The sequence below is a fragment of the Aliihoeflea sp. genome (assembly GCF_052435475.1).
Classification (GTDB): domain Bacteria; phylum Pseudomonadota; class Alphaproteobacteria; order Rhizobiales; family Rhizobiaceae; genus Aliihoeflea.
The window spans coordinates 127,701-168,144 of record NZ_JBQVMV010000006.1 but is presented as its reverse complement, the minus strand read 5'-3'; the positions used below and the strand labels follow the sequence as shown (position 1 = coordinate 168,144).

Genomic DNA, 40,444 nt, shown 5'->3' with positions numbered 1-40,444 from the left:
CGCAAAATCCTCGTCACGCTCAATGCAATGCTGCGGTCGAAAACACCATACGCGGCATGAAACAATACAGTTGCCGGCTCTAGCCTCGCTTCGCTCGGACTTCGGCCGGGATGACGCCCATCACCGCTGACGCAGGGGTCATCCCGGAACGGGGGCGGCGCGAAGCGTCGGGGCCGTATCCGGGAACCATTCCGTGGTCTGTCAGGCAACCTTGCGCACGATCACACTGCCCGCAGAATATCCCGCGCCGAAGGAGCAGATGACGCCGAGGCTGCCGGCCGGCAGGTCCGCCGAATGGCGGGAGAAGGCGATGATGGAACCGGCGGAGGAGGTGTTGGCGAACTCCTGGAGGACATTGGGCTGCTCGTCGCGGGTCGGCTCGCGGCCCATGACCTTGGCGCCGATCATGTCGTTCATGCCCTTGTTGGCCTGATGGAGCCAGAGGCGCGACAGCTCGCCGGGCGCGATGCCTTCGTCGGCCAGATGGGTGAGCACCAGTTCGGCCACCATCGGGACGACCTGCTTGAAGACCTTGCGGCCTTCCTGGCGGAACTGCATGTCGCGCCGGTCTTCCATGTGGCCTTCGCGCGTGCGGCGCAGGAAGCCGTTATTATTGCGGATGTTGTTGGAGAACTCGGTCAAACAGCGGGTCGACAGGATCTCGTAGGCGTTCGTCGACGTCGCGTCGTCGAGGCGCTGGAGGATGACGGCGGTGCAGACGTCGCCGAAGATGAAGTGGCAGTCGCGGTCGCGCCATTCCTGATGGCCGGACGTGATCTCGGGATTGACCATCAGGATCGCGCGGGCCGAGCCGGAGCGGATCATGTCGGCGGCGGCCTGGATGCCGAAGGTGGCCGACGAACAGGCGACGTTCATGTCGAAGGCGAAGCCCTTGATGCCGAGCGCTTCCTGCACCTCGATCGCGATCGCCGGATAGGCGCGCTCGTGGTTGGAGGCGGCGCAGATGACAGCGTCGATGTCGGCGGCGGTCAGGCCCGCCTGGTCCATCGCCTTCTTCGCCGCGTCGAGCGCGATCTCGGCCATGATGGAGATGTCGTCGTCGGCGCGTTCGGGCAGACGCGGATGCATGGTTTCGGGGTCGAGGATGCCCGCCTTGTCCATCACGTAGCGGCTCTCGATGCCGGACGCCTTGACGATGAATTCCTCGCTCGACATCGGCATCGCCGCGCGCGTACCTGCCTCGATCTCGCCGGCATAGGCCGCATTCTGCCGCGTCGCATAGTCGTTATAGGAAGCGACCAGTTCGGCATTGGTGATGGTCTCTTGCGGCGTGAAGATGCCCGTGCCCGTAATGGCGACCTTGTGCATGATTTCTCCCGTACCAGCGGCAGGCTGCGTGCTGCATTTGGCTGACAAATAGGCCAAAATGAGAAAAGGGCAAAGCGGGAAGGTTTCGCGCGGGGGCTGGCCAATCTAAATCGATTAGAGTATACGAAACGGAACGACAGCAGCGAGCCTTGAACGCATGACCAGCACGACCATCCCCGTCGAGCCCTTCGATTTCGTCGTCTTCGGCGGCACCGGCGACCTTGCCGAACGCAAGCTTCTGCCCGCGCTCTACCAGCGGCAGAAGGCGGGGCAGTTTTCCGAGCCGACACGCATTTTCGGCGCCTCGCGCTCCGAGCTTTCCGACGACGCGTTTCGTGAGTTTGCAAAAAAGGCGATCGCCGAGCACGTGCCACCAGCGGATATCGACCAAGTGCAGGTCGAGCGCTTCCTGAAGCGCATCGCCTATGTGCATGTCGATGCCAAGTCGGGCGATGGTTTCGACCGGCTGAAGGATGCGATGGGCGAGACGGACCGCATCCGCGCCTTCTATCTGGCGGTCGCGCCGGCGCTTTTCGGCGACATCGCGGCAAACCTCGAAAAGGCGGGCTTAGTGACGCCGGCAAGCCGGATCATCGTGGAAAAGCCGATCGGGCGCGACCTCGCCTCTGCCAGGGCGCTGAACGATGCGATCGGCCGCGTCTTCGACGAGCAGCAGATCTTCCGCATCGATCATTATCTCGGCAAGGAGACGGTGCAGAACCTGATGGCGCTACGTTTTGCCAATGCGCTCTACGAGCCGCTGTGGAACTCGGCACATATCGACCATGTGCAGATCACCGTCGCCGAGGCCGTGGGGCTCGAAGGGCGTGTCTCCTATTACGACAAGGCGGGCGCGCTGCGCGACATGGTGCAGAACCACATGCTGCAGCTTCTGTGCCTCGTCGCGATGGAAGCACCCGCCGCGCTCGACGCCGATGCGGTGCGCGACGAGAAGCTGAAGGTGCTGCGTGCGCTCAAACGCGTCAACGGCAGCGATTCGCCGAAGCTGACCGTGCGCGGACAGTACAAGGCCGGCGCATCGGCGGGTGGCGCGGTCAAATCCTATGCCGACGAGCTCGGCCATGACAGCGAGACGGAGACCTTCGTTGCGATCAAGGCGGAGATCGAGAACTGGCGCTGGGCGGGCGTGCCGTTTTATCTGCGCACCGGCAAGCGGCTGGCAGAGCGCGTCTCGGAAATCGTCATCGAATTCAAGCCCATCCCGCATTCGATCTTCGAGGAAAGCGCCGGCAATGTCGTCGCCAACCAGCTCGTGATCCGGCTCCAGCCCGACGAGGGCGTCAAGCAGTTCATCATGATCAAGGACCCCGGCCCCGGCGGCATGCGGCTGCGCAACGTCGCGCTCGACATGAGCTTCGCGCAGGCCTTCGACGTGCGCAATCCCGACGCCTATGAGCGGCTGATCATGGACGTGGTGCGCGGCAACCAGACGCTGTTCATGCGCCGCGACGAGGTGGAGGCGGCGTGGCGCTGGATCGACCCGATCGTCGAAGCCTGGGACGAAAACCAGCAGGGCGTGCAGGGTTATACGTCGGGGACGTGGGGGCCGTCGGGCTCCATCGCGCTGATCGAGCGCGATGGGCGGACGTGGCACGAGAGCATCTGATGCGTGAGTTTGCCGATTCGGATGCAGTGGCGAAGGCGCTGGCGGGGGATGTCGCGGGCCGGTTGGCGGAGGCGATTGCGGCGCGCGGGCGGGCGGTGCTGGCGGTTTCGGGCGGAACGACGCCGGTGCGGTTTTTCGGCGAATTGGCGAAGGCGGCGATCGACTGGAGCAATGTGATCGTGACGCTGGTCGACGAGCGGTTCGTGCCGCCGTCGCATGAGCGCTCGAACGAGAGGCTGGTGCGGGAGAATTTGCTGATCGGACGGGCGGCGGAGGCGCGGTTCGTGCCGATGTATTTCGATGCTGGGAGCGTCGAAGAGGCGGCACGGCTGGCGAGTGAAGCGGTTTCCAGGTTGATGCCGGTGGATGTGCTGGTGCTGGGCATGGGGACGGATGGGCATACGGCTTCGTTGTTTCCGGACGCGGTGGGGATTGCGGAGATGTTGAGGCCCCCCGCTCCGTCTCGGGCTGCGCCCGAGCCACCTCTCCCCCCGTTGGAGGGCGAGGAAACGCCAAGCACGGATGTCGTGTTGCCCGTTTATGCGCCGAGTGCGGGCGAGGCGCGGTTGACGTTGTCTCTTGCCGCCATCTGCAAAGCGCGCGCGGTTTTCCTACATATCGAGGGGGCGCAGAAGCGGGGCGTGCTGGAGCGCGCGGCCGCCGAGAAGCTTCCCGTCGCGGCCGTTCTCGCGGCTGCCGAAACACCTGTCGTCACCTACTGGGCGCCATAGAAAGTCGAGCGATCATGAGCCTCCACCAGACCGTCGCCGCAGTCACCGACCGCATCCGCGAGCGCTCGCGGGGCGCGCGGGAAACCTATCTGGAACGCGTCGAGGCGCAGATCTCGCGCGGGGTGCATCGCTCGACCTTGTCGTGCGGCAATCTCGCCCACGGTTTTGCCGCCTGCGCGCCGTCCGAGAAGGCGGCGCTGGCTGGCGACGTCGTGCCCAATCTCGGCATCATCACCTCCTACAACGACATGCTTTCGGCACATCAGCCCTTCGAGACCTATCCGCAACTGATCAAGGATGCCGCGCGCGAGGCGGGCGGAGTCGCTCAGGTTGCGGGCGGCGTGCCGGCGATGTGCGACGGCGTCACGCAGGGCCAGCCGGGCATGGAACTGTCGCTGTTTTCGCGCGACGTGATCGCGATGGCGACGGCCGTGGGCCTTTCGCACAACATGTTCGACGCGGCGGTCTATCTCGGTGTCTGCGACAAGATCGTGCCGGGGCTGACCATCGCGGCCTTCACCTTCGGCCATCTCCCCGCGATCTTCGTGCCGGCCGGGCCGATGACGACCGGCTTGCCCAACGACGAGAAGGCGCGCATCCGCCAGCTCTATGCCGAAGGCAAGGTCGGGCGCGCGGAACTCCTCGAGGCGGAATCGAAGTCCTATCACGGGCCTGGCACCTGCACCTTCTACGGCACGGCGAACTCAAACCAGATGCTGATGGAGATGATGGGGCTGCACACGCCCGGCTCCTCCTTCGTCAATCCGGGCACGCCGTTGCGCGACGCGCTGACGCGCGAGGCGGCGAAGCGCGCGCTGGCGATCACCGCGCTCGGAAACGAATTCACGCCGGTCGGGCGGATGATCGACGAGCGGTCGATCGTCAACGGCGTCGTCGGGCTGCACGCGACGGGCGGGTCGACAAACCACACGATTCATCTGATCGCGATGGCGGCCGCGGCCGGCATCAAGCTGACATGGCAGGATATTTCGGAGCTTTCCGACGTGGTGCCGCTTCTGGCGCGCGTCTATCCGAACGGGCTTGCCGACGTGAACCGTTTCCACGCTGCGGGCGGGCTTGGCTTCCTCATCCGCGAACTTCTGGACGCCGGCCTTGCGCATGAAGACGTGAAGACCGTTTGGGGCGAAGGGCTACGGCCCTATGCCGTCGAGGCGAAGCTGAATGCCGACGGCACCGTGACGCGCGAGCCGGCGCCGGCCGTCAGCGGCAACGACAAGGTGCTCGCCCCCTTCCCCAAGGCGTTCCAGCCGACGGGCGGGCTGAAGGTGCTGAAGGGCAATCTCGGCGCCGCGATCATCAAGACCTCCGCCGTCAAGCCGGAGCGCCGCGTCATCGAGGCGCCGGCGAAGGTGTTCGACAGCCAGGAAGCGCTCAACGCCGCCTTCAAGGCGGGCGAACTCGACCGCGATTTCGTCGCCGTCGTGCGCTTCCAGGGGCCGAAGGCGAACGGGATGCCGGAGCTTCACCGCCTGACGACCGTGCTCGGCGTTCTGCAGGACCGCGGCCATAAGGTCGCGCTCGTCACCGACGGGCGCATGTCGGGTGCATCGGGCAAGGTGCCGGCGGCGATCCACGTGACGCCCGAGGCTCTCGATGGCGGGGCGATCGGAAAGATCAGGGATGGCGACATCGTGCTGGTCGATGGCGAGGCCGGTGCGCTGCAGGTCGAGGTGGATGCGGCGGAGTTGGCGGCGCGGGTGGGGGACGTGCCGAATTTGTCTGGGAACGGGTTCGGGCTCGGGCGGGAATTGTTCGAGAATTTCCGGCAGGTGGCCGGACGGGCGGATCAGGGCGCGGCGGTGTTTTGAGGACAGGTTTTCTCTGAAGAAGACCCCCACCCTGCATCGGCGGGGGGGGGGGCCGTGTCCTCGATCTCGGCGCCACGTGGAAGCGTCGTTACCCCCCACCCTTTATCCCTCCCCACAAGGGGGAGGGAGGGCATCCACGTTGCATCTCATCCTTCAATCGAGGAGCAACTTTGACGAATACAGCACAGCGCCCGCGACCTCCCTCCCCCTTGTGGGGAGGGATGCAGGATGGGGGTAGTCTCGCGCGGCCGTATCAGAATTCCGAGATGTCCCTGTCCTCATCCCGCCGCAGCCTTGCCGCTCCCGCACCTTGCGGCGAAAGCACCGGCACGAACACGCGGCGCGAGGCGCGCTGGGTTACGGGGAGGCCCTGGTAGACGCGCTTTTGCGCTTCGACCACCAGTACGCCGGCGAAGACGGGCCAGAACCGGCGGCCGGTACGCTCCAAAAGCGAATAGAGGCGCATCATGAAGCGGCGTTCCATCGGCGGGAAATGCAGGGCGTCGGACCAGGGGCCGGGGGTGAAGTTGGCGTCGCGCAGGAGGCTCGATAGCTGCCCCTTCGAGAACGGTCGGCCGGTGCCGAAGGGCGTGTGCTCCATGCGGGCCCAGACGCCGCGTCGGTTCGGCACGACCAGCACCAGACGGCCGCCGGGCGCCAGCACGCGCCACATCTCGACCAGCATCTCGCGCGGGTTTTCCGCATGTTCGAGCGCATGGACGAGGAGGATGCGGTCGACGGAGGAATCGTGCAGCGGCAGTTCCTCCTCGAAGACCAGCGCGGTGGTGCACGGCTTGCCTGCCGGCCAGGGAACGGAGCCCTGCTGCGCCGGCATGAAGGCGAAGACGCGGTCGGCGTCGGTGCCGAACCGCTCCAGCCAGGGCAGCGCGTAGCCGAGGCCGACGAGGCGCTCGCGGCTCAGATTCGCCCAGACCGACGAGATGCCCATGGCAATCGACCGCTCGGCGAGCTTGCCGAGCATGGTGGCATAGAAGGCGCGCAGGTCGACGATGTCGTTTCTCATGGCGACAAGGTAACTGCCGGAAGTGACATTGCAAATGCGCGGCCTTATCGTTCCCCCAACAGGAAAGGAACGATCTTCATGGGACTGCAAGTCGAGCAATTCATGTGCCGCACCGACAATTTCGGTATCCTGATCCGCGACGAGGCGACGGGGACGGTCGGGCTGATCGACGCGCCTGAGGAGGGGCCGATCCTCGAGGCGATCGAGCGGACGGGCTGGACGCCGAGCGTCCTTTTCGTGACGCATCACCATCCCGACCATGTCGAGGCCAACCAGGCGTTGAAGGCGCGGTTCAAGCTGAAGATTATCGGCCCGAAGGCGGAAGCGGCGAAGATACCGGGCATCGACGAGGCGGTCGAGGAAGGCTCCGACCTCTCTTTCGGGGAGGAGCGCGTGCGAGTGATCGAGACGCCGGGGCATACGGCGGGGCATGTCTCCTACGTCTTCGAAAAGTCCGGCGTTGCGTTCACCGCCGACACCCTGTTCGCGCTTGGCTGCGGGCGGCTGTTCGAAGGGTCGGCGGCGACGATGCACGCATCGCTCAACAAGCTGGCCGCCCTGCCCGCTGAGACGCGAGTCTATTGCGGCCATGAATATACGCTCTCCAATGCCCGCTTCGCGATGACCATCGATCCGACCAACCCGGCGCTGAAAGCGCGGGTGGCGAAGATCGAGGCGCTGCGCGCGCAGGGCAAGCCGACGCTGCCAACGACGATCGGAGAGGAACTCTCGACCAACCCGTTCCTGCGCCCGCACGACCCTGCGATCCGCAAGGGGCTGGGAATGGAGACGGCGAGCGATGCGGAGGTGTTTGCGGAGATGCGAAAGCGGAAGGACGTTTCGTAAGGCGGGCGCCCCCTCCGTCGCTTCGCGCCACCTCCCCTGTGAACGGGGGAGGATTTCGGCCCCGCTAAGCGAGCACGCCGAGCACGATCGCGATCTGCGCGGCGATGTAGGTGATCCAGATGGCCGGGCCGGTGACGGTGCGGTGCGGCGCGTCGGGCGCGAGCAGGAAGCGTTCGGTGGCGAGGATGGCGTCGGAGGCGATGAAGAGCACGGCGCCGACCATCACGGCAGGCGACTGCGTGGTGAAGGCGGCGACGCCCATGGCGACGATGGCGAGCATGTAGGCGAGGACGGCCGGGCGCATGGCGGTTTCGAGGGCGGGCCAGAGTCGCGTCAGCATGACGGTGCCGAAGGCGCAGATTGCGAGTGCGGCGGCGAGGCGCCACGGCTCGGAGAGGAGGATCGCAAGGCCCGCGCTGCCGGTCGCGAACAGCGCGACATAGGCGACATGCGCCGCGAGAAACGCGCCGAGGCCGGCGAGGAAGAAGCGGTCGTCGTCTTCCTGCGCGAGCGCCAAATCGCCGAGTGCACTCAAGGCCAAAGCGGCGGTGAGGAGCGACGGTCCGCCTTCGATGAAGCTCAGCCAGGCGAGCGCGGCGAGCGGGAGGGTCTTGACCGCGCTGCGCCGCCACGAGACCGGCAGGTTGCGGGCGTAGAGGTAGATGATCGCGGCGAGGATCGCGAGGATGAGCGCGCCGTTGGACTGGCTCTCGAGGCCTCCCGGAAAGGGCAGCATCAGGCTTCGACCGTGCGGCGGCGGGAGAACATGTTCTTCGCTGCCAGTGCGGCGCCGGCCGTGATCAGCAGGCAGGCGGCGAGGATGTGCGTGGTGGCGGCGGCCGCGCCGGCGGCGATCAGCACCAGCGTGGACAAGAGCGGCGCGGCATAGCTCGCCGCGCCGAGCACCTGGATGTTGCCGTGCTTGACGCCATGGTCCCAGGTGTAGAACGCCGCGCCGACCGGCATCAGGCCGAGGCCGAGGACGGCGAGCCATTGCCCTGTCCCTTGCGGCCAGATCGTCTCTTCGAGCGCGACATGGCAGGCGAAGGAGAGGAGCGCGGTGGCGAGGCAAAACCATGTGACCATGGAGGTCGGCACGGCCGCGAAACGGCGCGACAAAAGCGAATAGCCGGCCCAGAAGACGGCGCAGATTGCGGCCATCGCATAGCCGAAGGCATAGGTCGCGTCGAAGGCGAGATTGCCGCCATTGGTGACGATCAGGAACGTGCCGGCAAGCCCCATCAGCGCGCCGGCGACATGGTGCCAGCCGAGGCGTTCGCCGGGCATCAGCGCCGAGCCGAGCACGATCAGCAGCGGCCAGAGATAGGCGATGAGGCTCGCCTCGACGGCCGGTGCGTTGCGCAGGGCGGTGAAGTAGAAGAAGTGGTAGCCGAACAGCCCACCGATGCCGACGAGCCAGACGATGGGCGGGATGCTCACCCGTTCGCGCGGCGGCGCGACGATGCGCATTGCGAGGCCGACGAGCGTGCCTATGGTGAAGGTGAGGCCGGAGAGCAGGAAGGGTGGGACATTGCCGGACGCAGCGGTGAAGAGCGCAAGCAGCGCCCACATGATGACCGCCGTGAAGCCGATTGCCGTTGCCCGCGCCATGGTGTGTTCCCGTTTGGTGGTGGCGTAGCGCGGGTGGGGTGTGGGTGCAAGTGAGGGCGTTTGTCAGGTTGCGGCAGCGGGACCGTCGAGGCATGGACCACTGTGACGAGCACAGGGGTCCATGCTTGGGCGGTTCTGTTGCGCAGACCCCCACTCCGGCCCTTTGAGCCACCTCTCCCGCTCAAAAGTTCAGGCGGCGATGAAGACCCCCACTCCGTCGCGCTTCGCGCGCCACCGTTCCGGGGCGAGCCACTTGTCTCGCCCGTCCTTCGGACCCCCCTCAAAGGGGGCACTGTTTACACGGAGCGCGTTTCGGATTCTTCTTTCTGGGTGATTTGCCTTGGAGGGATGGAATGCGGTGTTCTGGATGTGATGGGACTGACTTGATCAAGCGCGGCAGGAAGGCTGGCCGTCAGCGTTACCAGTGTCGTGCCTGTGGGCGCTACAGCACGGACAGCCAGCCCAAGTTCTCAGCCCAGACCAAGGCGATGGCGATCGAGATGTATATGAACAGCATGGGCATCCGGGCGATCGGCCGGGTGCTCGGTGCATCGCCCGCTGCGGTGCTGAACTGGATTCGCAAGGAGCATGCGGCCATGCAGCCCAAGCTGGCCCAGGCTTTATCGACCGATACCGGCAAGGCGGATGTGATCGAGATGGACGAGATCTACACCTACGTCCAAAAAAAGCCCGCCGTGCGGTGATCTGGACGGCCTACAACCGCCAGCACCGGCGGGTCGTCGCCTATCATATCGGTGACACGGGCGTGCACAGCGCCATCGCCATCTACAAGCTGGCCAAGGCGGCCGTCGGTCAGATCAGCGCCATCTTCACCGATGCCAACTCCTGCTACCGTCTCGCCTTCGAGCGCATCGGGGCGAGTGAACCGCACCAGCAGACCAAGGCGCAGACCCACCTCATCGAGTCCTCGAACGCCTCCTTCCGAGACAATATCGCGCGCTTCAACCGACGAACCAAGCGCGCTTCCAAGTCCCAGAACATGCTCGAAATCACCCTCGACATCTTCCTCGCCAGAAAGCGACTTCAGAGTCCGAGTTGAACAGCCCCGTGCACGGGGGAGGAACTGAGGGCGCGGCCGGCTGCGACGTAGATTCTCCCCTGCGAAGCGGGGGAGGTGGCCCGAAAGGCCGGAGGGGGCGCTTGCCGATCAGGCTGCCGTCTCCCGATAAAACCGCCCGAGCAGGATCGGCGTCAGGTACATCGGGATCTGGTAGCAGCCGATGAAGAGCAGTAGCGGGTCGGTCACCGTCGCCGGCAGGGCTGCGATGAAGAGCGCGATGTTGCGATTGCCGGCGACGATGCCGAGCGGGGCGGCGAGGTGGCGGCGGTGGGTCGCGCGCAGGGCGATGGCGGCTGCGATCTGGAGGCCGAAATTCGCCGCGAAGACGACGACGAGCGCCAGCGCCAGTGCGGCCGGGTCGTCGAAGATCGCCGGGCCCACCGCAGACATCAGACCGATCACCACGACGCCCATCAGGACGGCCGACGCGCCATCTATCGCGACCAGCGTTTCGGGCGCGGGAGCGCGCAGGATTGTGGCGCGGAGGGCGAAGCCAAGGCCGGTCGCGGCGAGGATCAATGCGAGAAGCCGGGCGGCGGCGGCGAATACATCCGCCAGATTGCCGAGATCGGGCGTCAGCCAGAAGACGGGGATGACGGTCAAGGGCAGGAGCGCCGTACCGACGACGAGCTGGCGCAGCGCCGGCGCGGGGTCGTTGCCGGTCATCAGCGTGATGTTCGGGCTGCCGGAGATCGGCGAGGCGGCGAGCATGAGGATGATGGCGGTGGCGAAGACGCCGCTCCAGCCGAAGGCCATGAAGACCATGATGGCGACAAGCGGGAACACGACCTGATAGAGCCCGGCGATGCCGACCGCCGCACCGAAGTCGCGGGCGGCACCGAAGGCCGCGCGGGGGCCGATGCGAAGGGCCGCGACGAACAGCATGGCAGCGACGAGTTCGGGTATCCACGGCCGCATCGCGAAGGCGAGGCCGGGCAGGGCGATGCCGGCGACCAGCCCGGCGATGAGGATCGCCCGGCCGTGAAGCGCGGCGAACCGCAGCAGGATCATGCCGCCGGCGTGACGCCCCGAACCGGGCGAACCTGTTCGGGAAGCCAGGTCGCAAGCTCGGGGAAGGCGACCAGAAGCAGGATCATGCCGAACATGATCAGGAACATCGGCAGCGCGGCACGCGCGATGTAGCTCATCGGGTGGCCGGTCATGCCCTGCAGCACGAAGAGGTTGAAGCCGATGGGCGGCGTGATCTGCGCCATCTCGACAACCACGACGATGAAGATGCCGAACCAGATCAGGTCGATGCCGGCCTGGCGCACCATCGGCTCGACGATGGCGATCGTCAGCACCACGATGGAGATGCCGTCGAGGAAGCAGCCGAGGATGATGTAGAACACCATCAGCACCATGATGAGCTGGAACTGTGTCAGTTCCATCGATCCGATGAAGGCGGCGAGGCCGCGCGGCAGGCCGGTGAAACCCATGGCGAGCGTCAGGAAGGCGGCGCCGGCGAGGATCAGCGCGATCATCGCGGAGGTGCGCGTTGCGCCCATCAGACTTTCCACGAAGACGGACCAGGTGAGCGAGCGCTGCGCGGCGGCAAGCACCAGCGCGCCGACGACGCCGATGGCGGCGGCCTCGGTCGCGGTGGCGAGGCCGGTATACATCGAGCCGATGACGAGCAGGATCAGGAGCAAAACGGGAACGAGGAAGCGCGAGCGCTTCAGCTTCTCACCGAAGCTGATCTTTGGCTCGGGGACGGGCGTGTAGGTCTTCGAGATCTGCGAGACGCCGACGACATAGAGCATGAAGAGGCCGGCGAGGACGAGGCCCGGGATGATACCGGCGATGAAGAGCGAGGTAATCGATTCGTTGATCGAGACGCCATAGACGATGAGGGTCAGCGAGGGCGGGATCATCAGGCCGAGCGTGGCGGCGCCGGCGAGCGTGCCGATGACCATTCGCTCGGGATATTGCCGCTTGCGCAATTCCGGAATGGTCATCTTGCCGACGGTGGTCAGCGTGGCGGCAGATGAGCCGGACACGGCGGCGAACACGGCGCAGCCAGCAATATTGGTGTGCATCAGTCCGCCGGGCAGGCGCGCCATCCACGGCGCAAGGCCCTTGAACATGTCTTCCGACAGGCGGGTGCGAAAGAGGATCTCGCCCATCCAGATGAACATCGGCAGGGCGGTCAGCGTCCAGGAGGAGGCCGAACGCCAGACGGCGGTCATCATCGCATCGCCGGTCGGGCGCATGGTGAACATCTCCATGCCGACATAGGCGACGCCGAGCAGCGCAAGGCCGATCCAGACGCCCGAGCCGAGCAGGAGGAAGAGGACGAAGAGAAAGATGCCGATCGCGTAAAAGGGTTCCATCGGCCTATTCCGCCCTGCTCTGTTCTTCGATGCCGGCGCTGATGTTGTCGCGGCCGGTCAGAAGGAGTGTCGCCAGATTGTCGACGAAGCAGATGGCGAGGATGATCGCGCCGACCGCGACCGGCGTCTGGACGATCCACAGCGGCGTCGCGTCCTGCGCTTGGCTGATGTCGCCCAGCCGCCACGACCAGTAGACGGCCTTGCAGGCATACCAGGCGAGGAATATGCCCGCGGCGGAGGCGACGAGGAGGCACCAAAGTTCGCCCCAGAAGCGACGCTCGCCGAGGGCGTTGATCAGCAGGCCGACGCGGATATGGGCACCGCGGTTCAGCGTGTGGGCGAAGGCGAGGAAGGATGCGGCGGCCATCAGGTAGCCGGCATATTCCGCCGGGCCATGGACCGAGATGCCGGCCCAGCGCGCCGCGACCTGCACCATGATCACGATCAGGATCGCGACGAGGCAAAGGGCGGCGAGGAAGCCGGCACCGTCATAGATCGCATCGAGCGACCGGCGTATCACGCGCCCCGCGCCATTCATGTCCTGCTCCGCTTTGCCGGAAAAAGAGAAGGACCCGGCGTGCCGCCGGGTCCTCGTTCGGTTGGGCGCTTATTCGGCGCGGTAGGTTTCGACGATGGTCGCCCCGGCTTCGCCGGCGCTTTCCACCCATTCGGTCGTCATCGTCTCGCCGAAGGCTGCGAGTTCGGCGCGCAGTTCGTCCGACGGCTCGGCGACGGTCATGCCGTTCTCCTCGAGCGTCTTCAGATAGCCGGCCGTCAGTTCCTCGGCCTTCGCGTTGCCGGTCTCGCCGGCTTCGCTCGCGCAGGTCATGAGCGCGTTGCGGCTTTCCTCGTCCAGCGCCTCGACGGCATCCTTGTTGGCGAACACGACATTGCGCGGCAGCCATGCCTGCACGTCGTAGAAGTGTGTCAGGTTTTCCCAGGCCTTGGAATCGACGCCGGTCGAGCCGGACGACACGAAGCTTTCAACGACGCCGGTCGACAGGGCCTGGCTGAGTTCGGCCGCCTCGATCTGCACCGGCGCCATGCCGGCGAGTTCGGCGATGCGGGCGGTCGCGGCGTTGTAGGCGCGGAACTTGACGCCCTGAAGGTCGGCCGCCGAATTGATTTCCTTCTTGGCGTAGAGACCCTGGGGCGGCCAGGCGACGGCGTAGAGGTAGACGAGGTTCTGCTCGTCGAGAACCTTGGTCATTTCCTCGGTGGCCGCGTCCCACAGCTTGTGGGAATCGTCGAAGGAGGTGGCGAGGAAGGGAATGGAATCGACGCCGAAGAGCGGGTTCTCGTTGGCGTGGGCCGAGATCAGGCGTTCGCCGATCGGCGCCTGGCCGGTCTGGATCGCGCGCTTGATGTCATTGCCGGCAAAGAGCGCGCCGTTCGGATGGGTGACGATCTCGAGTTCGCCGCCGGTGGCGTCGGTGACGCATTGCGCGAAGACGGCAGCGTTCTCGGAATGGAAATTGGTCACCGGATAGGCGAGCGGCATGTCCCATTTTTCGGCGAAAGCGGCGCTCGATGCCATCGAGACGATGGCCGTCGAGGCCAGCACGGATGCAATTTTCTTCATTTTCGACCCTCTTCCTGTTGCCCTTGGGGCTGTTCTTCTGACGAGAAACTTCAAGCTTCAATCAAAGCGCGCGGGCGCGTAGGGCGCAAGGTCAATATTCGGCTTGGCGCCAGAAATAAGCTGCGCCAGCAAACGACCGGTCTTCGGACCGCCCGTCAGGCCGACATGATGATGGCCGAAGCCGAGCCATGCGCCGGCGACCTTCGGCGCCGCTCCGATCAGCGGAATCGAATCCGAAGGGGCCGGGCGGTGGCCCATCCATTCCTTCGTCTCCTTCCACGTCAGGTCGGGGATCGCCGCGCGGATGTTGCGCATCAGGAGGTCGAAGGGCGCGCGCGAGGGCGGGGCGTCGAGGCCGCCGAACTCGACGATGCCGGCAAGGCGCAAGCGGTTCTCCATCGGCGTGACGACGAATTTCGCTGCCGCGATCATCGCCGGCGAGCGCGGCATGGCGCTCGGTTCCCACAATTCCAGATGATAGCCGCGCTCGCTTTCGAGCGGCACGTTGACGCCGAGTTTCGCGGCGAGCGCCTTCGACCAGACGCCGGTCGTCAGCACGACGCCGGAACAGGCGATCGTCTCGCCGCCGGCGCGCAGGCCGGTGACGCGGCCGTTTTCGATGACGAAATCATCGACACTCGCCTTGATGATCTCTGCGCCGTTCGCCTCGGCATGGGCGGCGAGGTCCTTCACGTAGCGGCCGGGATCGGCGATGCGGCCATGGTCCTTCAGGCGGATGCCGAAGCCGTTGGCGGGCGAGAAGACGGGGTCGTAGGCGCGCAGGGTAGGGCCTTCCAGTTCATCCCATTCAAAACCGTGGTCGCGGCGGATCGACCAGCCGAAGGCGTCGGCGGCGAAGGCTGCGCGGTCGCCGTAGAGGAACACGTAGTCGGATGGGACCAGCCACTTCGCGGCGTCGGTGCCGGCAGCAAGCGCCTGGTGGTCGGCGAGGCTGTCGCCGATGATCGGGTGCAGGGCGGCGGCGATGCGACGGGCCTCGTCAGCGGTGGCGTGGGAGAGATAGCGTCGCAGCCAGGGGGCAAGGCGCGGCAGGTAAGACCATTTGAGAAAAAGCGGCTGGTCGGGACTGAAGAGCATCCCCGGCGCCTTCTTCAAGAGGCCGGGAACGGTGACCGGTACGATGGCGGCCGAGGCCAGCACGCCGCCATTGCCGTAGCTCGTGCCTTCGCCCGGCCCGGCGCGGTCGACGAGGATGACGTGATGGCCGGCGCGCTGAAGCCAGATGGCGGTCGATACGCCGACGATGCCCGCGCCGACGATCGCGATCGGCTTTTCGTTCGAGGTTTTTTCCATGTGCGGATAGCGACCCAAGCCTTCCTTCGGGTCAAGCCGTCTGGCGACATTTCCACCGGCGTGGCAAAGGAAAGGCATCGAATGGAGACGTGACATGCACGCGACGGGCGGCAAGGCGATCTACGGGGCGGCGGTCGGGATATTGATGCTGGAGGCCCGGTTTCCGCGGATCGTCGGCGACATGGGCAATGCACTCTCATGGCCGTTTCCGGTGCGCTACAAGATCGTGCGCGGCGCTTCGCCGGAGCGGGTGGTGCGGCGGAACGCGGAAGGGCTGCTCGACGATTTCATCGCGGCCGCGCGCGAGCTCGTTGCCGACGGGGTCGACGGCATAACCACCAATTGCGGGTTCCTGTCGCTGTTCCAGGAGGAACTGGCGGATGCGGTCGGCGTGCCGGTCGCGACGTCTGCGCTGATGCAGGTCGCGCAGGTCAACAGGCTTTTGCCGAAGGGCAGGCGGGCGGGCATCCTGACGATTTCGAGTTCGACGCTGACGCCGCTGCATCTGGAGAAGGCCGGCGTGCCGGCGGGGACGCCGGTGGGCTCGACCGAAGGCGGACGTGAATTCACCCGGGCGATCCTCGGTAACGAGATGACGCTCGACGTGGAGGCTGCGCGGGCCGACAATGTCGCGGCGGCGCTGCAGCTTCAAGCGGACAATCCGGACCTCGGCGCGATCGTGCTCGAATGCACGAACATGGTGCCCTATTCGGCCGACACTCGTGCCGCGACCGGATTGCCGGTTTTCTCGATCGCCAGTTTCGTGACGTGGTTCCAGTCCGGGCTGGCGCCAAGGGTATTCTGAGAAGCAAAAAGGCCGGGCATCGCGCCCGGCCTTCAGATGAACTCGGCCATGCCGGGGGCCCGTTGACTACGCCAACTCCCCGGCGTTCGAGCCCTGCCATGATGCCACTGGCATCATGGCTTTCGCTTCGCGAAACCGGGCTCTCACCCCTGAGGCTGCGGCTCCAGACCGCCGGGCTCCTCGCCGCCCTTCTTGTCTTCCTTGCGACCGCCGGCCTTGGGCACGGTCGAGCCGCGCGTCGGCGGGGTGTCGTCGCCCATGTCGCGGGCCGGCTTCTCGCCCTTGATCAACTGGCGGATTTCGTCGCCCGACAGCGTCTCGTATTCGAGCAGGCCTTCGGCGATGGCGAGCCAGCCATCGCGATGGTCGGTCAGGATGCGGCGAGCCTCGGTATAGGCCTCGTCGATCAGCCGACGCACTTCGGCGTCGATGATCTGCGAGGTTTCCTCGGAGATGTTCTGCGTGCGCGCGACGGAGTGGCCGAGGAAGACCTCTTCCTGATTTTCGCCGTAGGCGACCTGGCCGAGCTTGTCGGAGAAGCCCCAGCGCGTGACCATCGCGCGGGCGAGCTTGGTCGCCTGGTCGATGTCGGAGGAAGCGCCGGAGGTGATGTTCTCCTTGCCGAACTTGATCTCCTCGGCGACGCGCCCGCCCATCATGATGATGAGGCGCGAGACCATGTATTTGTAGCTCATGGAATAGCGGTCGCCCTCGGGCAACTGCATGACCATGCCGAGCGCGCGGCCCCGCGGAATGATGGTCGCCTTGTGAAGCGGATCGGACGAGGGGACGTGCAGGGCAGTGATGGCGTGGCCGGCCTCGTGATAGGCGGTCAGCTCCTTCTCGGCCTGCGTCATGGCATTGGAGCGGCGCTCCGCGCCCATCATGATCTTGTCCTTGGCGTCCTCGAACTCCTGCATGGTCACGAGGCGCTTGTTGCGCCGTGCGGCCATCAGGGCGCTCTCGTTGACGAGGTTGGCGAGATCGGCGCCCGAAAAGCCGGGGGTGCCGCGTGCGAGGACCTTGAGGTCGACATTCGGCGCAAGCGGCACGTTGCGGACGTGGACCTTGAGAATCTTCTCACGGCCGGAGACATCCGGGTTGGGAACGACGACCTGACGGTCGAAGCGGCCGGGGCGCAGGAGCGCGGGATCGAGAACGTCGGGGCGGTTGGTCGCGGCGATCAGGATGACGCCTTCATTGGCCTCGAAGCCGTCCATCTCGACGAGAAGCTGGTTCAGCGTCTGCTCGCGCTCGTCATTGCCGCCGCCGAGGCCGGCGCCGCGATGACGGCCGACGGCGTCGATTTCGTCGATGAAGATGATGCAGGGTGCGTTCTTCTTGGCCTGCTCGAACATGTCGCGCACGCGGGATGCGCCGACGCCGACGAACATCTCGACGAAGTCGGAACCGGAGATTGTGAAGAAGGGCACGTTCGCTTCACCCGCGACGGCACGCGCGGTGAGCGTCTTGCCGGTGCCGGGGGGGCCGACGAGCAGCACGCCGCGCGGGATCTTGCCGCCGAGGCGCTGGAATTTCTGCGGATCGCGCAGGAACTCGACGATTTCCTCGAGGTCCTGCTTGGCTTCGTCGACGCCGGCAACATCCGCGAAGGTGACGCGGCCATGCGCCTCGGTCAAAAGCTTGGCCTTGGACTTGCCGAAGCCCATCGCCCGGCCAGAGCCGGACTGCATCTGGCGCATGAAGAAGATCCAGACGCCGAGGATCAGGATCATCGGCAGCCAGGACAGGAGATAGCCGAAGATCGAATTCGAGCCGTCGGCCTCGGGACGGGCGTTGATGGTCACGCCGCGCTCTTCGAGGCGCTGGACGAGATTGGCCTCGTTCGGCGCGTAGGTCTGGAAACCTTGCGAGGAGTCGCCATAGGTGCCGGTGATGCGGTTGCCGGTGATGGTCACCGACTGGACGCGGCCGCTATCGACTTCCTGGATGAATTCCGAATAGGGCACCTCGCGCGCGGCGCCGCGCTGCTGGGGCGCCTGGAACAGATTGAAAAGCGCGATCAGAAGGACGGCGATCACCGCCCAGAGCGCGAGGTTGCGATAATTCGGATTCATCGTCCATCCCGTTCATGCCCGCAGGTCGCGGGCAAAGTGCCAAGCCAAGAGCTTCGCGCTAACATAGGAAGCTCACGAACCCTTGCCAAGCGTCGCTCGCGAGCGAGGTTAAGGTCGGCGGAAAATGTGGTCGCGCCAAGGCGATGGCGGCAGCGCCGGGAGGCCGAAGAGGCGGCGAAGGGCTGCCGCGGGGGCAAGGTCGAACGAGGGCAGGAAAAGGCGCCAGGTGGCGAGGACGGGGCCCAGCGGCGACGGCGCGGCGGAGCCTTGAAAGACTTCGCCTTGCCAGACGGCCGGTTCGGCCATGAGTGCAGCCAGAACAAGGGCTTGGCTGGCGCCAGGCGGAACGGTGGTGTCCATTTCGCGGGCGGCGGCACCCGTGATGGCGATCGTTTGGGCGTCGGCGATCGGCGTGACGACGCGAAATCGGCCGTCCCAGATCGCGCCGATGCCGGGCCGGCCGGGCGCGGGAAGGTCGCGATGTTCGCGGTGGAGCCAGATGGCGCCGTGGCGCTTGTCGACGACCGCGCGCGACAATGTGGCGCGCGCCTTTCGTTCTCCGAGCGCGGCGATCAGGCGTTCCGAGCGGGCTGCGTCGACAAGGTGGTCGGTGCCGCCCGTGACGGCGAGCATGAGGCGCAGCGCCGTGACGCCGCCTTCATGCTCGAGGAACTGAGGATCGAGGCGGATGAGGCCGGGCGAGGGACGGGTAACGTGCGTGGCGATCAGCGCGGCTGCGCGGATGCCGTCGGCAAGTCGCGCGGCGGGATCGGGCATCGCTTCCGGGCGGGTTTCGCGCGTTCGCACGCGCTCGAATCTGGGGTCGCGGTTGGTCGGATCGTCGATCCAGCCGAGGCCGACGGCCCGGAGATGATCGCGCAGATCTTCGCGGGACGTGCCCAGAAGCGGGCGGACGAACCATGTGCGGTCGGCGTAGAGGACGGCAGGCGCCATGCCGGCGTCGCCGCGGCGGTTTTCGCCTGCCGAACCCCGCGCGTGGCGCATTGCGACCGTTTCGGACTGGTCGTCGGCGGTGTGGCCGAGGAGGACGATGTCGGCGCCGGCCTTTTGTGCTGCCTCGTCCAAGAGCCGATAGCGGGCAAGGCGGGCGGCGGCCTGGATGCCGGTCGCGGGCTTTTCGCCCTGCCAGCGTAGGGTGACGTGGTCGACCCCGATCTTTGCGCAGAGCTGCGCGACCGATTGCGCTTCGCCGGCTGAGGCTGCGCGCAGGCCATGGTCGACGGTCGCTGCCACGATGCGAAGCGCGGGCGCGTGACGATCTGCGAAGGATTTGAAAAGATGGAGAAGGGCGGTGGAATCGCTGCCGCCGGAGATGGCGATCAGGACCGTGTGCCTGTCGTCCAGATCGAGGGGCGCGAAAAGCGCGTCCGGGTCGAGCGGCATGAAGGCCAGCCGGTCAGCAGGAGGTGAGCTGTTTTTCCTGCTCGACGCGCTCTTTCAGCGCCTCTGACATCTGCGGATAGCGTTGGCCGACTTCGTTGAAGGTGGCGCAGGCAACTTCGCGCTGGTTGAGCGCTGCAAGCGAGACGCCGAGCTTGAAGAGCATTTCGGGGGCGCGGCGCGACTGCGGGTGGTCGCGGCTGGCGGCGAGGAAGGTCTCGGCCGCGTCGCGGTACTTTTCCTGTCCGAGGAGGGCTTCGCCGAGCCAGAACTGGGCGTCGGGAATCTGCTCGTTCTCGGGATAGCGCGCGATCATGTCGCGAAAGCCGGCTTCCGCCGTCGCGTAGTCGCCCGACAGGATGAACTCGTAGGAATTTCGATAGAGCTGGCCGGCGTCACCTGCGGCAGGCAGCGCCGCGACGGTGGTGCCGTCGGAGGGCGCTCCGGCGATGCCCGGCTGCGGGGCGACGGGCTGGGCGACGCCCGCGCCGACCGGATTGCCCTGCGCGTCGAAGGTGATCGAGCCCAGTTCGCGTGGCGGCGCGCCGAGATTCTCGCTCGAGCCGCCGGCGACCGGCGGCTGGATCGTGCCGTGGGATTCGGCGTCCGCCGTGTCGGTGGTCGCGGGCGGCGTCAGGGCATTGTTGCCCTGATCGTTGGACGAAGCGCCGCTCGACCCCGAACTGCCACCGGACGATCCGCCGCCTTCGAGTTCCTGAAAGCGGAATTCGTTGTCTTCCTGCATTCGCCGCAACTGGTCCTGCATCTGGAGGACCTGGAAGTTCAGTTCCTCGACGAGGCCGTTCAACTGGCGAAGCTGATCTTCCATGGCAAGGACGCGCTGGTCCGACGTCTGGGCCATCGCCGGGGCGGCGAACAGAAGCGGCAGGGCGAGCGCACCGCTCAGTAGGGTTGCAAATTTCATCATGCCTCTCGCTTGACGATGACGGTGAGGGGGCGCGACCGGGCGCCGCGTCCGCATTTCGCTTCTACCAGCGCGCCGGAGTTCGGCCAAATTTTGTTTTCGGCTGCAATAAGAAAGGCGGCCCGGGGGCCGCCTTGGATTGTTTCATGGAAGTGTTGCCGAAAAGGATCAGCTTCCGGCGCCGTCAAGCAGGGTGACCGCGCGGCGGTTCTGCGACCAGCAGGAGATGTTGTCGCAAACGGCGACCGGACGTTCCTTGCCGTAGGAGATCGTGCGCACGCGGTTGGCGGCGACGCCCTGGCTGACGAGATAGTCGCGGGTGGCGGCGGCGCGGCGGGCCGAGAGCGCGAGGTTGTATTCGCGCGTTCCGCGTTCGTCGGCATGGCCTTCGACGGTGATGCCGTAATTGCCGTACTGGTTCAGCCACTGTGCCTGGCGGGCGAGCGTCTGCTGGGCGTCGGCGCGGATGACGGTCGAATCCGTATCGAAGAAGATGCGGTCGCCGACATTGACGGTGAAGTCCTGGCTGGAGCCAGGCGTCGCCGCGATGCCCGAACCGGCACCGCCGCTCAGGCCAAGGTCGGCGGCGTTGTTGGGGGTCTGCTTGCTGGCGCAACCTGCGAGCGCGAGGCCGGCAACGAATGCGACGATCAGGGGGCTACGGGTGATGGCTGCGATACGGCGCATGGCCGCCTCTCCTTCGCACTAAATGGGTTTCGTTGAATATCCAGTAACCACATTGGGGTTAACGGACCCTCAACAGGCAGGGTTACGAGTTCGCTTCGATGATCGCGTGGCGGACGGCTTGCGTTGATTCGCCCCCGCTTTTGTCCGTGGCCGACGCTAGGGCCAATTGGGGCCAAAGCGCGGCGCATGTGTTGCGCGCGGGCCGCACTATTCGAGAAGCGGCGACCAGGCGGGGTCGGAGCCGAAATTCGGCGTCGCGATGCGCTGTTCGTTGCGACCGGTCAGGTCGATCGAGTGCAGCGTCGGGCCGGCCGAACCGGAGGCTTCACGGAAGAACATGATGACTCGGCCGTTCGGCGCCCAGGTCGGTCCTTCCTGCAGGTGGCCGGTCGAAAGAATGCGTTCGCCGGAGCCGTCGGTGCGCATGACGCCGATCTGGAACTGGCCGGCGCTCTGCTTGGTGAAGGCGATGAGATCGCCGCGCGGGGACCAGACGGGGGTCGAATAGGAGCCGTCGCCAAACGAGATTCGCGTCGGGTTCGAGCCGTCCGCGCCCATCGTGTAGATGTGCGGGCGACCACCGCGATCCGACGTGAAGGCGACCCGCGCGCCGTCCGGCGAATAGGTCGGCGAGGTATCGATGGCGTTGGAATTTGTCAGGCGCGTCGTCGTGCGCGAGCGCAGATCCATCATGTAGATGTTGGAGTTGCCGTCCTCGCGCAACAAGCTCATCACGATGCGCTGGCCATCGGGCGAAAAGCGCGGGGCGAAGGTCATGCCGGGGAAATTGCCGACGAGTTCGCGCTGGCCGGTCTCGATCTGCAGCAGATAGACCTGCGGCGTGCCGCCCTCATAGGACATGTAGGTGATTTCCTGGCGCGTCGGCGAGAAACGCGGCGTCAGGACGATGGCGCCGCCATCGGTCAGCGTGCGCTGGTTGGCGCCGTCCTGGTCCATGATGGCGAGGCGCTTGACGCGCTGGTTCTTCGGCCCGGACTCGTCGACATAGACGATGCGGGTGTCGAAATAGCCGCTCTCGCCGGTCAGGTTCTGGTAGATCGAATCCGAGATGATATGGGCGATGCGGCGCCAGTTCTGGCGGTTGGCGAAATACTGTTCGCCGACGACCTGCTGGCCCGAAAACGTGTCCCAGAGGCGGTATTCGGCGCGCAGACGACCATCGGCCTCCTGCGTGACGCGGCCCGTGACGAGCGCCTGCGCGTTGATGACGGTCCAGTCGTTGAAGCGCGGCGCGACGTCGGGATTGGAAATGCGCTCGATGAAGGCGCTCTTGGAAATCGGGGCGAAGAGGCCAGAGCGGCGCAGATTGGCCTCGATGACGCCGGTGATCTCGGCGCCGACATTGTCGCTCGACAGGAAGTCGGTGACGGCGATCGGCATCGGCTCGACCACGCCCTGCGTGACGTCGATCTGAAGCTGCGCGCGGGCGGGCATGGTGGCGACGAGCGCGCCGCCGAGCGCGAGCGCGCCGATGGCCAGGCAGGTCTTGAGGAATGTCATCATCGGTTTCGCCTCATTGTCCGGTCTTCATGCCGGGTGGGGTCAGAACATCTGGCTCGGGTCGAAGTTGAACTGGACGTCGGCCCAGGCTTCATATTTGTCGGCCGGTGCATTGAAGGGGGCGCAGCGCATGACGGCGCGGCGGGCAGCGTCGGCGGCCGCGCGCTCGGCCATGGACGAACCGCCGCCGGACACGATTTCGGGATTGCCGTCGAGCGCGCCCGAGGGGTCGAGCTTCAGGCGGATCGAAACGACCATGTTCTCGGCTTCGGCGGCGCCGACCGGCGGGTTCCAGCAGCGGGAGACCTGGCTGCGCAACGAATCGATCTCGCTCTGCGACAGCACGGCGCCCGTCGTCTGGCGGCCGCCGAGCGAGGCCTGTTCGCTCGATCGCTGGGCACCGCCGCCCTGCGCCTGGTCGCGGTTGAGGAGCGCGGCGATCTCGTCTTCGTTGAACTGGCTTTCCTCGCTGGACTGCTGCGCCTGTTGGGGCTGCTGCGCGGGGCGTTCGGGCTCGCGCTGCGGCTCTGGACGCGTCGCCTGCTGTTGCTGCGGCTGGGGGCGGACCTGCGGGCGCGGGGCGCTCGCCGGCAACTGGACGAGTTCGCGCGGCTGTTCCTCGGCGATGGCCGGTTCCTCGGCGGGTTCCGGAGTCGCTTCCTCGACGGGTGCGGGTTCAGGCTCGGCTTCGGCTTCCTGTGGCGGTGGGGGCGGCGTCGGTTCGGGCTCGGGCGCCGGGGCCGGTTCCTGAACGGGTTCGGGTGCGGGCGGCTCCTCGACCGGCGGCGGAGCGGATGCGGTATCGACCGGGCGATTGCCGGGCACGGTCGCGGAATTGGGCAGGTCGACCTGGTTGTTGCCGATGTTCTGCGCGTTGTCGACCGCTGCTTCCTCGGTGGTCGGCTCGGGCGCCGGCGTCTCGGAGACCGGTGCGGTGCGCTCGCCCTGCACGCTCTGCGAGATTTCGGCGAGCGGCACCATCTCGACCGGGAAGGATTCGAAGTTCGAGCTTTCGAGCGGGCGCGGCGAGGACAGGCTGACAAGGCCTGCCCCGATGAGCACCACATGCATGGCCACAGATGTTGTGAGGCCGGCCTTCATCGCTTTGCTCAGCTATCCTCGGGAAGGGTGACGAGGCCGACATTGCGGTAGCCGGCGCCGTTGATGCGGCCGAGCACGCGCATGACCATGGCGTAGTTCGCCGCGCCGTCCGCGCGCACATAGATGCGCTCGTCATAGCCGGTGGTGGCGACGGCCTCGAGGGTCGGCACGATGTCGTCGATCGCGATCTCGGTCTCCTGCAGATAGACCTGCCCATCCGCATTGACCGAGACGGTGATCGGGGTCGTTTCCGAATTCAGCGCGCCGGCGCGCGATTCGGGCAGGTCGATCGGCACGCCGACCGTCAGCAGCGGAGCGGCGACCATAAAGATGATGAGGAGCACAAGCATCACGTCGACGAAAGGCGTGACGTTGATCTCGGAGACGAGCGCGTGGCGCTTGCCCCTGCGCCTGGAGCGTCCGCCGCCTGGCTGTCCGACTGCCATACCCATGGTAAAGCTCCCTTGCCGCGATCAGGCCGCTGCCGCGCGCGGCATGACCTTTTCATCGATCTGGCGCGAAAGAATGGCGGAGAACTCGTCCGAGAACCCTTCCATGCGACCGGCCAGCTTGCCAGCGTCGGCCGACAATTTGTTGTAGGCGATCACCGCGGGAATGGCGGCGAGAAGGCCGAGCGCCGTCGCCAGAAGCGCCTCGGCGATGCCCGGCGCGACGACGGCGAGATTGGTCGACTGCGAGCCGGCGATGGCCTGGAACGAGGTCATGATGCCGACGACGGTGCCGAAAAGACCGATGAACGGCGCGGCCGAGCCGATGGAGGCGAGGTAGCCGAGACGACCTTCGAGCCCTTCCATCTCGCGGGTGATGGCGAGGTCCATGGCCTTGTCGATGCGGGTCTGCAGGCCGATGGGCGACTTGGCGCCCTTCTCGAAGCTCTTCTTCCACTCGCGCATGGCGGCGACGAAGACCGCACCCATGCCGGTGGTCTTGCGGTCGGCGAGGGTGCGGTAGAGCTCTTCCAGCGACTGGCCGGACCAGAACACCTGCTCGAAGCGGTTCAGCGACACGTCCATGCGCTTATAGGCAATGATCTTGTCGATGATGATGGCCCAGGTCCAGACCGAAGCCGCGATCAGGCCCAGCATCACCAGCTTGACGACCCAGCCGGCCTGCCAGAACAGCGCCCAGATCGAATGATCGCCGCCCGGTGCGGCCAAAGTCACGGTTTCCATGGTCCCAACGTCCTCATCACGAGTCCGGACGGCTCTAAGCCGCCCTTCCTCCAGGTGCGCCTGTCAGTTGTCATCGATTGCGTGCCGGCCTCGACCCCACGGCACCATGATCGGCCTTGTTCAAGCCAAATTTGGTGAAAGGAAGGCGCAAGACGTTATCGACGATTTTCATCGCCTTGTTCATGCGCCGTTAGGGTTAAGGAAGCGTTTAGACGGGCGTCGGGCTCAGTCGGGATCGATACCTTGCGGCATGAAGGCGGTCAGCCATTCCTTGGGAAAACGGCGCGGCTTTCCGCCTTCCGAAATGATCGCCGCCTCGACGCGCGCGGTGACCAGCACGTCCTCACCGCGCTTTAGCTCCTGCGCCATGTATATGCGCGCGCCGGAGATCTTTTCGGTTCGGGTCTCGATGGTCAGGATGTCGTCGATCTTTGCCGAGGCGCGAAAGTCGATCTCCATGCGCTTGACGACCCAGACGAGTCTTTCGCCATGCTTGCCGTCGGCAAGCTCGGTGTGGTGGACGCCGGCGAGGCGCAGGAAGTCCGAGCGGCCGCGCTCGAAGAATTCGAGATAGCGCGCGTGGTAGACGACGCCGGAGAAATCCGTGTCGGCGTAGTAGACGCGGGCGTGGATGCGGTGGCCGAACGGGGTGAGTTCGCCGGCGAGGGCGTGGAGGGATAGGGCGGGATTATCCACGGCGGCGTGGCGATCCTTCGCGCCCCCCTCTGTCCTGCCGGACATCTCCCCCGCGGGTGGGGAGATCAGCTAGCCGCAAACGTCGCAGCGCGTGATCTCCCCACCCGCGGGGGAGATGTCCGGCAGGACAGAGGGGGGCAACGTAGAGCGAAGGTTTCGATGCCATTGGCTTACTCGTCCTCGAACAGGCTCGTCTGCCGCACCGCCAGATCGCGCGGCGCTTCCAGCCCGAGATGCCGCCACGCATTGGCGGTGAGCATGCGGCCGCGGGGGGTGCGCTGGATGAAGCCCTGCTGGATCAGATAGGGCTCGATGATGTCCTCGATGGCATCGCGGGGTTCGGAAAGGCCGGCGGCGATGGTCTCGATGCCGACGGGGCCGCCGCCGAAATTGGTCGCGATCATGGAGAGATAGCGCCGGTCGAGATTGTCGAGGCCGAGCGCGTCGACTTCCAGCCGGGTGAGCGCGGCGTCGGCGACCTTGCGGTCGACGATCTCGGCGCCGGCGACCGAAGCGAAATCGCGCACACGGCGCAGGAGGCGCCCGGCGATGCGCGGGGTGCCGCGGGCGCGTCTTGCGATTTCGACCGCGCCTTCTTCGCTCATCGGCAGCGACAGGATGCGTGCGCCGCGGCTGACGATCTTTTCCAGTTCCTCGACGGTGTAGAAATCGAGGCGGACGGGGATGCCGAAGCGGTCGCGCAGCGGGTTCGTCAACAGCCCAAGCCGGGTCGTCGCGGCGACCAGCGTGAAGCGGGCGAGGTCGATCTTGACCGAGCGGGCCGCAGGACCTTCGCCGATGATCAGGTCGAGCTGGAAATCCTCCATTGCCGGGTAGAGGATTTCCTCGACGGCCGGGTTCAGGCGGTGAATCTCGTCGATGAAGAGGACGTCGCGGTCTTCGAGGTTGGTCAAAAGCGCGGCAAGGTCGCCGGCTTTGGCGATCACCGGGCCGGAGGTCGAACGGAAGTTGACGCCCAGCTCGCGCGCCATGATCTGCGCCAGCGTCGTCTTGCCGAGGCCGGGCGGGCCGACGAAGAGGACATGGTCGAGTGCTTCGCCCCGGTTTTTCGCCGCCTCGATGAAGATCTTCAGGTTGGCGCGCGCGGCCGCCTGTCCGACGAAGTCGTCGAGCGTTTGCGGGCGGAGCGTCGTGTCGACGTCCTCGCCGCGCTTTTCCGGGGTGATCAGGCGGGGAGCGGTGTTCACGATCTGGAAGCTCCCGTCAGGAGTTCCATGGAACTCGCCGCCTTCGAGGCAGCACGATCGAAGGTGTATGTGAAACCGCAGTCAGCTTCGACGTTCCGTTCCGCAAGCAGGGCATCTTCGAAATCCACCCGCCCTTTCTGGTACATCGCCAGCGCCTGCACCACGGCAGCCGAGCTTTCAATGTCGAGATACTTTATCATCAGCAGTTCGCGCATGGTTTCGCACAGGGGTTGGCGCGGGACTCGATAGCGGCTTCGCAGCACCCAGAATATCTCGAGCACGGCCGAGATGCCCACATAGCCGCGCCGCTCCTCGTCAAGGCTGGCAAGCAGATCATGCGCAATCTCGGACTGCGAAGGATGGTCGTTCAAGAGCGCCCTTAGAAGGACGTTCGCATCGATCCCGAAGCGCGTCACGCTGCTTCGCCCTTGTCTCCATGACCGTCGGTTTCCCGCGAGAAGTAGTCTTCCACGGCATCGCGATAGTCCTTCAGACTTGTGTCTGGAATCGCGTATTCCTGCAGGCGCCCGAACAGGCTCGTCGCAGGCCGGTTGCGCGGAATGATCTCGTAATTCCCATCGACCAGCACGAACTGAATCGTGTCGCCGGGACCGATTTGAAGACGCTCGCGTACCTCAATCGGGATCGTGGTTTGCCCTTTGGCGGTTATTCGGGACTCGTAAGTCTTTGGCGGCATTCAACGGCGCTCCTTACAAGCGGTACGATAGTAAGGAAATTTCCGTGCTGCAATACTCAACGCGCCAGCTCCTTCAATCCCAGCCGGATCAGCTTCGACGAATCGGCGTCTTCGCCGGCCGTCTTCAGCGCGACGGAGATGGCGTTTGCGGCGATGTCGCGGGAGTAGCCGAGGTTGACGAGCGCCGAGACAGCGTCGGCGATCGGGGCGGGGGCGACGCCTTCGCCAAGTTCCTGCTTGAGGCCGATCGTGCCGGTCGCTTCGCCCGCATAGGCCGGGGCCTTGGTGCGCAGTTCGGTGACGATGCGCTCGGCGACTTTCTTGCCGACGCCGGGTGCGCGGGCGACCATGGTGATGTCGCGCAGCGCGATGGCGTTGGCGAGTTCGGATGGGGTGAGGGTGGAGAGGACCGCGAGCGCGACCTTGGCGCCAACGCCCTGGACGTTGTTCTGCAGCAGACGAAACCACTCGCGCTCAAGCTGCGACTTGAAGCCGTAGAGCCGGATCATGTCCTCGCGGACATAGGTTTCGATGAAAAGCGTGACCGCTTCGCCGGCGGCGATGCCGGCCAGCGTGCGGGTGGAGCAGTAGGCGACGTAGCCGACGCCGTGGACGTCGACGATGCAGTGGTCCTCGGCGATCTCGTCGACGGTGCCCTTCAGCTTTCCGATCATGGTTTCACCCCGCTGCTGCCGCGGCCAATGCGAGCCTGCCGGTCACGCTCTGGCGGTGGTGGGCGTGGCAGATGGCGATGGCGATGGCATCGGCGGCGTCGTCCGTGTCGAAGGTCGCACGCGGCATGAGCACCTTCACCATCATGTGGATCTGCTTCTTGTCGCCATGGCCGACGCCGATGACCGACTTCTTGACCGCGTTCGGTGCATATTCGGCGACGCGCAGACCGCTGCGGGCGGGGACCAGCATGGCGATGCCGCGGGCCTGGCCGAGCTTCAGCGTCGCGGTCGCATCCTTGTTGACGAAGGTCTGCTCGACCGCCGCCTCGACGGGCATATGTGTGTGGATGACCGCTTCCAGCCCGTCATGCAGTTGGCAAAGCCGCGAGGCGAGGTCCATGTCGGCATCCGAACGGATGGTGCCCGAGCCTACGAAGCGCAGCGAATTGCCGATGGCGTCGATGATGCCCCAGCCGGTGCGGCGCAGGCCCGGATCGATGCCGATGATGCGAATCGTCTCTGCCATGAAGTCCCCGTCTTTCATGTTCGCTATGACATGAAAGCGTGAACAAAGCAGCAACGAATTTTTGGTCTAGCGCCCGAAAGCGGTCTTCAGCAGCGTGATCTGATCGGAGACGGGATTGACGGCGCGGCGCTCGAAGCTGTCGTCGGCGCCATAGACCTCGCCGTCCATGCGGCGCACGAGCGACTGGAGGCGCAGCGACCGGTCGACGAGATCGCGGAAGGAAGCGGGGAGTTCGCCCCAGGAATGGTCGGTGTCGAAGGCCGACGCGGTGTCGAGCCGGACCTTGGACTTTTCGGCGGCGACCTGGTCGCGGGTCATCTCGCCGGAATTGGCGGCGCGCTGGAGCAGGAGCCAGGAGGCGATCTGCATCAGGCGGGTGGTCAGGCGCATGGATTCGGCCGCGTAAAGCGTGGCGGCGATGCGCGACAGCGATTTCGCCTCGAGACGGCCTTGCCCATCAAGATACTCGGCCGCTTCCTCGACAAGGTGCATGCCTTCGCCATAGAGCTTCTTGAAGGAGCCGGAGAAGACGCGGTGTTCCGCAAGATTGATCGTCGCGGCCTGGCCGCTGCCGACTTCCATTCTCATCAAACGCCCCGAAATTCCTGAATTCTTGCGCCCTGGTGCCGATAACGGCGCGGTGGAGCCTGAGGTTCCACACATTGCCGCCGGTCACAAGGACGACCATGCGCCTTGTCCACCGCGGGGGCAACCGGATGTTTAACAAAGGGTTAACGCGCTGCGTGCTGCCTGCCGGAATGCCAAAAAAAAGAGCCACGGGAAGCGCGGCTCTCAGGAGTTTAACAGGGAGGCGTCAAACGAAGTGGTCCAACCACTCGGTAAGAATCCAGAAGACTGGATGGGGATAGTAATGAGCTATAAAGCTTAACGAAACGTAAATTTCGATGAAAATTCGGCGAAAACTGTGCCGTTTTGACCGACGCTAGAGACTGCGCGCCATCTCCCGCAGACGGAACTTCTGGATCTTGCCGGTCGAGGTCTTCGGCACCTCGCCGAAGATCACCGTGCGCGGGCACTTGTAGCGCGCGATCAGGGTGCGGCAGTGCTCGATGATCTCGTCCTCCGTGGCCGTCCGGCCGGGCTTCAGCTCGACATAGGCGACGGGTGTCTCGCCCCATTTGTCGTCCGCGCGGCCGACGACGCCGCAGGAGGCGACGGCGGGGTGCTTGTAGAGCGCGTCCTCGACCTCGATCGACGAGATGTTCTCGCCGCCGGAGATGATGATGTCCTTGGAACGGTCCTTCAACTGGATGTAGCCATCCGGGTGCATGACGCCGAGGTCGCCGGAATGGAACCAGCCATCGGCGAAGGCCTCGTCGGTGGCCTTCGGGTTCTTCAGATACCCCTTCATGACGATGTTGCCGCGGAACATGACCTCGCCGAGCGTTTCGCCATCGGCCGGCGTTTCCTGCATCGTCTGGGGGTCCATGACGGTCAGGCCTTCCAGCGCCGCGTAGCGCACGCCCTGCCGCGCCTTCTTCGTCGTGCGCGCGCCCTTTTCGAGTGCGTCCCACTCGCCCTTCCATTCGTTGACGGTCGCGGGGCCGTAGGTTTCGGTCAGGCCGTAGAGATGGACGACGGCGAAGCCGGCATCGGCCATGCCGGAGAGCACGGCCTCGGGCGGCGGGGCGGCGGCGGTGTTGAAGGTCACGGTCTGCGGGAAGTCGCGCTTGTCCTTCTTCTCGGCATTGATGAGCGTCGCCATGACGATCGGCGCGCCGCACAGATGGGTGACGCCCTGGTCGGCGATCGCGTCGTACATGGGCTTGGCGCGTACCCAGCGGAGGCAGACATGGGTGCCGATCTGGACAGCGAGCGTCCACGGGAAGCACCAGCCATTGGCGTGGAACATCGGCAGCGTCCACAGATAGACGCAGTGCTTGTCCATAGCCGCGTGGATCGTATTCGCATAGCACATCAGCGCCGCACCGCGGTGGCTGTAGACGACACCCTTGGGATTTCCAGTCGTGCCGGAGGTGTAGTTGAGCGAGATCGCGTCCCATTCGTCGTCGGGCATCGACCAGGCGAAATCCGGGTCGCCGGCGGCAAGAAGGGCCTCGTAGTCCTCGGCGCCGATGCGATCGCCCTTCGGATAGGGGGCGTCGTCGGAATACTCGGGGTCATCATAGTCGACGACGAGCGGCTTGACGGAGGAAAGCGCGAGGGCTTCGGCGACGACCTTTGAATGCTCGCGGTCGACGATGAGAACCTTCGTCTCGGCGTGGTCGAGCTGGAAGGCGATGGCGGCGGCGTCGAGACGCGTGTTGAGCGAGTGGAGCACGGCCTTGACCATCGGCACGCCGTAGTGGGCCTCGAGCATCGGCGGGGTGTTCGACAGCATGACCGTTACCGTGTCGCCCTTGCCGATGCCGCGCGTGGCAAGAGCCGAGGCGAGGCGCAGGGCGCGTTCCCAGAACGTCTTGTAGGTCGTGCGCGTCTTGCCGTGGACGATGGCGACGTGGTCGGGGAAGACCTTCGCCGCGCGCTCCAGGAAGGTGAGCGGCGTCAGGGGCTGGTGGTTGGCGGAATTCTTGCCGAGATGCTGCTCGTAGATGGTCATGCTGGTCGTTTCCTCCCGAAATCGGATGCCGAGAAAAGCGCCCCGGCCTCTATCCGTCAAGGAGGGCCGAAAGCCCGTCCCAGATGAGTTTGAGCGCCACGATGAAGACCATGGCGTACATGAACGGATAGAAGACCTCGGCGCGCATGCGCCGGACGATCCATGCGCCGGCGATGGTCGCGAGCGGGGCGATGGGCATCAGCACCGCCGATGCCGTCAGATTCGCGGCGTCGAACTGGCCGAGCGCGAAATAGGGCACGAGCTTCACCGCGTTGACGATGGCGAAGAAGATGACGCTGGTGCCGACATAGATGCGCGGCGCCTGGCCGAGCGCCAGCGCATAGACTTGATAGGGCGGGCCGCCGGCATGCGCGACGAAGGAGGTGAAGCCGCTGACCGTGCCCCAGAAGGTGCCGCGCGCGACCGAGTGACTGGCGCGGTGCTCGGAGCCGGCCATGCGGGTGGCGAACCAGCGCAGGAAGAAGGCGAGCGCGACGACGCCGACGATGAGACGCACCATCGCCTCGGTGACGATAGCCGCCGTCAGCCAGCCGATGGCGATGCCGAGAAGCGCGCCCGGCAGCATGATGCGCAAAGTGGCCGTGTCGCGATTGCCGCGCCAGAGCCACAGCGAGACGATGTCCATCAAGATCAGGATCGGCAGCAGGATCGCGGCGGCCTGGACGGGCGGCACGACCAGCGCCATCAGCGGCACGCCGATGAGCGCGGCTGCGCCGCCGAGCCCGCCCTTCGAAAGGCCGACGAGCAGGACGGAAGGGATGGCGGCGGCGTAGAACCAGGGATCGGTCAGCAAGGCGCGGGGTCTTCGTGGCTTCTGGTCAAGTCGTGTCGCATGGCTTATGCCGCAATCACAACAAGATCGCGCGCCAAATCGGCGTCCACGCCTGAGAGAGTGCAATGCCAGACGCCCTTCCCAATCGCTGCCGCCTCGTCCTGATCGCGCCCTCTTCGGGCGACGTAGGTGCCGCCATCATTTCGGCCATTGCCGGTGGCGACGTCGCTTCGGTGATGCTGCCGCGCGGCGCGCGTTCGGAGCAGGACTACCTCGCCTTCGTCGAAGGCGTGACGCCGGCGATCCAGGACAAGGGCGTCGCCGTCATCGTCGAGGGCGATGCGCGGGTCGCCATGCGGGCCAAGGCCGACGGGCTGCATTTCGAAGGATCGAAGGCCGATCTCGCCGACATGATCGAGCGCCATGGCAGCAAGATCATGGTCGGCACCGGAGGGGTGAAGACGCGGGACGATGCGCTGGAATTCGGCGAAACGCAGCCCGACTACATGTTCTTCGGCCGGTTCGGCTACGACACCAAGCCGGAGGCGCATCCGCGCAACCTTTCGCTCGGCGAGTGGTGGGGCGAGATGGTCGCGGTGCCCTGTATCGTGATGGCCGGCTCGTCCGACGAGAGCGTAGCGGTCGTGGCGGAGACTGGCGTCGATTTCGTCGCCGTCGAGCAGGCGGTGTTCGCCCATGACGATCCCGCCGCGCGGGTCGCAGCGCTGAATGCGCTTCTGGACGAAAGGGCGCCGCGTCTCGATGAGGAATGACCCGCTTTTCGCGCTTCTGATCATCGCCGCACTGGCGACGCCTGCGCTCGCCCAGGATGGCGGGCAGGTGACCGGGCCGCAGGCGTCCGAGGTCGCGCCAAGCCGGTTCGGCGGGCGCGAGCCGGATCATGCCTATGGCGCCTACCAGCGCGGGCTCTACATCACGGCGCTCAAGCTCGCCCTGCCGCGCGCCGAGGTAGGCGACAAGGCGGCGCAGACGCTGGTCGCCGAAATCTATGCGCGCGGGCTGGGCGTTCGCCGCGACGGCGAGCAGGCCGCCAGATGGTATGAGGCGGCGGCGGAGCAGGGCGTGCCCGAAGCGCAGTTCCAGACCGCCCTGATGCTGATCGACGGCGAATTCCTGCCGCGGGATCGCACGCGCGCCAATGATCTGATGAAGGCCGCGGCCGATGCCGGCAATCCGATGGCGCAGTTCAATTTCGGCCAGCTTTTGATCAACGAGGCCGGCAACGAAGCGGATGAGCGCGAGGCGCTGGTCTATTTCGAGCGCGCGGCGCGCGCGGGCCTCGCCGATGCGCAATACGCGTTTGCGCTGATGCTGACGCAGGGCGAAGCGCCCGATTTCGATGCCGCGCGCGGCTGGCTCGTGCGGGCCGCGCAGCAGAATTTCGACACCGCCCAGGTCGAACTCGGCTCCTGGCTCGTCGAAGGCGTCGGCGGCGCGCGCGACATGGAGACGGGCTTCGGCTGGATCGAACTTGCGGCCAGAGGCGGCAACGTCGCGGCGCGCAACCGGCTGGCCAAGCTCTACTGGGCAGGGATGGGCGTCGAAGGCGATCCGATCGCGGCGGCGGCATGGTACATGCTGGCCAAGCGCGAAGGTCTGGTCGATCCGGTGATGGAGGATCACCTCGCCGGCCTCACCGAGGCCGAGCTCGAACAGGCCGGCGCCCGCATGGCCGATATCGAGCGGGGAAGTTCAGGCCCGGCGGCCCTGCAGGAGCCGCAGGACGGCGAAGCTGCTGCCGATCCCGACGCGCAGAACGGCGAGGAAGATCAGCCTTAGCCTTGCCTGACGGCCCGTTTTATGGTCTTGGAGGCCGCAATTGCGGCCGCGCGCCCATTTCCCCATCTTGCGAAAGACGATCATGGCGAAGATCAACGGCAATGAAATCCGTCCCGGCAATGTCATCGAACACGATGGCGGGCTGTGGGTCGCGGTCAAGACCAATGCGGTGAAGCCCGGCAAGGGCGGCGCCTACAACCAGGTCGAGCTCAAGAACCTCATCAACGGCACCAAGCTCAACGAGCGCTTCCGCGCCGCCGAGACGGTCGAGAAGGTCCGCCTCGAGCAGAAGGACTTCTCCTATCTCTACGAGCAGGGCGAGGCGCTGGTGTTCATGGATGACGAGAGCTACGAGCAGCTCGAACTTCTCAAGGATTTCGTCGGCGAGCGCGCGGCCTTCCTGCAGGACGGCATGAAGGTGACGGTCGAGCTCTACGAAGACAAGCCGATCGGTATCTCGCTGCCCGACTATGTGACGCTGACCATTGCCGAAGCCGACCCGGTCGTGAAGGGCCAGACGGCGGCGTCCTCCTACAAGCCGGCGGTGATGGAAAACGGCGTGCGCGTCATGGTCCCGCCCTTCATCTCGTCGGGCGAGAAGATCGTCGTCGATACGAATGAGATCACCTACGTGCGCCGCGCCGATTGAGGCGGCATAGCCGGTCCATAGCGGCCTGCAAATGGCAAGGTCCTGCGCTTCCGGTGCTCACGTACTGATGTACGCTCCGCTCCGGTTCTCGGACCTCACCATTTTCGGCACGCTCTGAACCGGCTCTCCTCGCCTCAATGCCCTCTCCGGCGAGCAGCGAAAAGGACAAGAAAAATGGCACGCTCTGCACTTCTCAACGTGATGGTCCAGGCCGCGATGAAGGCCGGGCGGTCGTTGTCGCGCGATTTCGGCGAGGTGCAGAACCTGCAGGTCTCGCTCAAGGGGCCGGGCGACTACGTCAGCCAGGCCGATCGCAAGGCCGAAGAGATCATCCACGCCGAACTGTCGCGCGCGCGGCCGGGCTATTCGTTCCTGATGGAGGAGCGCGGCGCGATCGAGGGCGATGACGGCCAGCACACCTGGATCGTCGACCCGCTCGACGGCACCACCAACTTCCTGCACGGCATCCCGATCTTCGCCGTCTCGATCGCGCTCGAGCGTCAGGGCCAGGTCGTCGCCGGCGTGGTCTACAACCCGGCGATGGACGAGCTCTACACCGCAGAGCGCGGCGGCGGTGCGTTCATGAACGACCGGCGGCTGCGCGTTGCCGCACGCTCGAAGCTCTCCGACGCGGTGATCGCCACCGGCATCCCGCATCTGGGCCGCGGCCACCACGGCAAAGCGCTGGTCGATCTGCGCAACGTGATGGGCGAAGTCGCCGGCATCCGCCGCATGGGCGCCGCCTCGCTCGATCTCGCCTATGTCGCTGCCGGCCGCGTCGACGGCTACTGGGAAGACTGGCTGTCGGCCTGGGACATGGCGGCGGGCATGCTGATCGTGCGCGAGGCGGGCGGCTTCACCTCCGACCGCACCGGCGGACAGGACGTGCTTTCTGGCGGTTCGATCGTCGCCGGCAACGAACTGATCCACAAGGCGCTGCTGAAAACGCTCGCGAAGCCCGTCTAGGCGGTATCGAGGGTCGTCCCCCGCATTCGGCGCTTCGCGTTCTTTCAATTTCGCCATGATTGCGTTTACAGTCGTGAACGATTGAAATGCGGCACGAATCCGGGGCGCAAGGCATGGCCTTTTTCAGAACCCTGGGTGCGGACAGCGCGGCCGAGGATGCGGATTACGATCCGCGTGGCCTGTCCAGCCCCCAGGTCTTCCTCTTTTCGATGATCATCTTCCTGGCGATCGTCGGCTTCATCGCCGCCATCCTCTATCGCCAGATCTCGTCGGCCTTCCAGACCAATCCCGGGCTCAACGGCCTCATTCTCGGCGTGCTCCTGATCGGCATCCTGCTTGCTTTCGGCCAGGTCATCCGGCTGTTCCGCGAGGTCAAATGGGTGAACTCGTTCCGCGCCGGATCGGCCGAGACGGAACCTGTCCTGCTCGCGCCGATGAAGACGCTGCTCGGCCGCTCGCAGACCATGGCGCTGTCGACGAATTCGCTGCGTTCGATCCTCGATTCGATCGCGACGCGCCTCGACGAAAGTCGCGACATCTCGCGCTATCTGATCGGGCTCCTCGTCTTTCTCGGCCTGCTCGGCACGTTCTGGGGCCTGCTCGGCACGATCGGGTCGATCGGCAGCACGATCCAGTCGCTCGACCCGGGCTCGGGCGATACCAACGACGTCCTGAATTCGCTCAAGGCAGGCTTGTCCGCGCCGCTCGAGGGCATGGGTACGGCGTTTTCGTCCTCGCTGTTCGGCCTTTCGGGCTCGCTGGTGCTCGGTTTCCTCGACCTACAGGCAGGGCGCGCGCAGAACCGGTTCTACATCGAGCTGGAAAACTGGCTCTCCTCGGTAACCGACCTCGGCTCCGACATGGCGGTCGCCGACCCGTCCCGGGCAGGCTCGGCCGAGGAGATCAAGGCGATGTCGGAGCGGCTGCGCACCATGCAGGAGCAGGGCGGCGGGTCGAGCCCGCGCGTCGCGGCCGCGATGGCCAACCTTGCCGACGGCATTTCGGGCCTCGTCAAGAACATGCGCTCCGAGCAGCAGATGATGCGCGACTGGGTGGAAAGCCAGGCCGCGGAGCAGCGCGAACTGCGCGCCACGCTCGACCGCATCGCCGGCGCGCTCGAAAAGCAGGACAAGAGCTGACATGGCGCTCGCGCGCGGCAGGCGCAGCCAGCGCAACGTCGATTACTGGCCGGGCTTCGTCGATGCCCTGTCGACGCTTCTGCTCGCCATCATGTTCCTCCTGTCGGTCTTCGTGCTGGCGCAGTTCCTTCTCTCCCAGGAGATCAGCGGCCGCGACCAGGCCCTGATCCGGCTCAATGCGCAGATCAACGAACTGACGCAATTGCTGGCGCTCGAACAGTCGAGCAGCCAGGACATGGAGGACGCGTTGTCCTCGCTGCAGGCGTCGCTCTCCGATGCCGAGAGCGAACGCTCGCGCCTCCAGCAGCTTCTCGATGCGGGATCGGGCGCCGGCGCGGAGGCCGAGGCGCAGATCGGCTCGCTGTCGGGCGAACTCGACGAGGAGCGGCAGGTCTCGCAGCGCGCGCTTTCGCAGGTCGAACTCCTCAACCAGCAGATCGCCGCGCTGCGCAGCCAGATCGGCGCGCTCGAAGCTGCGCTCGACGTTTCCGAGGCGCGCGACCAGGAATCGAACGCCAAGATCGCCGATCTCGGGCGGCGGCTGAACGTGGCGCTTGCGCAGCGCGTGCAGGAACTGAACCGGTATCGCTCGGACTTTTTCGGGCGCCTGCGCGAAATCCTCTCGGATCGCGAGAACATCCGCATCGTCGGCGACCGCTTCGTCTTCCAGTCGGAAGTGCTGTTTGCCACCGGCGCGGACGTCATCAACCCGGCGGGCGAGGAAGAGATGGCCAAGCTCGCCGATGCGATCCTCGATCTCCAGCGCGAGATTCCGCCCGAGATCAACTGGGTGCTGCGCGTCGACGGCCATACCGACAACATCCCTCTTTCGGGCACCGGGCGGTTCCGCGACAATTGGGAACTGTCCTCAGCGCGCGCGATCTCGGTCGTCAAGTTCCTCGTCGCCAACGGCGTACCGGCCGAACGGCTCGTCGCGGCGGGCTTCGGCGAGTTCCAGCCGCTCGACGAGACGAACACGCCGCAGGCGCGCGACCGCAACCGGCGCATCGAACTGAAGCTCACCGAAAGATAGCCCGCAACGGGAGGCACGGCATGGATTGCGACGTGATCATCGTTGGCGGCGGACTGGCGGGGCTGGTAGCGGCGGCCGAACTCGGCGATCGCGGCAAGCGTGTCGTGATCCTTGAGCAGGAGGGCGAGAACTCGATCGGCGGGCAGGCATTCTGGTCGCTCGGCGGCCTGTTCATGGTCGACACGCCCGAGCAACGGCGCATGCGCATTCGCGACAGCCAAGAACTGGCGCTGTCCGACTGGATGGGCTCGGCCGCGTTCGACCGGGACGAGGATCGGTGGCCGCGAACGGTCGCCGAAGCCTATGTCGATTTCGCCGCAGGCGAGATGCGAAGCTGGCTGCACCAGATGGGAATGCGCTGGTTTCCGGTCGTCGGCTGGGCAGAACGCGGCGGGGCGCTCGCCACCGGGCATGGCAATTCGGTGCCGCGGTTTCACCTGACATGGGGCACGGGGCCGGGCGTCGTCGCGCCGTTCGAGCGGCGCGTGCGGGCGCATGTCGAAGCTGGCCGGATCAGTTTGAAGTTCCGCCATCGGGCGAGCCGGTTGATCAAGACCAATGGTGCGGTGACCGGCGTTGCCGGCGAGGTGCTGGCGGCGTCGACGGTCGGGCGCGGGGAGAAATCGTCGCGTGAAAGCGTCAGCGACTTTGAGGTGTCCGCCGGCGCGGTAATCGTCGCCTCGGGTGGGATCGGCGGCGATTTTGAACTGGTGCGCAGGAACTGGCCGGTCGAGCGATTGGGGCCGGCGCCGAAGCGGATGGTCGCCGGGGTGCCGCACCATGTCGACGGGCGTATGATCGGCATTGCGCGCGACGCGGGCGCGTCGGTGATCAACGCGGACCGAATGTGGCACTACACGGAAGGTCTGAAGAACTGGTCGCCGATCTGGCCGAACCATGGCATCCGCATCCTGCCAGGCCCGTCCTCGATGTGGTTCGACGCGTTTGGCGCGCGGCTCGAGCCGCCAGCGATGCCGGGCTTCGATACGCTTTCGACGCTGAAGCGCATCCTGTCGACCGGGCGCGACCATTCCTGGTTCGTGCTGACGCAGAAGATCATCGAGAAGGAATTCGCGCTGTCCGGCTCGGAGCAGAACCCGGACCTGACCTCCGGCGAATGGCTGCAGGTGATCAGGAGCCGGCGCGGCAAGGGCGCACCGCCGCCGGTCGAGGCGTTCAAGCGCAATGGCGAGGATTTCATCGTCTCTTCCTCGCTCGGCGAACTCGTCGCGGGCATGAACCGGCTCGTCGGCGAGGAGCTAATCGACCATGACCGGCTGGAGGCGCAGATCGCGGCGCGCGACCGGCAGATCGACAATCCGTTTGCCAAGGACGCGCAGGTGACCGCCATTCGCGGTGCGCGCGCCTATCTCGGCGACCGGCTGATCCGCACTGCCAAACCACACAAGATCCTCGATCCGAAGAACGGGCCGCTGATCGCGGTGCGGCTCAATATCCTCACCCGCAAGACGCTAGGCGGCATCCATACCGACCTCGACGCGCGCGTGCTGGACGGATCGGGCCAGCCGATTTCCGGGCTCTATGCCATCGGCGAGGCAGCGGGCTTCGGCGGTGGCGGCTATCACGGATACAACGCGCTGGAAGGCACGTTTCTCGGCGGCTGCATCTTTTCGGGCCGCGCGGCGGGGCGCAAGGCAGCGCAATGAATTCGATCAAGGACACTTTCATGCAACTGACCAATAGCGACATCGCGGAACTGACGGCGTGGCGGCGCAAGCTGCACGAGCAGCCGGAAATCTCGGGCGAGGAGGAAGAGACGGCGCGCGAGGTCGTGTCCTTCCTGACGCCGACCGAGCCCGACGAAATCCTGACCGGGCTCGGTGGTCATGGCGTCGCAGTGGTCTATGACAGCGGCGCGCCGGGGCCAACCGTGCTCTTCCGCTCTGAGACCGACGCGCTGCCGATCGAGGAACTGGGCGACGTGCCGCACCGCTCGAAAGTGCCTGGCAAGTCACATATGTGCGGCCATGAGGGGCATACGACGATCCTCGCCGCGCTCGGGCGCCAGCTTGGGCGCGAGCGGCCGGCGAAGGGGCGCGTGGTGCTGATGTTTCAGCCGGCGGAGGAGACGGGCGCGGGCGCGGTCGGCGTCGTTGCCGATCCGCGCTACGATGCGATCCTGCCCGACTTCGCTTTCTCGCTGCACAATTTGCCGGGAACGCCGCTCGGCCATGTGCGGCTGAAGGAGGGCGTCGTCAATTGTGCCTCGCGCGGGATGCGGATCGTCCTGACCGGCAAGACCGCGCATTCCTCGATGCCAGAGACCGGCACCTCGCCGATGCCGGCGGTGGCCGAACTGATGCCGAGGCTTGCCGCGCTTGGCGGCGGACGGTTCAGCGAGGATGAGTTCGCGATGGTCACCGTGACCCACGCATCGATGGGCGAGGCGGTGTTCGGCATCGCGCCGGGACGGGCCGAAGTCTGGGTGACGCTGCGCACGCGGCTCGACGAGCGCATGGCCGACCTCGTTGCCTCCGCCGAGGCGCTGGCGAAGGATGCTGCGGGGCGGGCAGGGCTCGGTTGTGAAATCGACTATCACGAGATCTTCGTCGCCAGCCTCAACGCGCCGGAGGCCGTCTCGCATCTGCGCGCGGCGATGGACGCGGAAGGTATTTCCCATGACGAAGCCGAGCTGCCGATGCG

General features: G+C 65.9%; 41 protein-coding genes. 15 read left to right on the top strand and 26 right to left on the bottom strand.

Translation table 11 applies throughout. The features are described from left to right. Positions 1 to 201 precede the first annotated feature (201 nt). A complete protein-coding gene (locus ACT6QU_RS09950) occupies positions 202 to 1,329 on the bottom strand; it encodes a beta-ketoacyl-ACP synthase III (protein WP_444565960.1) in 1,128 nt (375 codons plus the stop codon). Between the two features lie 157 nt (positions 1,330 to 1,486). On the opposite strand from ACT6QU_RS09950, the gene zwf reads away from it, so the two are divergent. Genes zwf through edd form a run of 3 tightly spaced genes read left to right on the top strand, consistent with a single transcriptional unit; the run spans position 1,487 to position 5,516 of the window. After that, a complete protein-coding gene (zwf, locus tag ACT6QU_RS09945; RefSeq protein ID WP_444565959.1) occupies positions 1,487 to 2,956 on the top strand; it encodes a glucose-6-phosphate dehydrogenase in 1,470 nt (489 codons plus the stop codon). Beyond that, a complete protein-coding gene (pgl, locus tag ACT6QU_RS09940) occupies positions 2,956 to 3,687 on the top strand; it encodes a 6-phosphogluconolactonase (protein WP_444565958.1) in 732 nt (243 codons plus the stop codon). Before zwf ends, pgl begins: the two co-directional genes overlap by 1 nt. Positions 3,688 to 3,701: 14 nt before the next feature. Then, on the top strand, positions 3,702 to 5,516 hold the full coding sequence (gene edd / locus ACT6QU_RS09935) for a phosphogluconate dehydratase (RefSeq protein WP_444565957.1): 1,815 nt from the start codon (positions 3,702 to 3,704) through the stop codon (positions 5,514 to 5,516). A gap of 253 nt (positions 5,517 to 5,769) precedes the next feature. Here edd and ACT6QU_RS09930 read toward each other — a convergent pair whose 3' ends face one another. After that, positions 5,770 to 6,540, bottom strand: a complete 771-nt coding sequence (locus tag ACT6QU_RS09930) for a class I SAM-dependent methyltransferase (RefSeq protein WP_444565956.1) — start codon at positions 6,538 to 6,540, stop codon at positions 5,770 to 5,772. Positions 6,541 to 6,618: 78 nt separating this feature from the next. Between ACT6QU_RS09930 and gloB the strand changes: the two genes are divergently transcribed. After that, positions 6,619 to 7,386 (top strand): hydroxyacylglutathione hydrolase, encoded by a 768-nt coding sequence (gloB, locus tag ACT6QU_RS09925; RefSeq protein WP_444565955.1) that lies wholly within the window; start codon positions 6,619 to 6,621, stop codon positions 7,384 to 7,386. Between the two features lie 64 nt (positions 7,387 to 7,450). Here gloB and ACT6QU_RS09920 read toward each other — a convergent pair whose 3' ends face one another. Together ACT6QU_RS09920 and yddG are read right to left on the bottom strand one after the other, a co-directional pair. Beyond that, positions 7,451 to 8,122 (bottom strand): lysoplasmalogenase, encoded by a 672-nt coding sequence (locus tag ACT6QU_RS09920; protein WP_444565954.1) that lies wholly within the window; start codon positions 8,120 to 8,122, stop codon positions 7,451 to 7,453. Next, positions 8,122 to 8,997, bottom strand: a complete 876-nt coding sequence (gene yddG / locus ACT6QU_RS09915) for an aromatic amino acid exporter YddG (protein WP_444565953.1) — start codon at positions 8,995 to 8,997, stop codon at positions 8,122 to 8,124. Before yddG ends, ACT6QU_RS09920 begins: the two co-directional genes overlap by 1 nt. Positions 8,998 to 9,350: 353 nt before the next feature. Here yddG and ACT6QU_RS09910 point away from each other — a divergent pair, with 353 nt between their 5' ends. Next, on the top strand, positions 9,351 to 9,701 hold the full coding sequence (locus ACT6QU_RS09910) for an IS1/IS1595 family N-terminal zinc-binding domain-containing protein (protein ID WP_444836874.1): 351 nt from the start codon (positions 9,351 to 9,353) through the stop codon (positions 9,699 to 9,701). Next, positions 9,698 to 10,057, top strand: coding sequence for an IS1 family transposase (locus ACT6QU_RS09905; RefSeq protein ID WP_444836873.1), 360 nt, complete (start codon positions 9,698 to 9,700; stop codon positions 10,055 to 10,057). Before ACT6QU_RS09910 ends, ACT6QU_RS09905 begins: the two co-directional genes overlap by 4 nt. A 108-nt stretch (positions 10,058 to 10,165) precedes the next feature. On the opposite strand, the gene ACT6QU_RS09900 is transcribed toward ACT6QU_RS09905, so the two are convergent. The 5 genes from ACT6QU_RS09900 to ACT6QU_RS09880 form a co-directional block, all read right to left on the bottom strand. Further along, positions 10,166 to 11,089, bottom strand: coding sequence for a hypothetical protein (locus ACT6QU_RS09900; RefSeq protein ID WP_444836738.1), 924 nt, complete (start codon positions 11,087 to 11,089; stop codon positions 10,166 to 10,168). After that, complete coding sequence (locus ACT6QU_RS09895; protein WP_444836739.1) at positions 11,086 to 12,411, bottom strand: TRAP transporter large permease; 1,326 nt, start codon at positions 12,409 to 12,411, stop codon at positions 11,086 to 11,088. Before ACT6QU_RS09895 ends, ACT6QU_RS09900 begins: the two co-directional genes overlap by 4 nt. A gap of 4 nt (positions 12,412 to 12,415) precedes the next feature. Beyond that, positions 12,416 to 12,949 (bottom strand): TRAP transporter small permease, encoded by a 534-nt coding sequence (locus ACT6QU_RS09890; protein ID WP_444836740.1) that lies wholly within the window; start codon positions 12,947 to 12,949, stop codon positions 12,416 to 12,418. Positions 12,950 to 13,018: 69 nt separating this feature from the next. Continuing rightward, entirely contained in the window at positions 13,019 to 13,993 is a 975-nt protein-coding gene (locus ACT6QU_RS09885) for a TRAP transporter substrate-binding protein (protein WP_444836741.1), read from the bottom strand. Between the two features lie 57 nt (positions 13,994 to 14,050). Further along, positions 14,051 to 15,325, bottom strand: a complete 1,275-nt coding sequence (locus tag ACT6QU_RS09880) for an NAD(P)/FAD-dependent oxidoreductase (RefSeq protein WP_444836742.1) — start codon at positions 15,323 to 15,325, stop codon at positions 14,051 to 14,053. A 76-nt stretch (positions 15,326 to 15,401) separates the two neighbouring features. Here ACT6QU_RS09880 and ACT6QU_RS09875 point away from each other — a divergent pair, with 76 nt between their 5' ends. Beyond that, complete coding sequence (locus ACT6QU_RS09875) at positions 15,402 to 16,112, top strand: aspartate/glutamate racemase family protein (RefSeq protein WP_444836743.1); 711 nt, start codon at positions 15,402 to 15,404, stop codon at positions 16,110 to 16,112. A gap of 143 nt (positions 16,113 to 16,255) precedes the next feature. On the opposite strand, the gene ftsH is transcribed toward ACT6QU_RS09875, so the two are convergent. The 17 genes from ftsH to ACT6QU_RS09790 all read right to left on the bottom strand — a co-directional run bounded on the left by ftsH (position 16,256) and on the right by ACT6QU_RS09790 (position 32,214). Then, positions 16,256 to 18,190, bottom strand: coding sequence for an ATP-dependent zinc metalloprotease FtsH (gene ftsH / locus ACT6QU_RS09870; RefSeq protein ID WP_444836744.1), 1,935 nt, complete (start codon positions 18,188 to 18,190; stop codon positions 16,256 to 16,258). 108 nt (positions 18,191 to 18,298) lie between these two features. After that, on the bottom strand, positions 18,299 to 19,594 hold the full coding sequence (gene tilS / locus ACT6QU_RS09865) for a tRNA lysidine(34) synthetase TilS (RefSeq protein ID WP_444836745.1): 1,296 nt from the start codon (positions 19,592 to 19,594) through the stop codon (positions 18,299 to 18,301). Between the two features lie 13 nt (positions 19,595 to 19,607). Further along, the gene (gene ybgF / locus ACT6QU_RS09860; protein WP_024587226.1) at positions 19,608 to 20,516 is read right to left on the bottom strand and encodes a tol-pal system protein YbgF; all 909 of its coding nucleotides are present in this window, start codon (positions 20,514 to 20,516) and stop codon (positions 19,608 to 19,610) included. A gap of 168 nt (positions 20,517 to 20,684) precedes the next feature. Beyond that, a complete protein-coding gene (gene pal / locus ACT6QU_RS09855; RefSeq protein ID WP_024587225.1) occupies positions 20,685 to 21,203 on the bottom strand; it encodes a peptidoglycan-associated lipoprotein Pal in 519 nt (172 codons plus the stop codon). A 207-nt stretch (positions 21,204 to 21,410) separates the two neighbouring features. After that, complete coding sequence (gene tolB, locus ACT6QU_RS09850; protein WP_444836746.1) at positions 21,411 to 22,727, bottom strand: Tol-Pal system beta propeller repeat protein TolB; 1,317 nt, start codon at positions 22,725 to 22,727, stop codon at positions 21,411 to 21,413. 39 nt (positions 22,728 to 22,766) lie between these two features. Further along, positions 22,767 to 23,825, bottom strand: a complete 1,059-nt coding sequence (locus ACT6QU_RS09845) for a hypothetical protein (protein WP_444836747.1) — start codon at positions 23,823 to 23,825, stop codon at positions 22,767 to 22,769. Between the two features lie 8 nt (positions 23,826 to 23,833). Then, positions 23,834 to 24,277 carry an ExbD/TolR family protein gene (locus tag ACT6QU_RS09840; protein WP_024587222.1) on the bottom strand — a complete coding sequence of 148 codons (444 nt, stop codon included), beginning with the start codon at positions 24,275 to 24,277 and terminating at the stop codon, positions 23,834 to 23,836. Between the two features lie 21 nt (positions 24,278 to 24,298). Then, positions 24,299 to 25,018, bottom strand: a complete 720-nt coding sequence (tolQ, locus tag ACT6QU_RS09835) for a protein TolQ (protein WP_024587221.1) — start codon at positions 25,016 to 25,018, stop codon at positions 24,299 to 24,301. Between the two features lie 225 nt (positions 25,019 to 25,243). Beyond that, positions 25,244 to 25,759: a tol-pal system-associated acyl-CoA thioesterase gene (gene ybgC / locus ACT6QU_RS09830; RefSeq protein ID WP_444836748.1), complete on the bottom strand. Its 516-nt coding sequence runs from the start codon at positions 25,757 to 25,759 to the stop codon at positions 25,244 to 25,246. Between the two features lie 125 nt (positions 25,760 to 25,884). Next, positions 25,885 to 26,922 carry a Holliday junction branch migration DNA helicase RuvB gene (ruvB, locus tag ACT6QU_RS09825; RefSeq protein WP_444563569.1) on the bottom strand — a complete coding sequence of 346 codons (1,038 nt, stop codon included), beginning with the start codon at positions 26,920 to 26,922 and terminating at the stop codon, positions 25,885 to 25,887. Beyond that, on the bottom strand, positions 26,919 to 27,293 hold the full coding sequence (locus ACT6QU_RS09820; protein ID WP_444836671.1) for a PIN domain-containing protein: 375 nt from the start codon (positions 27,291 to 27,293) through the stop codon (positions 26,919 to 26,921). The genes ruvB and ACT6QU_RS09820 overlap by 4 nt, the downstream gene beginning before the upstream one ends. 41 nt (positions 27,294 to 27,334) lie before the next feature. Then, on the bottom strand, positions 27,335 to 27,619 hold the full coding sequence (locus tag ACT6QU_RS09815; protein WP_444563571.1) for an AbrB/MazE/SpoVT family DNA-binding domain-containing protein: 285 nt from the start codon (positions 27,617 to 27,619) through the stop codon (positions 27,335 to 27,337). A 56-nt stretch (positions 27,620 to 27,675) separates the two neighbouring features. Then, positions 27,676 to 28,293, bottom strand: coding sequence for a Holliday junction branch migration protein RuvA (ruvA, locus tag ACT6QU_RS09810; RefSeq protein WP_444563572.1), 618 nt, complete (start codon positions 28,291 to 28,293; stop codon positions 27,676 to 27,678). 4 nt (positions 28,294 to 28,297) lie between these two features. Then, positions 28,298 to 28,819 (bottom strand): crossover junction endodeoxyribonuclease RuvC, encoded by a 522-nt coding sequence (gene ruvC, locus ACT6QU_RS09805; protein WP_444563573.1) that lies wholly within the window; start codon positions 28,817 to 28,819, stop codon positions 28,298 to 28,300. Positions 28,820 to 28,885: 66 nt separating this feature from the next. After that, a complete protein-coding gene (rcdA, locus tag ACT6QU_RS09800; RefSeq protein WP_444563686.1) occupies positions 28,886 to 29,401 on the bottom strand; it encodes a protease adaptor protein RcdA in 516 nt (171 codons plus the stop codon). 361 nt (positions 29,402 to 29,762) lie between these two features. Then, the gene (locus ACT6QU_RS09795) at positions 29,763 to 31,400 is read right to left on the bottom strand and encodes an acyl-CoA synthetase (protein WP_444563574.1); all 1,638 of its coding nucleotides are present in this window, start codon (positions 31,398 to 31,400) and stop codon (positions 29,763 to 29,765) included. Positions 31,401 to 31,449: 49 nt separating this feature from the next. Then, the gene (locus ACT6QU_RS09790; protein WP_444563575.1) at positions 31,450 to 32,214 is read right to left on the bottom strand and encodes a sulfite exporter TauE/SafE family protein; all 765 of its coding nucleotides are present in this window, start codon (positions 32,212 to 32,214) and stop codon (positions 31,450 to 31,452) included. Positions 32,215 to 32,318: 104 nt separating this feature from the next. Here ACT6QU_RS09790 and ACT6QU_RS09785 point away from each other — a divergent pair, with 104 nt between their 5' ends. The 8 genes from ACT6QU_RS09785 to ACT6QU_RS09750 form a co-directional block, all read left to right on the top strand. Then, the gene (locus ACT6QU_RS09785) at positions 32,319 to 32,966 is read left to right on the top strand and encodes a thiamine phosphate synthase (RefSeq protein ID WP_444563576.1); all 648 of its coding nucleotides are present in this window, start codon (positions 32,319 to 32,321) and stop codon (positions 32,964 to 32,966) included. Next, a complete protein-coding gene (locus ACT6QU_RS09780; RefSeq protein ID WP_444563577.1) occupies positions 32,956 to 33,993 on the top strand; it encodes a tetratricopeptide repeat protein in 1,038 nt (345 codons plus the stop codon). The genes ACT6QU_RS09785 and ACT6QU_RS09780 overlap by 11 nt, the downstream gene beginning before the upstream one ends. 82 nt (positions 33,994 to 34,075) lie before the next feature. Beyond that, positions 34,076 to 34,642 carry an elongation factor P gene (gene efp / locus ACT6QU_RS09775; RefSeq protein ID WP_024587209.1) on the top strand — a complete coding sequence of 189 codons (567 nt, stop codon included), beginning with the start codon at positions 34,076 to 34,078 and terminating at the stop codon, positions 34,640 to 34,642. A 174-nt stretch (positions 34,643 to 34,816) separates the two neighbouring features. Then, positions 34,817 to 35,608 carry an inositol monophosphatase family protein gene (locus ACT6QU_RS09770; RefSeq protein ID WP_444563578.1) on the top strand — a complete coding sequence of 264 codons (792 nt, stop codon included), beginning with the start codon at positions 34,817 to 34,819 and terminating at the stop codon, positions 35,606 to 35,608. 113 nt (positions 35,609 to 35,721) lie between these two features. Continuing rightward, positions 35,722 to 36,747, top strand: a complete 1,026-nt coding sequence (locus tag ACT6QU_RS09765; protein WP_024587207.1) for a MotA/TolQ/ExbB proton channel family protein — start codon at positions 35,722 to 35,724, stop codon at positions 36,745 to 36,747. Between the two features lies 1 nt (position 36,748). Continuing rightward, positions 36,749 to 37,780: a peptidoglycan -binding protein gene (locus ACT6QU_RS09760; RefSeq protein WP_444563579.1), complete on the top strand. Its 1,032-nt coding sequence runs from the start codon at positions 36,749 to 36,751 to the stop codon at positions 37,778 to 37,780. Between the two features lie 20 nt (positions 37,781 to 37,800). Continuing rightward, the gene (locus ACT6QU_RS09755; protein WP_444563580.1) at positions 37,801 to 39,447 is read left to right on the top strand and encodes an FAD-binding dehydrogenase; all 1,647 of its coding nucleotides are present in this window, start codon (positions 37,801 to 37,803) and stop codon (positions 39,445 to 39,447) included. Positions 39,448 to 39,467: 20 nt separating this feature from the next. Next, positions 39,468 to 40,444, top strand: a 977-nt coding sequence (locus tag ACT6QU_RS09750; protein WP_444836872.1) for an amidohydrolase, incomplete at its 3' end; no start/stop codon positions are given.

Excerpts from the sequence above, each read along its gene's own strand:
- ybgF (WP_024587226.1), bottom strand. The coding sequence starts at position 20,516 with ATGAAATTTGCAACCCTACTGAGCGGTGCGCTCGCCCTGCCGCTTCTG.
- ACT6QU_RS09895 (WP_444836739.1), bottom strand. The coding sequence starts at position 12,411 with ATGGAACCCTTTTACGCGATCGGCATCTTTCTCTTCGTCCTCTTCCTC.
- ACT6QU_RS09795 (WP_444563574.1), bottom strand. The coding sequence starts at position 31,400 with ATGACCATCTACGAGCAGCATCTCGGCAAGAATTCCGCCAACCACCAG.
- gloB (WP_444565955.1), top strand. The coding sequence starts at position 6,619 with ATGGGACTGCAAGTCGAGCAATTCATGTGCCGCACCGACAATTTCGGT.
- tolB (WP_444836746.1), bottom strand. The coding sequence starts at position 22,727 with ATGATGACATTCCTCAAGACCTGCCTGGCCATCGGCGCGCTCGCGCTC.
- ftsH (WP_444836744.1), bottom strand. The coding sequence starts at position 18,190 with ATGAATCCGAATTATCGCAACCTCGCGCTCTGGGCGGTGATCGCCGTC.
- ACT6QU_RS09890 (WP_444836740.1), bottom strand. The coding sequence starts at position 12,949 with ATGAATGGCGCGGGGCGCGTGATACGCCGGTCGCTCGATGCGATCTAT.
- tolQ (WP_024587221.1), bottom strand. The coding sequence starts at position 25,018 with ATGGAAACCGTGACTTTGGCCGCACCGGGCGGCGATCATTCGATCTGG.
- ACT6QU_RS09875 (WP_444836743.1), top strand. The coding sequence starts at position 15,402 with ATGCACGCGACGGGCGGCAAGGCGATCTACGGGGCGGCGGTCGGGATA.
- ruvC (WP_444563573.1), bottom strand. The coding sequence starts at position 28,819 with ATGGCAGAGACGATTCGCATCATCGGCATCGATCCGGGCCTGCGCCGC.
- yddG (WP_444565953.1), bottom strand. The coding sequence starts at position 8,997 with ATGGCGCGGGCAACGGCAATCGGCTTCACGGCGGTCATCATGTGGGCG.
- edd (WP_444565957.1), top strand. The coding sequence starts at position 3,702 with ATGAGCCTCCACCAGACCGTCGCCGCAGTCACCGACCGCATCCGCGAG.
- ruvA (WP_444563572.1), bottom strand. The coding sequence starts at position 28,293 with ATGATCGGAAAGCTGAAGGGCACCGTCGACGAGATCGCCGAGGACCAC.
- ybgC (WP_444836748.1), bottom strand. The coding sequence starts at position 25,759 with ATGTCCGGCAGGACAGAGGGGGGCGCGAAGGATCGCCACGCCGCCGTG.
- pal (WP_024587225.1), bottom strand. The coding sequence starts at position 21,203 with ATGCGCCGTATCGCAGCCATCACCCGTAGCCCCCTGATCGTCGCATTC.
- zwf (WP_444565959.1), top strand. The coding sequence starts at position 1,487 with ATGACCAGCACGACCATCCCCGTCGAGCCCTTCGATTTCGTCGTCTTC.
- ACT6QU_RS09765 (WP_024587207.1), top strand. The coding sequence starts at position 35,722 with ATGGCCTTTTTCAGAACCCTGGGTGCGGACAGCGCGGCCGAGGATGCG.
- ACT6QU_RS09760 (WP_444563579.1), top strand. The coding sequence starts at position 36,749 with ATGGCGCTCGCGCGCGGCAGGCGCAGCCAGCGCAACGTCGATTACTGG.
- ACT6QU_RS09900 (WP_444836738.1), bottom strand. The coding sequence starts at position 11,089 with ATGATCCTGCTGCGGTTCGCCGCGCTTCACGGCCGGGCGATCCTCATC.
- tilS (WP_444836745.1), bottom strand. The coding sequence starts at position 19,594 with ATGCCGCTCGACCCGGACGCGCTTTTCGCGCCCCTCGATCTGGACGAC.
- ACT6QU_RS09930 (WP_444565956.1), bottom strand. The coding sequence starts at position 6,540 with ATGAGAAACGACATCGTCGACCTGCGCGCCTTCTATGCCACCATGCTC.
- ACT6QU_RS09780 (WP_444563577.1), top strand. The coding sequence starts at position 32,956 with ATGAGGAATGACCCGCTTTTCGCGCTTCTGATCATCGCCGCACTGGCG.
- rcdA (WP_444563686.1), bottom strand. The coding sequence starts at position 29,401 with ATGGAAGTCGGCAGCGGCCAGGCCGCGACGATCAATCTTGCGGAACAC.
- ACT6QU_RS09770 (WP_444563578.1), top strand. The coding sequence starts at position 34,817 with ATGGCACGCTCTGCACTTCTCAACGTGATGGTCCAGGCCGCGATGAAG.
- ACT6QU_RS09815 (WP_444563571.1), bottom strand. The coding sequence starts at position 27,619 with ATGCCGCCAAAGACTTACGAGTCCCGAATAACCGCCAAAGGGCAAACC.
- ACT6QU_RS09920 (WP_444565954.1), bottom strand. The coding sequence starts at position 8,122 with ATGCTGCCCTTTCCGGGAGGCCTCGAGAGCCAGTCCAACGGCGCGCTC.
- ACT6QU_RS09885 (WP_444836741.1), bottom strand. The coding sequence starts at position 13,993 with ATGAAGAAAATTGCATCCGTGCTGGCCTCGACGGCCATCGTCTCGATG.
- ACT6QU_RS09950 (WP_444565960.1), bottom strand. The coding sequence starts at position 1,329 with ATGCACAAGGTCGCCATTACGGGCACGGGCATCTTCACGCCGCAAGAG.
- ACT6QU_RS09755 (WP_444563580.1), top strand. The coding sequence starts at position 37,801 with ATGGATTGCGACGTGATCATCGTTGGCGGCGGACTGGCGGGGCTGGTA.
- efp (WP_024587209.1), top strand. The coding sequence starts at position 34,076 with ATGGCGAAGATCAACGGCAATGAAATCCGTCCCGGCAATGTCATCGAA.
- ACT6QU_RS09785 (WP_444563576.1), top strand. The coding sequence starts at position 32,319 with ATGCCAGACGCCCTTCCCAATCGCTGCCGCCTCGTCCTGATCGCGCCC.
- ACT6QU_RS09910 (WP_444836874.1), top strand. The coding sequence starts at position 9,351 with ATGCGGTGTTCTGGATGTGATGGGACTGACTTGATCAAGCGCGGCAGG.
- ACT6QU_RS09845 (WP_444836747.1), bottom strand. The coding sequence starts at position 23,825 with ATGAAGGCCGGCCTCACAACATCTGTGGCCATGCATGTGGTGCTCATC.
- ACT6QU_RS09840 (WP_024587222.1), bottom strand. The coding sequence starts at position 24,277 with ATGGGTATGGCAGTCGGACAGCCAGGCGGCGGACGCTCCAGGCGCAGG.
- pgl (WP_444565958.1), top strand. The coding sequence starts at position 2,956 with ATGCGTGAGTTTGCCGATTCGGATGCAGTGGCGAAGGCGCTGGCGGGG.